At 59.6% G+C, this 45,565-nt stretch carries 46 protein-coding genes, 1 tRNA gene and 1 pseudogene; 41 read left to right on the top strand and 7 right to left on the bottom strand.

What is annotated here, in order from left to right; all coding sequences use genetic code 11:
• The first annotated feature begins 182 nt into the window (after window positions 1-182).
• From JJD66_RS21920 to JJD66_RS21875, 10 genes are all read left to right on the top strand, one after another.
• Window positions 183-554 (top strand): chemotaxis protein, encoded by a 372-nt coding sequence (locus JJD66_RS21920; RefSeq protein WP_125970272.1) that lies wholly within the window; start codon window positions 183-185, stop codon window positions 552-554.
• On the top strand, window positions 554-877 hold the full coding sequence (locus tag JJD66_RS21915; RefSeq protein ID WP_160049466.1) for a hypothetical protein: 324 nt from the start codon (window positions 554-556) through the stop codon (window positions 875-877). The genes JJD66_RS21920 and JJD66_RS21915 overlap by 1 nt, the downstream gene beginning before the upstream one ends.
• Window positions 858-1,154, top strand: coding sequence for a hypothetical protein (locus tag JJD66_RS21910; RefSeq protein WP_200649018.1), 297 nt, complete (start codon window positions 858-860; stop codon window positions 1,152-1,154). The genes JJD66_RS21915 and JJD66_RS21910 overlap by 20 nt, the downstream gene beginning before the upstream one ends.
• A 53-nt stretch (window positions 1,155-1,207) precedes the next feature.
• Entirely contained in the window at window positions 1,208-1,465 is a 258-nt protein-coding gene (locus JJD66_RS21905) for a hypothetical protein (protein ID WP_200649017.1), read from the top strand.
• Between the two features lie 64 nt (window positions 1,466-1,529).
• Window positions 1,530-2,087, top strand: coding sequence for an HGGxSTG domain-containing protein (locus JJD66_RS21900; RefSeq protein WP_200649016.1), 558 nt, complete (start codon window positions 1,530-1,532; stop codon window positions 2,085-2,087).
• Window positions 2,074-3,372, top strand: coding sequence for a terminase large subunit domain-containing protein (locus tag JJD66_RS21895; RefSeq protein ID WP_200649015.1), 1,299 nt, complete (start codon window positions 2,074-2,076; stop codon window positions 3,370-3,372). Before JJD66_RS21900 ends, JJD66_RS21895 begins: the two co-directional genes overlap by 14 nt.
• 7 nt (window positions 3,373-3,379) lie before the next feature.
• On the top strand, window positions 3,380-4,849 hold the full coding sequence (locus JJD66_RS21890) for a DUF4055 domain-containing protein (RefSeq protein ID WP_200649014.1): 1,470 nt from the start codon (window positions 3,380-3,382) through the stop codon (window positions 4,847-4,849).
• Window positions 4,842-5,885, top strand: coding sequence for a minor capsid protein (locus JJD66_RS21885; RefSeq protein WP_200649013.1), 1,044 nt, complete (start codon window positions 4,842-4,844; stop codon window positions 5,883-5,885). Before JJD66_RS21890 ends, JJD66_RS21885 begins: the two co-directional genes overlap by 8 nt.
• A gap of 68 nt (window positions 5,886-5,953) precedes the next feature.
• Window positions 5,954-6,649, top strand: coding sequence for a hypothetical protein (locus JJD66_RS21880; protein ID WP_200649012.1), 696 nt, complete (start codon window positions 5,954-5,956; stop codon window positions 6,647-6,649).
• Between the two features lie 14 nt (window positions 6,650-6,663).
• The gene (locus JJD66_RS21875; protein ID WP_200649011.1) at window positions 6,664-7,680 is read left to right on the top strand and encodes a coat protein; all 1,017 of its coding nucleotides are present in this window, start codon (window positions 6,664-6,666) and stop codon (window positions 7,678-7,680) included.
• Between the two features lie 54 nt (window positions 7,681-7,734).
• Here the strand turns inward: JJD66_RS21875 and JJD66_RS21870 are convergent, their stop codons facing one another.
• Window positions 7,735-7,908: a hypothetical protein gene (locus tag JJD66_RS21870; protein WP_200582980.1), complete on the bottom strand. Its 174-nt coding sequence runs from the start codon at window positions 7,906-7,908 to the stop codon at window positions 7,735-7,737.
• A 63-nt stretch (window positions 7,909-7,971) separates the two neighbouring features.
• Here JJD66_RS21870 and JJD66_RS21865 point away from each other — a divergent pair, with 63 nt between their 5' ends.
• The 18 genes from JJD66_RS21865 to JJD66_RS21780 all read left to right on the top strand — a co-directional run bounded on the left by JJD66_RS21865 (window position 7,972) and on the right by JJD66_RS21780 (window position 24,081).
• Entirely contained in the window at window positions 7,972-8,181 is a 210-nt protein-coding gene (locus JJD66_RS21865; protein WP_200649010.1) for a hypothetical protein, read from the top strand.
• A gap of 40 nt (window positions 8,182-8,221) precedes the next feature.
• A complete protein-coding gene (locus JJD66_RS21860; protein ID WP_200649009.1) occupies window positions 8,222-8,614 on the top strand; it encodes a protein singed in 393 nt (130 codons plus the stop codon).
• 3 nt (window positions 8,615-8,617) lie between these two features.
• The gene (locus tag JJD66_RS21855; protein ID WP_200649008.1) at window positions 8,618-8,977 is read left to right on the top strand and encodes a hypothetical protein; all 360 of its coding nucleotides are present in this window, start codon (window positions 8,618-8,620) and stop codon (window positions 8,975-8,977) included.
• A complete protein-coding gene (locus JJD66_RS21850; RefSeq protein ID WP_200649007.1) occupies window positions 8,977-9,357 on the top strand; it encodes an HK97 gp10 family phage protein in 381 nt (126 codons plus the stop codon). The genes JJD66_RS21855 and JJD66_RS21850 overlap by 1 nt, the downstream gene beginning before the upstream one ends.
• The gene (locus JJD66_RS21845; protein WP_200649006.1) at window positions 9,354-9,749 is read left to right on the top strand and encodes a phage tail terminator-like protein; all 396 of its coding nucleotides are present in this window, start codon (window positions 9,354-9,356) and stop codon (window positions 9,747-9,749) included. Before JJD66_RS21850 ends, JJD66_RS21845 begins: the two co-directional genes overlap by 4 nt.
• Before the next feature lie 66 nt (window positions 9,750-9,815).
• Entirely contained in the window at window positions 9,816-10,979 is a 1,164-nt protein-coding gene (locus JJD66_RS21840) for a phage tail tube protein (RefSeq protein WP_200649005.1), read from the top strand.
• A 79-nt stretch (window positions 10,980-11,058) separates the two neighbouring features.
• Window positions 11,059-11,472, top strand: coding sequence for a hypothetical protein (locus JJD66_RS21835; protein WP_200649004.1), 414 nt, complete (start codon window positions 11,059-11,061; stop codon window positions 11,470-11,472).
• A 71-nt stretch (window positions 11,473-11,543) separates the two neighbouring features.
• A complete protein-coding gene (locus tag JJD66_RS21830) occupies window positions 11,544-11,783 on the top strand; it encodes a hypothetical protein (protein WP_120249055.1) in 240 nt (79 codons plus the stop codon).
• A 35-nt stretch (window positions 11,784-11,818) separates the two neighbouring features.
• A complete protein-coding gene (locus tag JJD66_RS21825) occupies window positions 11,819-14,770 on the top strand; it encodes a phage tail length tape measure family protein (RefSeq protein ID WP_200649003.1) in 2,952 nt (983 codons plus the stop codon).
• Window positions 14,767-15,228 carry a hypothetical protein gene (locus JJD66_RS21820; protein WP_200649002.1) on the top strand — a complete coding sequence of 154 codons (462 nt, stop codon included), beginning with the start codon at window positions 14,767-14,769 and terminating at the stop codon, window positions 15,226-15,228. Before JJD66_RS21825 ends, JJD66_RS21820 begins: the two co-directional genes overlap by 4 nt.
• Entirely contained in the window at window positions 15,225-15,707 is a 483-nt protein-coding gene (locus tag JJD66_RS21815) for a DUF1833 family protein (protein ID WP_200649001.1), read from the top strand. Before JJD66_RS21820 ends, JJD66_RS21815 begins: the two co-directional genes overlap by 4 nt.
• Complete coding sequence (locus JJD66_RS21810) at window positions 15,707-16,087, top strand: nitrite transporter (RefSeq protein ID WP_200649000.1); 381 nt, start codon at window positions 15,707-15,709, stop codon at window positions 16,085-16,087. The genes JJD66_RS21815 and JJD66_RS21810 overlap by 1 nt, the downstream gene beginning before the upstream one ends.
• On the top strand, window positions 16,084-19,101 hold the full coding sequence (locus JJD66_RS21805) for a host specificity factor TipJ family phage tail protein (protein ID WP_200648999.1): 3,018 nt from the start codon (window positions 16,084-16,086) through the stop codon (window positions 19,099-19,101). The genes JJD66_RS21810 and JJD66_RS21805 overlap by 4 nt, the downstream gene beginning before the upstream one ends.
• A gap of 57 nt (window positions 19,102-19,158) precedes the next feature.
• Window positions 19,159-21,003: a hypothetical protein gene (locus JJD66_RS21800; protein WP_200648998.1), complete on the top strand. Its 1,845-nt coding sequence runs from the start codon at window positions 19,159-19,161 to the stop codon at window positions 21,001-21,003.
• Complete coding sequence (locus JJD66_RS21795; protein WP_200648997.1) at window positions 21,000-22,466, top strand: hypothetical protein; 1,467 nt, start codon at window positions 21,000-21,002, stop codon at window positions 22,464-22,466. The genes JJD66_RS21800 and JJD66_RS21795 overlap by 4 nt, the downstream gene beginning before the upstream one ends.
• A 114-nt stretch (window positions 22,467-22,580) precedes the next feature.
• Window positions 22,581-23,126: an NUMOD4 domain-containing protein gene (locus JJD66_RS21790; RefSeq protein ID WP_200648996.1), complete on the top strand. Its 546-nt coding sequence runs from the start codon at window positions 22,581-22,583 to the stop codon at window positions 23,124-23,126.
• Window positions 23,126-23,551 carry a cell wall hydrolase gene (locus tag JJD66_RS21785; RefSeq protein WP_200648995.1) on the top strand — a complete coding sequence of 142 codons (426 nt, stop codon included), beginning with the start codon at window positions 23,126-23,128 and terminating at the stop codon, window positions 23,549-23,551. The genes JJD66_RS21790 and JJD66_RS21785 overlap by 1 nt, the downstream gene beginning before the upstream one ends.
• Window positions 23,551-24,081 carry a lysis system i-spanin subunit Rz gene (locus JJD66_RS21780; protein ID WP_200648994.1) on the top strand — a complete coding sequence of 177 codons (531 nt, stop codon included), beginning with the start codon at window positions 23,551-23,553 and terminating at the stop codon, window positions 24,079-24,081. The genes JJD66_RS21785 and JJD66_RS21780 overlap by 1 nt, the downstream gene beginning before the upstream one ends.
• Here the strand turns inward: JJD66_RS21780 and JJD66_RS21775 are convergent.
• Window positions 24,062-24,421, bottom strand: a complete 360-nt coding sequence (locus tag JJD66_RS21775) for a hypothetical protein (protein WP_200648993.1) — start codon at window positions 24,419-24,421, stop codon at window positions 24,062-24,064. The genes JJD66_RS21780 and JJD66_RS21775 overlap by 20 nt on opposite strands.
• 344 nt (window positions 24,422-24,765) lie before the next feature.
• Window positions 24,766-26,766: a bifunctional tRNA (5-methylaminomethyl-2-thiouridine)(34)-methyltransferase MnmD/FAD-dependent 5-carboxymethylaminomethyl-2-thiouridine(34) oxidoreductase MnmC gene (gene mnmC / locus JJD66_RS21770; RefSeq protein WP_198790822.1), complete on the bottom strand. Its 2,001-nt coding sequence runs from the start codon at window positions 26,764-26,766 to the stop codon at window positions 24,766-24,768.
• Window positions 26,767-26,920: 154 nt separating this feature from the next.
• Here mnmC and pap point away from each other — a divergent pair, with 154 nt between their 5' ends.
• From pap to JJD66_RS21755, 3 genes are all read left to right on the top strand, one after another.
• Entirely contained in the window at window positions 26,921-28,435 is a 1,515-nt protein-coding gene (gene pap / locus JJD66_RS21765) for a polyphosphate:AMP phosphotransferase (protein WP_200648992.1), read from the top strand.
• Between the two features lie 121 nt (window positions 28,436-28,556).
• Complete coding sequence (locus JJD66_RS21760) at window positions 28,557-29,741, top strand: thiolase family protein (RefSeq protein ID WP_200648991.1); 1,185 nt, start codon at window positions 28,557-28,559, stop codon at window positions 29,739-29,741.
• A gap of 601 nt (window positions 29,742-30,342) precedes the next feature.
• Window positions 30,343-31,299, top strand: a complete 957-nt coding sequence (locus JJD66_RS21755; RefSeq protein WP_200648990.1) for a DMT family transporter — start codon at window positions 30,343-30,345, stop codon at window positions 31,297-31,299.
• On the opposite strand, the gene JJD66_RS21750 is transcribed toward JJD66_RS21755, so the two are convergent.
• The gene (locus JJD66_RS21750) at window positions 31,296-32,678 is read right to left on the bottom strand and encodes a class II fumarate hydratase (RefSeq protein ID WP_014719259.1); all 1,383 of its coding nucleotides are present in this window, start codon (window positions 32,676-32,678) and stop codon (window positions 31,296-31,298) included. The two genes, JJD66_RS21755 and JJD66_RS21750, sit on opposite strands and share 4 nt — an antisense overlap.
• 196 nt (window positions 32,679-32,874) lie before the next feature.
• On the opposite strand from JJD66_RS21750, the gene JJD66_RS21745 reads away from it, so the two are divergent.
• From JJD66_RS21745 to JJD66_RS21715, 7 genes are all read left to right on the top strand, one after another.
• The gene (locus JJD66_RS21745) at window positions 32,875-33,393 is read left to right on the top strand and encodes a DUF2059 domain-containing protein (RefSeq protein WP_105227472.1); all 519 of its coding nucleotides are present in this window, start codon (window positions 32,875-32,877) and stop codon (window positions 33,391-33,393) included.
• Between the two features lie 6 nt (window positions 33,394-33,399).
• Window positions 33,400-33,693 carry a BolA family protein gene (locus JJD66_RS21740; RefSeq protein ID WP_105227470.1) on the top strand — a complete coding sequence of 98 codons (294 nt, stop codon included), beginning with the start codon at window positions 33,400-33,402 and terminating at the stop codon, window positions 33,691-33,693.
• A 101-nt stretch (window positions 33,694-33,794) separates the two neighbouring features.
• Window positions 33,795-34,736 (top strand): oxygen-dependent tRNA uridine(34) hydroxylase TrhO, encoded by a 942-nt coding sequence (gene trhO / locus JJD66_RS21735; protein WP_014719256.1) that lies wholly within the window; start codon window positions 33,795-33,797, stop codon window positions 34,734-34,736.
• A 36-nt stretch (window positions 34,737-34,772) separates the two neighbouring features.
• Complete coding sequence (locus tag JJD66_RS21730) at window positions 34,773-35,375, top strand: DsbA family protein (protein WP_170949794.1); 603 nt, start codon at window positions 34,773-34,775, stop codon at window positions 35,373-35,375.
• Window positions 35,368-37,170 carry an ABC transporter ATP-binding protein gene (locus tag JJD66_RS21725; protein ID WP_198715714.1) on the top strand — a complete coding sequence of 601 codons (1,803 nt, stop codon included), beginning with the start codon at window positions 35,368-35,370 and terminating at the stop codon, window positions 37,168-37,170. The genes JJD66_RS21730 and JJD66_RS21725 overlap by 8 nt, the downstream gene beginning before the upstream one ends.
• A 71-nt stretch (window positions 37,171-37,241) precedes the next feature.
• On the top strand, window positions 37,242-39,704 hold the full coding sequence (locus tag JJD66_RS21720) for an EAL domain-containing protein (protein WP_198715713.1): 2,463 nt from the start codon (window positions 37,242-37,244) through the stop codon (window positions 39,702-39,704).
• A gap of 78 nt (window positions 39,705-39,782) precedes the next feature.
• Entirely contained in the window at window positions 39,783-40,556 is a 774-nt protein-coding gene (locus tag JJD66_RS21715) for an iron-containing redox enzyme family protein (RefSeq protein ID WP_234452293.1), read from the top strand.
• Window positions 40,557-40,676: 120 nt separating this feature from the next.
• Here JJD66_RS21715 and JJD66_RS21710 read toward each other — a convergent pair whose 3' ends face one another.
• Window positions 40,677-41,603 carry a GGDEF domain-containing protein gene (locus tag JJD66_RS21710; protein ID WP_014719251.1) on the bottom strand — a complete coding sequence of 309 codons (927 nt, stop codon included), beginning with the start codon at window positions 41,601-41,603 and terminating at the stop codon, window positions 40,677-40,679.
• A 412-nt stretch (window positions 41,604-42,015) separates the two neighbouring features.
• Window positions 42,016-43,146: an FMN-dependent L-lactate dehydrogenase LldD gene (lldD, locus tag JJD66_RS21705; RefSeq protein ID WP_034126164.1), complete on the bottom strand. Its 1,131-nt coding sequence runs from the start codon at window positions 43,144-43,146 to the stop codon at window positions 42,016-42,018.
• Between the two features lie 99 nt (window positions 43,147-43,245).
• On the opposite strand from lldD, the gene JJD66_RS21700 reads away from it, so the two are divergent.
• From JJD66_RS21700 to JJD66_RS21690, 3 genes and pseudogenes are all read left to right on the top strand, one after another.
• Window positions 43,246-44,169 carry a LysR family transcriptional regulator gene (locus tag JJD66_RS21700; RefSeq protein WP_200648988.1) on the top strand — a complete coding sequence of 308 codons (924 nt, stop codon included), beginning with the start codon at window positions 43,246-43,248 and terminating at the stop codon, window positions 44,167-44,169.
• Between the two features lie 33 nt (window positions 44,170-44,202).
• Window positions 44,203-44,278: transfer RNA gene (locus JJD66_RS21695), tRNA-Asn, on the top strand.
• Window positions 44,279-44,399: 121 nt separating this feature from the next.
• Window positions 44,400-44,596: pseudogene (locus JJD66_RS21690) on the top strand (ParA family protein); the annotation flags it as partial.
• 134 nt (window positions 44,597-44,730) lie between these two features.
• On the opposite strand, the gene JJD66_RS21685 reads toward JJD66_RS21690, so the two are convergent.
• Window positions 44,731-45,405 carry a MarC family NAAT transporter gene (locus tag JJD66_RS21685; RefSeq protein WP_014719246.1) on the bottom strand — a complete coding sequence of 225 codons (675 nt, stop codon included), beginning with the start codon at window positions 45,403-45,405 and terminating at the stop codon, window positions 44,731-44,733.
• Window positions 45,406-45,565 lie beyond the last annotated feature (160 nt).

Below are 45,565 nucleotides of genomic sequence, written 5' to 3'. Positions count from 1 at the left end.
AGGGAGCCAAAACAACTTGAGCAACCGAGGGGGAGTGCCTCGGTGCCTATTCAGGGCCTCGACATTGATCGGGGCCTTTTCGTTTTCGGCTCCACCACACCCATTGCTCCGAGCTGGGAGTGCTGTGTGAGCCGACTTATTACACAAGGCCGACCTCGGCCATCTTTCCTGATGGAGTTGCGATGGATCCTACCGACCTCGGCCCAGGCACAGCTACCTGGCTGGGCGGTAGTGCCACCGTAGTGCTAGGCGGCCTGCTTTGGTTGCGCAAGTTCCTGTCAAAGGACGCGACTGACCGGGCTATGGATAGCGCGGACATCGGCACACTTCGCCGGCTGAACGAGCTGCTGAACCAGGAGCGCGCCGCCCGCAAAGAAGCCGAGGCGCGCGCTGATCAGTTCGCGAAGGAGCGGAACGATCTCGCCGCCGCCGTTGGGCGCATGGAAGGCAAGATCGAAGCGCTGACCAGCCAGGTGGCTCAACTCACTGACCGCGTGACGCAACAGAGCGACGAGATCACTCGCCTGCGCACCAAGCTGGGAGGAATCGCCTGATGGACAGATGCGCATTGGAATTTATCGCACGCCGCTGGTGGCGCCGGACTGAAGTTTGGGCCATTGCTGTCGTGCTGGTGGGTGGTGGGGCTGTTTTGGGCTATCAGGCCGCCTACTGGTCACTCGCCGAGAACCAGAGCAATCAGGTCAAGGGCATCCGCGAGGCCTACGACACCGCGATGACTGAGCGCGATAAGCGCCTGGAAGAGCTGACCCGCAAGACCGGCACTGCCGCCGACAAGGCCACCAAGGCCGCAACCACTGCGGCCCAGGCTGCTGATAAGGCGGACGAGGCACTTAATCGTGGATTACTTGATCGGTGATAACCGCTACTCAGCCAGCTACCAAGACCTACGCGAAGAGCATGCCCGATACGTCCGGATGACTGACAAGCGCTTCCTGAAGGAATTACCAGGGGCTTTGCACTTCGCGGTGTTCGTGTGCTGGTTCAAGGAGCTGCCGACAAGCCAGGTGCTTTCGGATGAGGGGATCGTCCACCAGTTGGCCCACCTGATCCATTTGAAGGGTGAGCCGCTTGTGATGGGCAGACTCGGAGAGATCCGGGAGCTGTTCGATCAGCAGCTTCGGTTAGCGCCGTAATTCGCGCCACGTTTTCGAATGCGCAAAATCGTGGCGCGAGACAGGAGTAGGGCATGACCGTCAAGGTTCTTGAGTTCAAGCGGGAAGACTGGCGCGATGCCGCCAAGACCCTGCGAAAGATTGCCGACGACCTCGACGCAGGTGAGCACCCCGAGTGCACCGTAGGCGCTTTGACGCTGATCGGCGCGAAGGGAGAGGTCACGGTGTTCGGCCTCGGCCCCAAGTGCGATGACCTGCAATGCCTGGGTGCTATGCGCCTGGGTGAGCAGAAGCTGATTGATGTGCTGCTGGATACATCAAACGACCATTGAATGACGTTCGAACGACGTTGAATGACCATTCATTCGCGAAACACCCCATGAATGAGGCTTAGCCATGGCCCTATGCGGCGCAAAGAAGCGCAGCAACGGGGAACCATGCAAGCGACACGCTGTTCCGGGTTCCTCTCGCTGCAAGCTACACGGCGGGGCTGCCACTAAGGCCAACAAAGGCAACCAGCATGCCCGCAAGCACGGAATCTATTCGGACACTCTGACTGCTGATGAGCATGGCCTATGGGATGACATCGGCATCGGGACGCTCGACGACGACATCAAGATCGCCAAACTCCAGTTGCGTCGGGCGCTGATGGCCCAAGCCAAGGCTGAAGCGGGTGACGGACTTGTTCTGGATATGGAGAGCATCCACACCCAGGCGACCGATCCCGTTGAAGAGGGTGAGCCTGCGAAAGAGCCAGGCCGTCCATCAATGACAACCCAGCGTCGACGCCAGGGCTACGAAGACATCATCAACCGCCTGCTTGGCCGTATTGGTGACCTTGAGTCGAAACGCGCCGACATGATCAAGAAGCTCGACCCTGAAGACGACGGGCCATTGCCTCAGCGCATCGAAGTAGTGGTGACTGACGCGAGACGCCCTAATGCCGAGCCTTAACGTACCTCAAGCCCAGTTCCTGGCGCTGCCTCACAAGTTCCGCGCCTTCGTGGCAGGGTTTGGCTCTGGCAAGACGTGGGTAGGTTGCTCGGCGCTCGGGAAGCACTTTTGGGAGTGGCCGCGCATCAATGCCGGCTACTTCGCTCCGACATACGCCCAGATCCGCGACATCTTCTACCCGACAATGGAGGAAGTGGCGCACGACTGGGGGCTTCGCACTGAGATCAATCAGTCGAACCATGAAGTGCATGTCTACAGTGGGCGGCAATACCGCGGCACCGTGATATGCCGATCCATGGAGAAGCCGCAGACAATCGTCGGTTTCAAGATTGGTCACGCGCTGGTCGACGAGCTCGACGTAATGAGCTTGGTCAAGGCGCAGCAGGCATGGCGCAAGATCATCGCCCGGATGCGCTATAACGCCCCAGGCTTGCGCAACGGGGTGGACGTAACTACGACCCCGGAGGGATACAAGTTTGTCTACCAGCAGTTCCTGAAGCAGGTGCGCGACAAGCCCTCGCTGGGTGATATGTACGGCCTGGTGCAGGCCAGCACGTTCGACAACGAACTGAACCTGCCGCCTGACTACATCCAGTCGCTGATGGAGTCTTACCCGCCGCAACTGATCCTGGCTTATCTCAACGGCCAGTTCGTCAACCTGACGTCCGGGTCCATCTATCACTCTTACGACCGCAAGAACAATCAGTGCTTCGACACTGTGCAGTCTGGCGAGCCCCTGTTTATCGGCATGGACTTCAACGTCGGCAAGATGGCGGCCATTACGCACGTCAAGCGAGAGGGGTTGCCCAGGGCGGCTGATGAGCTGGTGGATGGCTACGACACGCCAGACATGATCAGGCGCATCAAGGAGCGCTACTGGCGGTACGACGGCAAGGACTACGAGAAGACCTGCGAAATCAGGATCTACCCGGATGCCTCGGGCGGTTCACGCAAGTCGGTGAATGCCAGCGAGACGGACATTGCCATTCTTCGGCAGGCCGGTTTCACGGTGATAGCGCCAGCAGCGAATCCGCCGGTGAAGGACCGCATCAACGCCATGAACGCGATGTTCTGCAATGCCCAGGGCGAGCGGCGCTACCTGGTGAACCCGTTCACCTGCCCGACCTACGCGGACGGCCTTGAGCAGCAGGTGTGGGCTCCCAACGGCGAGCCAGACAAGAAATCAGGCGTGGACCATGCGAACGACGCCGGCGGCTACTTCATCCATCACGACTACCCGATCATCAAGCCAATGACCCACATCCCTGTCACCTTCACCTTCTGAGGCCGATATGCCCAACTACAGCGCCATCAGGCAAGAGTACAGCGATGCCTTGCCCGGTTGGCAGCTGGTCAAGCGTTGCGTAAAGGGGCCGAGAGAGGTCCGCAAGTACGACGAATATCTGCCAATGCCTGATCCGCTCAACCAGAGCGAAGAGAACAAGGCCCGGTACGAGCAGTTGAAGAAGCGCGCCATGTTCCTGAACGTGGTCGGCCGCACGCGTACTGGCCTGCTGGGCGCCGTGTTCCGCAAGACTGCCGAAATCAGCCTGCCCACCGCCATTGAATACCTGAAAGAGAACGCCAGCGGCGACGGTGCGAGCCTGGAGCAACTTAGCAAGGAGTCGACCGGCGAATGCCTCGACACTGGACGCGGCGGCCTGCTGGTGGACTTTCCAAAGGTCCAGGTACCAGAAGGCCAGGTCGCGCTCACCGTCGCCCAGGCTGCGAACTCACGCGCCTTCATCCACTTCTACTGCGCCGAGAGCATCATTAACTGGCGTGAAGACGTGATCGACGGCGTGCGCCGGCTGACCCTGGTGGTGTTGCACGAAAAGATCAATGTACCAACGCCAGATGGCTTTGAGTTCACCGCCAAGGACCAATACAGGGCCCTGATGCTGCGTGACGGCAGGTACGTGCAGAGCGTGCACAGCGCTGACGATCCAGAAGGCGAAGAGACAGAGCCCAAGGACAAGGGCGGCCTGCCTTTTTATCACATCCCGTTCCACTTCTTCGGCGCCGAGAATAACGACGCGAGCATCGACAAGGCGCCGCTGGAGGATCTGGCCGAGGTGAACGTCCTTCACTATGGCAACAGCGCCACGGTGGAAGAGTCGGGCTTCATCGCATCGCAACCTACTCTGTTCATCACCACTGACATTGATCCGGACAGCTTCATCAAGCTCAACCCGAACGGCATGCAGATCGGCTCGCGCAGGGGTCACAACCTGGGCAAAACCGGCAGCGCCACGTTTCTTCAGGCCGATGAAAGCCAGCTGGCCCGCGAGCTCATGAAGGACAAAGAGCAGCAAATGCTCATGATCGGCGCCCGCATTGTCCAGCAAGGCAGCGGCGCGGAAACGGCAGAGGCCGTGCGTATCCGTTACAGCTCCGACAACTCGGTGCTTGGCACCATAGCCGGCAACGTGAGTGAGGCGGTTCGCCTGTCCCTGTTCGACGCCCAGCGCTTCATGGTTGGGGATGTGGATGAGGAAGGCACTGTGTTCTGGCTCAACCAGGAGTTCTTCGACGAGGTCATGGACGCCCAGGCGATCCTGGCCCAGATGCAGCTTTGGCAACAGGGCATCATCGCCAAGACGGACTTCCGCACCAACCTGCGCCAGTCCGGCGTGCTGGATTCGGACCGCACGGACGAAGACATCGACTCTGACCGCGAGGAAGAGGCGCCGGTGGTGGGTAGCGAGCCTGGGACCGGTGAGCCTCCACCCAATCAGCCGCCCGAGGTGAACGATGAGTAGTGAAGGCTACCTGACGGACGCCACCACCCGGCACCAGGTATACGTCCAGCGTTATGCCGGCGGCAACCTGAAGCGGGTGGCGGCCTTCATCAGCAAGGCCATCAAGACGGCAAAGGATCGCGTATCAGCAGGGCTGAGCGATTACGGCACCAGACGCTACACCTCGCAGATAGAAACGCTCCAGGGCGATTTGCGGGGCATCTACGACGACATGAAGGGCCGGGCACAGCTTGACCTTGGAGAATTCGCTGCATACGAGGCTGAGTTCAATGCGACGATGCTGGGCAAGGTCGTGAAGCTGGTTGTTCAGCTCAACGTCCCTTCGGCCGAGATGGTGAGCGCTGCAGCATTGGCTGACCCGTTGATCCTTGAAGCGCGAAAGGGTGCCCAGCGGATCAGCATCGGTGGTGCCCTTGACCAGTTCGGGACCAAGAAGGCGGCCGAGATCATCGGCGAGATCCAGATTGGCTCCAGCCTGGGCGAGACCAGTCAGCAGATCAGTAGGCGACTCACCAGCATTCACCAGCTGCATCAGGATCAGGCCTCATCGCTCGTTCGCACCATGACGAACCATGTAGCCAGCACGGCGCGCATGGAGACTCTGAAGGCGAACGACGACATCCTCAAGGGCTGGCGGTGGATATCCACCCTGGACAGTCGGACCTCGCACATGTGCCAGGCCCGCGACCAGCACCTGTACGGATGGGATGATCCCAAGCCGCCCGGGCACTGGAACTGCAGGTCAAGCGCACTGCCGGTTCTCAAGGATGAGTATGCCAGAGAGATTCCTGGCTCAACTCGACCCTCAGTAGGACCTGACGGTGCGACTTTAGTATCGAGCAAGACAAGCTATCAGGACTGGCTTTCGCGCCAGCCTGCGGCCTTCCAGCGCGACGTGCTTGGGCCGAACCGGTACGCACTGTTCACCAAGGGCGACCTGACGCTCGACAAGTTCGTCGATGACAACGGCAAAACCCTGACCCTGAAGCAACTGAAAGACCTTGAACCGCTGGCCTTCGAGCGAGCGGGACTATGAACAGCCGGCCATGAGCCGGTTTTTTTACGCCCGCGGCTGAGCCAACGGCAAATCATCCGGGGGATGACATGAAATACCTGATCGACAAGGCTGCATACGACGCACTCGAGCCATCCCTGCAGGCTTTCTACAAAGCCCAGGGCGAAGACTACGCGCTGGCTGTTGAGGGGCTGCCCACCGGTGGCGGTGACCTCGAGGGCCTGCGCAACCAGGTGCAAACGCTGCTCACCGAGAAAAAGGATGAGAAGCGCAAGCGCGACGCGGCCGAGGCCGAGCAGCGCCGCCTGCAAGAAGAGTCTCAGCGCGCCAATGGCGAGTTTGAGCAGCTCTACACCAGCGCCCAGCAGGCACTGGAGGCCGAGCGCGCCAAGAACCTGGAGATCATGAACCGGGTTGATCGCCGCGACCTGAGCGCCGCCGCGAGCAAGATCGCAACCGGCATTGCCGACGGCGAGAACGCCGAGATCCTGGCCGAGTTCGTTGAGCGCCGCCTGAAGATCGTAGAAGGCCAGGTCAAGGTCACGGACGCCTCCGGCAACCTGACCATCGCAACACTCGAAGACCTGGCGAAAGAATTCCAGCAAGCGCCGCGCTACGCATCATTGGTGCGCGGCACGCAAGCGAACGGTGGCGGGGCTACCGGGGGTAAGGGTGGCGGGGCCACCAAAACGTGGGACCAAATGACCGGTATGGAGCGCGTAGAGCTTCGCCGAACCAACCCCGCCGAGCACGCGCGCATGAAAGCCGCCGCTAAGGCCGATTAAAAGGATATTCCGCAATGCCTACCATTCTCTCCGACGTAGTCTTCCGCGACGAACTGCGCGACTACATCAGCGTAAACACCGTCGAGCGCACCGCTTTCTTCGAATCCGGCATCCTGACCACAAACTCGGACATGACCACTCTGCTGGCCAGCCCGTCCAACACCTTCACCATTCCGTGGTGGGTTGACCTGGATGCGTCCATCGAGTCGAACTACTCGAACGACGTGTACACCGACATCGCTGTGCCTTTGTCGGTCGCCACCGCATCCATGCAGGCCCGCGCTGCTTACCTCAACGAAGGTTGGAACGCGATGAGCCTGGTGAAGAACATCACCAAGCAAGACCCGCTGGAGTTCGTGGCCGGGCGCCTGATCTCCTACTGGCAGCGAGTGGCCCAGCGCCGCACCATCGCCACCACCATCGGCATCTACAACGATAACGTTGCGAGCAATAACAGCGACATGGTTGTGGATGCAGGCGGCACCATCAACGCAGCGGCCATCATCCGCGCCAAGGCGACCATGGGTGACTACTCCGGTCAGTTGGGCGGCCTGAGCGTAATTGCAATGCACTCGGCCGTTCAGACTGAACTGCAGATCCTGAACCTGATCGACTTCACCCCGCTGGCTGACCAGATCCCAGAGTTTGGTCGCTTCCAGGGCATGCGCGTTGTGGTCGACGACTCCATGCCGGTGATCACTGGCACGCCGAACAAGTACCTGTCCGTTATCTTCGGCCCGGGCGCTATCGGTTATGCCGAGCAGCAACCGGAAGGCGAAGACGGCCTGGAGTACGAGCGCGCGCCGGATCGCGGCAATGGTGGTGGTGCCGAAACCCTGTGGACTCGTCGCAACTTTGTTGTGCACCCGCTGGGCTACAGCTTCCTGTCGGCGACCATTACCGGCACTCCGACCACCACCCGCCCTATCTCGGCGAACTGGTCCGACCTGGCACTGACTACCAACTGGGAGCGTAAGTTCGCTCGCAAGCAGGTTCCGCTGGCTTTCATCACTTCCACCGTAACTGCTTAACGGGGGCGCCATGCCATCACCACGGGATAACTTGCGCTTTACGCTCAAGAAGCTTTACGACTGGCTCGATGCCAATGTGGGCGCCGCTGCGGTGGCGTGGTCGGCTATCACTGGGAAGCCTACAACTTTCCCGCCGACCGTCGGCACCACCGCTGCCACCGCGACGGCTGGCAACGACACCAGGCTGACCACGGCCATCAAGGGCGCGGCCATTGCAGGCAACGTCATCACGTTCACCCGTGTCGATAACACGACATTTACGCTTACCGTTCCGGGGGCGTAGGAGGGATCATGACTGTTCAAAAAGATAACCACATTGACCCCAATGTGAAGGCCCGCTGGGGCTTTGGTGGAACTGAAGGGGCCGTAACCGTCGGCCCGCAGACTGTCGGCGAGACAGGCGGTGTCGACTCGGCTCGGACCGAGTCGGACGAAAAGGCTGCTCGCAACAATGGCGGCGGTGAAAACACCGAAGCCGCCAAGGCCACCAAAGGCAAGTAACACCCGGGGCTTCGGCCCCACTCATTCAAGCGGAGGCCAGATGGCTACCTACATCACTGTGGCGGACGTTGACGCCATCCTGGGCTCTACATGGGCGCCAGATGACAAGAAAGCCCGCGCAGTGCTGCAGGCGAATGCCTATCTGACCTCGCTCAATCTGGTAGGCGTCGATATGGACGCAATCCCGCAGGAGGTTAAGCAGGCCGGCGCCGAACTGGCCAAGGTCGCCTCAGACGGCAAGCTGTACCAGCAGCAGACCGAGGGATCGCTTGAGGCCAAGACGGTCAAGGCCGGATCGGTCAGCACCAGCAAGACTTTTGCCTCGCTGGACAGCAGCAAGATCATTGCGCAGCCCGGTGATGTGCAGTTTGCTTTGGCGCTACTATCGCCTTGGCGTTCGAGCCCGTTCTCGTTCCGCGTAGATCGGGGGTGACCCATGGGCCTACGCGAAGACATCCAGACCGATATGGCCGAGGCCTTCGATACTGACCTTGCCGATGCCGTGCAGCCATTCACTGGCGGCGTGACGCTGCCCGGCACGTGGGACCCGGTAACCGAGGCCGCAGGGCCGCCCGTTGTGATCGCCTACAACGGCCGCGGCGTGTTCGACGCCTTCAAGATGGCTCAGGTCGACGGTGTGAATATCCGCGCCACTGACCAGCTGCTGATCGCGCTGACCAACGAAACGATCGGCGACATCCCAGACATCGTCCACAAGATCAATGGGTTTGACGTTATCAACGTCCAGACCGACCCGGCCGGCGCCCATTACGAGATACAGTTGAGGAAGACCTGATGGCTACTGGATGGACGACACCGCCAACTCTATTTTCCGACCAGATAGAATCTGAGATCGCGACCAGAGTTCGGGTCATCGCTATGGCCATGCTCAACGAAATTACATTGAGGTCTCCGGTTGATACGGGGCGGTTCCGCGGCAACAACATTGTGAGTATAGGGGCGCCGGTATTTAGTCAGTCGGCAAATGTAGATCCCACAGGCTCTGCAACCATCAGCGCCGGCCTCAATGCTGTTACCGGCCTGGAGCCGTTCACCGTCGTTTATATCCAGAACAACCTGCCGTATGCGGAGCGCCTTGAAAACGGCTGGTCCGATCAGGCCCCAGGCGGCGTGTACGGTCTGGCCTTTATCGGCGTATCTGAGGCCTACAAATGACCTACGAGCAGATCAGGGCGGCGCTCACTGCGCGAATGGTCGCCTTCAATGGTATCGCCCAAAAAAATATAGGCTACCCAAATCAACCGAAGCTGTTCGACCCTCCAGAAGAGGGTCTGTGGTGCGCTTTCAACCTGCAGTACGCCACAGCATTTATGGCGGGCATGGCCGACAAGCCTTACACCCGCAAGCCCGGCCAAGTGAGCATTCAGTGCTTCGCTAGGCTCAATACCGGCACAAAGGCCATCAACGAACTGGCCGGCGCACTCGAAGCCCACTTCGCCTACTGGATGTCCGGCGAACTCGAGTGCATGGAGGCCAGCCAGGTCGTCGCCGGTGAGTTCGAAGGCTTCTACCAGATCAACGTGAACATCCGGTTCCGCGCCGGCTGAGCCAGGCAACACCATCCACCCGCCTTGAGCGGGTTTTTTTATGCCCGCAGATAGGAGACTCACCCCATGAGTTCCGGCGCAAAAGTCGTTTCGCACATCATCAAGGAGGTGACGCCCGGCGTTACCCCCGTAGGCACCTGGGACACGCTGCGCCTGACCGGCAACGCGCTGACCCCGACCGTAAACGTTGCGGTCAGTGACGAAATCACCGATACCCGCATTAGCCAGGGCTCGGTGGCCACCAGCACCGACATCGGCGGCGACCTGACTGCCGAATTCTCGTTCGGCTCGTTCGATCAGCTGTTGGAGGCTGCCTTCTACGGCACCTGGACCGGCAACGTGCTGTCTGTGGGTGATACCCGAAATACCTACAGCATCGCCAAGGGCTACAGCGACGTCGGCGTGTACGGAGTGTTCAAGGGCTCGCACGTATCTACCTTCGCCCTCGACATCCCGTCCGATGGCAAGATCACCGCCACGTTCAACATGGCGTGTCTGGACTACGACGATGGCGAAGATCCAATCGTTGTTTCCCCAAATGCGCCGACCACCACCCCGTTCCTCTCGAACAACAATGTCGGCACCATTATGGTGGATGGCGAGTCGCTTGAAGGCCTCGCCTGCGTATCGGCCATGACCATCAACCTCGACAACAGCCTCCAGGCCCAGCGCTGCATCGGTAACACCAAGCTCGGCCCTGGCGCGCAGATCGCTACCGAAGCGGCCATCACCGGCACCATCACCCTGGCCTGGTCAAAGCGCGCCTGGGAGATCTGGAAGAAGACCTTCACCCGTCTTCCAATCTCCGTGGTGTTCCCGATCACCGACGCCCTGGGCAACAAGTACACCTTCAACTTCCCCGCGGTTGAAGTGGATGGCGAGCTGCCAAGCGGCGGCAAGCGCGACCTGATTGAGGTGACGCTGAACTACACCGTCGCCAAGATCAGCCCGACCATCACGCGCCTGGCATCGCCGACCGCTGTTACCGGCGTGACCGTTGCGCCCACTACAGCCTCTATCGCTGTCGCTGCCACTCGCCAGATGACGGCTACCGTGGCGCCGGGTGGGGCAAGCCAGGCGGTTACCTGGACCAGTGCGACCCCATCGGTTGCAACCGTCAACAGTTCGGGACTGGTCACTGGGGTTGCCGCTGGCACATCCGTAATCACCGCCACAAGCGTTGCCGACGGCACCAAGACCGGCACCGCGACGATCACGGTCACCGCGTAACACGATCAACCTTTTGGCTGCCCAGGCTCTAACGCATGCCTGGGCGGCCTTTTTTATGGCGCGGCGTTGAGGATTCAGCATGGCTCTCACACTGAGCAAGAAGGCACCAGTCAGCGATCTGCGCTGGGCCAAGTTCGACGAAGAAACCAAGATTCAGCTGGGCGGCATCGATAACCCGGAATACCTGATCGCGCTTGAGCGAGTGCGCCGGCGCATCCAGCGCAATGACGCAAGCTTTGCCCAGGGCGAGATTGGCGTGGTTGCCGGGGAGATGACAGAGCACCAAAGCCACTGCGCTCTGCTTGCGCAGTACATCGTCAAGGACTGGGATGGCGTGCAGGACGATCAGGGCAACCCGCTGAAGTTCACCGTGGCCGCGTGCACCGAGCTGCTCGAAGCAAATATCGAATTCTTCCTGTTCGTCCTGCAGGAAGGCAGCAAATCAACGATTGAAGCCGGCACAGAACTGGCTGAAACCGTGGAAAAGCAGTAACCCGGTTCGAGTGGGAGAGGGAGTGGGGCGGCCAGGCCGACAAGCGCCGGGCAATCTATGAGCGTCTGCGCATGGAAATACCGGAAGAGCCGCCGACCGACCCCATCACCAAGCACCTGCTCGCCACGTTCTTCGGCGTCTGCCGGGGCCGCCGCTTTATCACAACCATGGTGGGAGCCTTCCCGCTGCCGCTGTCTGCCCGCGAGATATCCGACTGGCTCGAAGCTCACCCATCCCCCCTGGATCGCCGGGAAGTGGATGAGGTGATGTTTGCGCTGGACGTGATTTGCCTGAGCGAAGAAGACGACTGATCCGCCGCCCTGCGGCAATTTTGCCCGGAGGCAACATGACTCAAACTTCACGCCTGGTCCTTGAGATTGACAGCCGCGATGCCGAGCAGAAGGCGGCCGACACACGCAAGGCGCTTGAGGGACTGGAGAATGCCGGGCTCCGCACCAAGCCAGCAATGGACAAGGCCGCCAAAGGGATTGATGCGGTTGGCGATTCCTCCCAGGCTGCTGGGAAAAAGGTCAAAACCCAGCGGGAGGAGCTTGAAGATCTTCTGGGCAGCATCGATCCGGTTACGCGCAAGCTTGGAGAGCTGGACAAGCAAGAGAAAGAGTTGGCGAAGAACCGCAAGCTTGGATTGCTTGATGCGGAGACGTTTTCCGACTACCAAGCCAAGATCAACACGGCGCGCGCCGATCTTGGCCGATTCAATACCGACCTGAACAAAACCGGGATGACCGCCAAGGCAACGGCGGCAGCGCTGCGTGGCGTTCCCGCGCAATTTACTGATATCGCTGTTTCACTCCAGGGCGGCCAGGCGCCGCTGACGGTATTCCTGCAGCAGGGCGGCCAGCTCAAGGACATGTTCGGCGGCGTAGGGCCGGCGGCCAAGGCTCTTGGTGGTTACATCGTCGGCCTGATCAACCCCTTTACGGTGCTCGCAGCCAGTCTTGGCACACTCGCGGCCGTTTATTACGGCGCTGAGAAAGAGGCGAGCGCATTCAACAAGGCGCTGTTCTCTGGCTCGGCAAGCTCTGGTCAGACAGCCGGAACGCTATCCGCGATTGCCAAAAGCGCTTCCGACATTACGGGGCGCTTGGGCGAAGCGAAGGCAGCCGTTATCGCGCTTGCAGCAAGCTCGGGGCTCAGTCAGGTCCAATTTCGGAACTTGGCCGAGGCCGCCACGGCAATCGGCGAGTTCACCGGCAAGAGCGCCGGCGACGTTGCCAAGTCGCTTGGTGACATGGGTGACAATGCCACCAAGGCCGCCGAGAAGATCAGCGCTCAATATGGCCTGCTTACCAGCGCCCAGTACGAAGTAATCAAAGGCCTCGATGATCAAGGCAAAAAGCAGGAGGCCCTGGATGTTCTGAGCGAAACACTCAACCAAAACGCCCAGGCACGATTTAAGCGGTACCGTGATTCGCTTTCCGATATCGAGCGCGACTGGAACGACATCGGCACTGCTATCAGCAACGCCTATAGCCAGGTTAGGGGCGAACTATTACCCGACTCTGCAAAGCAGATTGAAATCATTGAGAGAATCCTTAAGACCCGCAAGGACGGCGGGCTGGCAGGCGCTGTGTCCACTGGATTGAGCAAGCTTAACGGGGCTCTCGGTCTTGACGATGGCAATAACGATGATTCCACAGCAGCACTTGAAAAGCGCTTAGCGCTCCTTAAACAAAACGCTGAGGTGGCCAAGTCAACTGCCGAGCTTGAAGGGAAAACTACTCGCGAGAATCAGGCGAGGATCGAAGCGGACACTAAGTGGAGCGCTCTTTCCAAGAAAGAGCTCTCTGATCAAGCCAAGCTCGTAAAGGATATAACGGACGCCAGGCGCCTTGGCGTGGAGGCGGGCAAGTCTCAGGCCGAGATCGACAAGGTAGTCGCAGACATTCAGGCCAAGTACGACAAGGCGCAGCCGAAAGGTCCAAAGGCCAAAGCCTACACCGAAGACGCCGGCATGAAGGCGCTCGATGCTGCTCGCCAGACCCAGGCCGTACTGCTACAGCAGAACGCCTCTCTCAACGCCCAGGGCATTGCTACCGAGCGCGTAGGCGTCCAAGCCCAGGCCTTGATCAAGTGGGAGCAGCAACTCGCCGATATAAAAGGCAAGAAGACGCTCACCGCCGATCAAAAGTCGCTGCTGGCAAGCCAGGACCTGATCACCGCCCAGCTCAAGAAGAACGTGGCGCTTGAGCGTGAAGCCGAGATCAGTAAAGGCATCCAGCAGGCGCAGAAGGATCAGGTGCAGCTACTGACCCTCACCGGACAGCTACGTGAAGCAAACAGCCTCAAGTCGTCCCTGGATGACGCGGCGCAGTTGGCCGAGTACGAGCGCCAGGGCAACGTAGAGGCTGCCAAGCGCCTTGAAACGCTGATCAAGATCCGCGACATAAACCTGAATGCTGCGCAGAAGCCTGGGACCATTGAGGGAGTAACTCAAGCCCCTAATGCACCAGGTCTGGATCCGGCTGTTGGCGGCGCCGGGAGTGAGATTGACCGACTAGATGCCGCCGCCGAAAAGCTGGAAGCGTGGCGCGCTACCGAGTTGGAGCGTCAGGCGGCCTACCTGGACCTGAAGGCAATCAACGAAGAGACCTACGCAGCACGCGTAGCGAACATCGATGAGCAGGCCACTCTCAACCGCCAGAAGATTGAAGAAGCCAAGAACCAGGCATTGCTGGTGGGCGCTTCCGATTTCTTCGGCAACATGGCCAGCCTCAGCCAGTCGGGCAACAAGAAGCTCGCCGCCATCGGCAAGGCTGCGGCAATCGTCCAGGCGACCATGGACGGCTACCTGGCCGTGCAGAAGGCGCTATCCGCGTTCCCACCTCCATTCAACTTCGCCGCCGCCGCTGCCGTGGGTGTCGCCACAGCCGCAAACGTGGCAAACATCGCTGGCATTGGCTTTTCGAAAGGCGGCTATACCGGTGCTGGCGGGGTTAATGAATATGCCGGCCCGGCGCACAAAGGCGAGGTTGTCTGGAGCCAGGCGGATATCCGAAAGGCTGGCGGCGTGGCCACGGTTGAGGCTTTACGTAAAGGCAACGTCTCGCCAATCCGTCCGGGCGCAAAGGGTACCGGTCCTGACGCGACTCGCACGCAGATGGGGGCAGCGCCAGTAGTCAACGTGATCGAGGATGCCAGCAAGGCCGGCCAAAGCCAGTCTCGAGAGGTAGACGGCAGATGGGTGATTGATCAGTTCGTTGCGAACATCAATGACAACGGAAAGGGCGCTAAGGCCATTCAGCAGATGCTCGGCATGGGAAGGGCCGCACGATGAAGGCGAAACACAAGTACCCGAGTCAGCTTCCTTTTCCATTGCGCGATGGATATCAGCTTAATTCCATCGATCCGATGAAAGAAACCCAGATGCTGACGGGCAGGAGTCGGTTTCGAAGGAATTACTCATCGGTACCGGAAAATGTCGAGGTCAAATGGCTGCTTACTGGCCTTGAGTGCCAATACTTCAGGTCTTGGCATGAGGAAGTACTGATTTCTGGCTCTGAGTGGTTTGAATGCGAGCTGAGGACCGATCAGGGGCTTCTGCCGTACACGGCCCACTTCCGCGGGATGTATAAAGGGCCTGAGCTTTTCGGGGTTGATCACTGGATTATCACTGCAACCCTGCAGCTCTGGAATCGCTCAATACTCACCGGTGGTTGGGCCGTCTACGCGCCTGAATACATCCTCGGCATGAATCTTCTCGACCTGGCGATAAACAAGGACTGGCCGCAATGACGAGCTATGTACTGAACCGGCTCTATTCAAGCGGGGGCACGGAGATTATCCACGGAACCCTTGAGATAACTGATGGGGTGGTCCACCACTTTCTCACGGATGGGTTTGAACCATTAGAGGCAGCCCTTGAGACCGGCGAGGTAGTCGCGTTCGCGGATTGTGGAATTTCCATAGCCCTCCCTAAGCGCGGTAGCGACGGGAAGCAAGACCTCAAGTTTGCCCTTTGCAATATAGACGGCAGCGTCTCTGGGTTCCTGCGTGCTGCGCTGAAGGATCGCCGCGAGATAAATATGGTGTACAGGGAGTACATCAGCACCGACCTAGCCTATCCATCCAAGATCCTGCGCTACAAGGTGAAGAGCGGCTCAGTCACGGCAACCGAAGCGCAGATCGTTGCCGGTTACTTTAACCTGCTGGAAACGCTTTGGCTGCGCCACAACTACACCGGCGACTTCGCCCCGGGCATGCGGTACCAATAATGATCGATCACGACAAATACCTCGCGGGCCAGTACCTCGAGGGCGGGAGAGTGTGGCCGTTTGTTGACTGTTACGGGCTGGTCCTAGAGGTCAGGCGTGATCTTGGCTTGCCCGCCTGGCCAGAGTGGGCCGATATACGCGCAGGCGACGGTTCCATGGTCGAGGTGGCGGGGAAGTGGTTCCCGACACTGACGCCTTGCGAGCCGGAAGAGGGCGCATTGATTGCGCTCTACCAGGGCAGCGAGATGCGCCACGTAGGTGTAGTGGTCCGCTGTGGCGCCTCCCTTGAGGCAATGGAAATCACCGAAAAGCAACGCACAATCTGCCTGCCTCTGCACAGGCTAAAGCGCCGCTTCGTGCGGGTGGAGTATTACAAGTGATTCGAATTTATCCATCCCGCATCGGGGTTAAAAGTGGCGAATGCGTGCCGCTGGAGACTCACCAGGTTAGCGAGCCTATTTCCTTAGCTGGCTGGCTTTCGGCAAGCGCCCCCGATTTTGACATGAATGCCGTGCACCCCATCTGCATCGAGATAGAAGGCAGGTCTGTGCCGGTTGATCAGTGGCCTATAACCGTTATTGATTGCGACACGGATGTGATGATTTTCCCTGAGGCGCGCGCTGTCGGTGCGGCCGCGGCGGCCTGGGCTGCTGTGGCGTTGGCCGCTATCTCTATTGTGCTGATCCTTACGATGCCCAAGGCGAAGACCGCCAAGCAACAGCAGGGCGACGACCTTGATGCAGCCACGGCCACTGGTAACCACGCAAAGCTGAACTCGCCCATTCGCGAAATACTGGGCATGGCAAAGGTCTACCCAGATCTTTTGGTACCGCCTGTAACCCGATTCGTAAATAAGCGGACGATGGTCACAACCATAACAATGTCGATCAGCAGGGGGAATCTTGCGATTCCACCGAGCTCGTGGAAGGTTGGCGACACGCCATTTGCTGCATTCGGATCTGACCTTAACTACACAGTTTATGGGCCTGGAGCATCGCTTGTGGGAGATTCACGCGCTAGAAACTGGTATCCAGCGACCGAGGTAGGTGGTACTAACGCCGGAACCGCCGGCCTTGATCTATCCAGCAGCGCGCCCGCAGATGCTGCCGCCTTGGCTGACTCTATGCTTATCAGCGGAAGCACGGTTTCTTTGCTGGGCAACAGTCCGACTTTCCCTGATGCATGGGAGTCTGGCACCGTTGTGCGACTGGTAACGCCTGATACATTCACCGTGACGACGGCGGGCTCGTACAGCAGGATCGCCGGCGCCCTGGCCGATCTGGCGCCGTTTGTTGGCATGAAGGTAACGCTTGGCAGTGATTCGGAAATCGATTTGACGGTGGCCAGCGTGCTGCCTTACGTGGCTCCTATCCCAGGGATTGGCGGGGCGCCGTCGATGGTTACTGGTAGCGCCGCACCGACGACATACGATTTCACATCGGGAGCAGTGGTGTGGTCTGTAACGTTCCAGGGGGTCACCAAGACCATTTCCCTGAATACCGACTACGTGAACATGAGTGGCCTGGTGTCGACGATCACGTCTCAGCTTTCTGGCATAGGCCTTGTTGCGCAAGACAGCTCTGGTCGGCTTCGACTGATTGAGCCGCTGAGCCCTTACAAAGGCGGGGCTATCTCGCAGACCAGTGCCCCGGTGCCGATCTTTGGATCGGGCCCGACTTATATTGTTGGCGCAGCCTCCACTGGCGGAACCCCTGAGCAACTTGCGAGCATTACACTCAGTTTTGATAACGGCACCCCGTTCTCGGGTATCGCCGCCGGCCAGCAACGACTATCCATCGCTTACCGAGGCTACAGGTTTCAGATTGTCTCGGTTTCAGGGCTTACCGCTACGGTCAAGAGGATCACGGATACAGGCGTGGTCGACAATGCCTGGGCGGGATTCACTGCAAGGACTCTGCTCGATTTCTCGATGTCGGGCAGCGGCGGTGCAATTAACTGGCTTGGCTCATTTATGGGCTGCCCTGAATACGAGCTGGCCACCGAAGCTGAATATGATGTGTTCTTCAGCCAGGGGCTTTGCTACTACAGCAAATCAGGCAACATCAAGACCTCCACCAAATCCATTGAGGTTCGATGGAGGGATTCGGCGCTTGGTGGAGCATGGACAACGATCACCCACGCTTACACCGAAGCTACGCCCGACCAGATCGGGTTCACGCACAGGATTGTTTTCCCTTATCCGCTACGCCCTGAGTTCCAGATGAGGCGGATTCAGCCGGTCGAGGGCGGGCAGGTGCGTGATGCTATTCAGTGGTATGGCCTGCGTACCTTGCTTCCAGATCCAGGGTCCTACGAAGGCATAACAGTCATCGCCATGGATATCCGCGGCGGTGATCGTCTGAGCGCCCAATCTGAGCGCCAGATCAACTGCGTGCCTACTCGCATCTACGACAATGCGCCGGCTCGCTCCATTAAAGGCGCAGCCCTGCACGTTTGCCAAAGTCTGGGGATTGACGAGTCGCTGATCGACATGGATGCGCTCAACGCCGTTGACCAGGACTATTGGACCCCGCGCAGCGAGCTTTACGATATGTCTCACGAGAAGCCTACAGCGGTTCGTGAGGTCCTTCAGGGAATCTTCACTGCGGGCATGTCCCACCTTTCCAGCGGCAATGGGCTGCTAAGTGTGAAGAGAGAAGGTATACAGCCCCCGCGCGGGGTCATCACGCCCCACGAAATGACCAGTGAGCTTACGGCAAGCTTCACTGCGCCAAGCCCTGACGACTTCGACGGGGTGGGCGTTGAGTACATCGACCAGTACACCAACCGCAAGGAGACTGTGAAATGCCGGCTTCCTGGAAGCCTTGGTCTCAAGGTGGACAAAATACAACTGGACGGTGTTTCCGACCGAGCCAGGGCCTGGCGCATTGGCATGAGGCAGTTGCGCAAGTACCAGTTCTCGCGCTGGGGCTACAGCGTTGATACCGAGATGGATGCTCTGGTGTTTGACGATATCGACCACATCACACTGGCTGATGACATCCCGAACACCACCAGGAGTGCGCTGATCATGGAAGTTGAGCAGGTTGACAGCCAGTGCCTGCTCACGCTTAGCGAAGAAATGGACTGGTCTATGGTTGCGCCGCGGGCCGTTATTCGGCGGCACGACGGCACAGTCACAAGCTTGTTTGAGCCGAAGGATGCTGGCTTTCACCAGGTGCTCGTGCCACTCACTGCAATCGACTTCGATATCGTGACCGACCTGAGCATTGAGCCCGCAAGGTTCCTATTCGGTCCAAGCGAGCAAGTCGGGTACCCGGCGATGATCACAGAAATAACGCCAAATCAGGATGGTTCCTGCGCTGTAACAGCAACCGAATACTCGCCCGTGTTCTATGCAGACGACGACAACTACCCGCCGCCAGCGGCATAGACACCAAACCTACCTAGGCCCGCCACTGAGCGGGCTTTTTTCGCCTCGGGGAAAGCCATGGCCTTTAACACCGGAAACCCTGTAGAACCAAACGGCTCGGCAGATCCGCGCGACCTCAAAGACAATGCGCCTATTTTCGACAAGCTTATAAATGGCTCAGACCTAACCCGGCTTGGACGCCTGGGCAAAGTGCTCAAGACCTGGGCGGGAATGACCAAAGCTTTTGATGACCTGCTGGCGAACAGCGGCTACGAAAGCACTCCGGTTGTCTATGCCGCAGGCGCGACAGTTCAGCGGTCTACGCAATTAATAGTTCGTTCCGGCGTCTATTATCGGGTCACCGACCCTGCGAATTTTCCACTAACTTTAACGGGTGATTGGTCAGTTGATGCTTTGAAATTAACCGATGTTGCTGACGGAAGCTTGCGATCGGCCCTTGCGGCCATTGGCGGAAGCATGTTGGTCAATCTGCGCGGTATCGCGCAAAACGTGTTAATGCAAACTGACGACTCATCGGATAACCAATATACCCTGCATACGATCAGGACTACGAACCTCAATTCCGACACCATTTTCACCGAGCGAGTCGCTACCGGCTCAAGCTCGACCGGATACGCAATCCATGCTTTAGACAGCGGTGACGGCGCCACGTCTAGCGGCGATGGCGGAGGCGCTATCGGTGGCGCAACCTCCCGGAATTCTGACGCCTCGGCGATTGTCGGCAATCGTCGCGCAACAGGTCCAGGTCACGGCGGCATCTTCTCTCGCCTAGAAAGCGGCAACGGCAATGGTGCGCATGGCTTCAGGGCTGGTACCGGCGCCGGCAATGGCGTGTATGGCTACCTTGTCCAAGGCGCCCAAGGCCACGGTGTTCGCGGAACTCACGAAGGCACCGCTTCCGGCGCTGGTGTATTTGGTGAGCGCCTTAATGGTGCCGGCCCAGGCCCTGGTGTCATGGGCCATGCTGCAGGACAGGGCGCACTGGAAGACGCAAGTGTTTTCGGCTACAAGCTGTCCGGCGATTATGGTTACGCCATTCTTGCCGATGCTCGAGGGAGGGACGCTGCTATAAGGGCCTTCGCGGCGCTAACTTCAACCGCAAAAGCCGTCGAGTCTCTGACAGATGTAACCTGCACCGCGCCAACATCTAATACCTTCGAGCGAGACTATGGGGCGCAGGGCTTCTGCGTGCTGCACCGCGTAAATGGCGCAACTGCTCGAACAGGTCCGGTAATCGCCACTGTATCGACGGTTGCGCCAACGGCTAACTCGACCGGTACTTCGACGGTTACGGGTCACGCGCTTACTATCGGTTCAAACGTTTCAGGCTCATCAGAGGCGTGCGGGGCGACCTATGACGTGCTTGCGAAGGACGGTGTCAGCGCATTTGGCGCAAAGGCGGTAGTCAATGGTACAAACACCACCAATTACGGCATGTATGCGAATGCGGTTGGTGGCACCACCAACTGGTCAGGTTACTTCGTGGGCAACGTTTTCTATGGCGGCACACTTTCGCCATCCGATGCTCGACTCAAAACTATTCACGGCGAAGTTGATTATGCGCAGTGCCTGGAAAACGTTATCGCTAACCCGGTTTACTGCTACGACAAAGAGGCTGCCTATATGGCACCTGTTAAGGTTTGGGATGAGGAGATTGAGGACCGCGAAGGCACGCTTTTTATCCCCACCTACGGAGAGGAAGAGCAGCGCCAGCTCGTAGCGGTGCGCGAGATCGGCAACCTTGCACAGGACATCCAAAAAACGAATCCAGACTTCATTACAGAGTATGCGGTAGGAGATACCAATTACCTGTCAATTTCAGACCGATCGGAACTTTTCCAGCTAAAAGCAGCTGTTAAATACCTCGTCGAAAGACTGCGCAGCGAGGGTGTTGATGTATGATGATTCATCGCTACGCAGGAACCAATTTAATGAAGAACCTGGCTGTAATTTTGTGCCTTGGGGCAGTGTCATCCGTATCGTTCGCCGAGCCTCTTCCGGAAACCATTACTCAGCATGTGAACATCGTCACCGATGACGCCGTGGGCAAGCCCAGCTCGTTGCGCGCAGTTAAGGATACGCACGGCGTATCTGACGCAGTTTTCGCCTATCACAACGCAATTGGGCCGATGGCGTCGGGCTACGGCTTTCATGCGCTTGATGAAGGTGACGGCGGCGCGGGCGGCGGGGCAATTGGTGGCGCAACCACGCGCTCTACCGCAGCCGATGCCATCGTGGGCAATCGTCGTGAATCAGGACCAGGTAATGGCGTGATCGGCACAAGGTGGGAAAACGGCAACGGGTCGGGCGTTTACGGCTTGATGCGCGGCACCGGCTCGGGTAGCGGCGTAACCGGGTACAAGATTCTCACCGGCTCCGGCCACGGTGTTTACGGCAAGAACGAATCCACTGATGGGGCAGGCGTTTATGGTGAGCGCCTGAACGGGGCAGGGCCTGGCTACGGCGTGCTTGGCTACGCCCAGGGCGCCACCGGTATTGATAACGCATCGGTGGCCGGGCTCAAAAAGGAGGGAGACTGGGGTTACTCGATCCTGGCCGACTCCCGTGGGCGTGACTCGGCGCTGCGGGCTTTCTCGGCTCGCAATGTCGGCCGGGCCATTGATTCACTGACGGATGCCACCAACACCTCGCCAGTATCAAACACTCTAGAGCGTGCCAACGGATCTTTCGGCATCGCGTCGACCAGCCTAGTGTCCGGAGGTGGCCCGCGTACCGCGCCAGTAACCGCTTCTGTTTCGAGCGTTGAGCCTGTCGCGGCGTCCACCGGAGTCGGCGCTGTCACTGCTCAGGAGTCCCGCATATCCAGCGCCGTGACCGGTTCAGGCGATGCCCGTGGCAGCACTTCTACCGTCCTGGCCACTGATGGCAAACAGGCCACCGGCTATCGCGCAATGGTTGATGGTCGCAACGACGCCAACTACGGCGTGTATGCGAATGCCACCGGCGGCAAGAGCAACTATTCAGGCTACTTTATTGGCGATGTCCAGGCCGGCCGCGTGATGACCGCCACCGATAGCCGCCTGCAGGATGTACACGGCGAGGTGGACTACGCCAAGAGCATGCAGCGCGTGTTGGCCAACAAGGTCTATGTGTCCGACCGCTATGTCGTCTGGAAGGAAACCGACGCAAACGGCGTGGTCACCGAGAAGCGCCAGAAGATCGCAACCAACGAAACTGGCAACCTTGCCCAAGACGTTCAGAGAACCAACCCTGATGCGGTGGATGTCAATCCCGATGGGTACATGTCGGTGTCAGATCGTGAAGAGCTGTATCAATTGAAAGCTGCGGTGATCTACCTGACAAAACAGCTGCAGGCGAAAGGAATTGATGTAACGCCAAAATAGTTGAACTTCAAAATAAACCCGGCCGCCGCGCCGGGTTTTTTATTGTCCGGAGAAAAGCATGAACGAAGCCGAGAAAGACCGGGACATCCTGGCGCGCACGCTGTGGGGTGGGCGATGAGGGAGATTCCTGTACCCGTCGGGGTCAGCCTCGACGCCATTGAGTGGCGCCTCTGTCACGCATCTGGCGATTACGAGGTGAGCGAATACGGCCATGTGCGTCGCCGCACACCAGGTCGCCGCACCTTTCCGGGCAAGATCCTATCGTTCTGCTGGCATCACGCTGGATACCCCAGGTTCAAGCTCACGATCAATGGCAAGCACGCGCACTTCGAGGCTCACCGGCTGGTAGCTATGGCGTTTCTAGAGCCGCCCTCGATTGGTAGAAACGAGGTGGCGCACTGCGATGGAGATCCAGCAAACACTCACTACACGAACTTGTGCTGGAAGACTCACGCCGAAAACGAGAGCGACAAGATCGGTCACGGCACGGTCCCAGCGGGCGCAAAGAATGGCGGCGCAAAACTTAACGACGGCTTAGTGCGGGAGATTAGGGCGCGCCGGACTGCGGGAGCAAGCTTGACCGCCATCGGCCGTGAGTTCGGGGTCGCCTTCCAAACCATTTCAAAAATCGTCAATCGAAAATCCTGGAGCCATATCTAATGAACGCGACCGAAAGAGACCGCGATATTTTGGCGCGGACGTTGTACGGCGAAGCCCGCGGGGAAGGGCTGGCCGGCCAGATCGCCGTGGCCTGGACCATACGCAACCGTGTGTTCGACGGCAAGGCTAAGTCGTGGTGGGGGGAGGGCTACGCCGGTGTGTGCCTGAAAGCCTGGCAGTTCAGCTGCTGGAACCAGAACGACCCGAACTACGCCTACCTGAGCGGTGCCAAGCAGATCCCGGCTGCGCAGTTTGCCCAGGCCCAGCGTGCGGCTGACCAGGTTATGTCGGGCGCAGTGCCAGACCCTACCGGCGGCGCCACGCATTACTACGCGACCACAATGCCCAAAGCCCCGGCATGGGCATCGAAGGCCAAGCAGACGCTGCGCCTTGGTCACCACATATTCTTCAAGGATGTGCCGTGATGACGCCCGTACAGAAGCTGATCGGCCTGGGGCTGGCAATCCTGCTGGCGCTGGTCATCGGCTTTGGCGGTGCGTGGCAGGTTCAGGAGTGGCGCCTGGGCAAGAGGATGTCTGAGCGTATCGCGGAGCAGGGCGCCCGCCACCAACAGGAACTGGATGCAATCACTGGCGAGGCCTGGCGTCAGCAGGCGGCCGAGCTGGATAAGCGCCTGGCCACCGAGGAAAAGCTCGCGCTCCAGGACCAACAAAACACAAAGGAATTATCCGATGAGCAACGCAAGCAGGCTGTTATCCGTGATCGCCTTGCTACTACTGAACTCCGGCTGTCAGTCCTTCTCGACGCCACGGATTCAGCCAGTGGCTGCAGCGTGCCTGCCACCGCCAGCGCCGTCGGCGTGGTTCATGCAGCCCGTCGAGCCCAACTTGACCCAGCGCATGCTCAACGAATTATCGCCATCACCGGCGACGGGGATAACGCCATAATTGCCTTGCGCGCGTGCCAGGCGTACGTCAGGGCTGTGGCTCCTTGAGTGCTCTCAGATCATCCAGCAATCGCTGGTTTTCCCTGAGAAGGTGGTCTCTCTGCTCCGTGATTATCGCCAACCCGTTTAACTTGCGGCCCTGTCGTGAGTTTTCCAGGTTCAAGGCAGCAACTTGGGAAAGTGCGGTTTTCAAGGAAGTCTCCGCCTGATCCTTTCCCGTCATCAGCAGGTCATTCATCTGCACTAGCCCGGCGATATTCGCCCGCGCTCGCCGCAGCATGCGCTCGGTCTCCACCAACTCATCCACTAGGATTGAGCATTGGTGCTGGTACATCTCCAGCGGAGTGGGGCAACCGAGCCAATCATCGGTGTCCATGTCAACGTTCATAGTGGGATCTCAAATACTGTATGTGCGTACAGTAATCGAGGCGCTGCAGGCTTGGGGAGTGGTGTTCGTCGGCAGGACGCCGGGGATGGATGTAGCTCGTACCACTTTTCGTACCATTGGATGTTCCCTTGAGGGCCTCTAAGGGGTCTCAGAAGGCGCTGAAACCCCTTGTCTAGCGCCTTTGGAATACGCCAGCTAGTCCACACATAAGTTCCTTACCGGTTTTTCCGTTGGGGAGGGGTCAATACTCAATACGCCCAAAAGGGCGCGTACCCAGAAACTGACCCAGTGCTATGCGTGGAGTTTTAGACCGATAAGTTATAAGGCAGATAGCCGCCTTGCCTTTAATCCGGCTTTTTTTGTGCAGCGCCCTGGCCTCGCACCAGCGCGCGCAGGGCAAATCGATTGGGGTGGCAAGCCTCGGCTACGCTGGTTGGCACGGGCAGGGGCTCATCACTCAGCCATGCAGCCAGCAGTTCGCCGCACAACGGCGCAGTGATCAGGCCACGCGAACCATGGCCGCTATTGAGAAACAGCCCCGGCAGCCACGGGCATGGCGTTTGCGGCACTTGCCGGGCGTCTTTGCCCAGTACCGCATAAGCCTGCTCAAACGCCGCATGGTCGGCCAGTGGCCCAACGATGGGCAGGTAGTCGGGGCTGGTACAACGAAACGCGGCACGGCCTTCCAGTTGTTCGGCCGCCAGGCGGTCGGCACCCAGGCGCTGCAGCAGGTCGGTAGACATCTCGCGCAGCATCTGCAGGTTGCCGCTGTGTTCGGCGGGCGTGGGCGTGAGGTCTTGATTGTTGAAGTCAAAACTCGCGCCCAGGGTGTGTTCGCCAAGCCGGGCCGGCGCGACGTAGCCCTCGGCACAGACCACCGTGGCCAGCGCTTTACTCGCGCAGGTTTGCGCCAGCCGAGTGATCTGCCCACGGATGCGCTTGAGCGGTATGTCAGCACTGAAGGGGAAACGCTTGATCTCCGCAGCCCCTGCGAGCACCACGACACCGGCGCTGGCCAGTACGCGGTCACCGGCGCGGGCTTGCCATTGGTCGTCGAGCCGGTGCAGTTCCAGTGCCTCGTGGTGGGTGAGCACTTCAATCAGTGGATGTTTGGCCTGCCACTGGCACAGCGCGGGCGGATGCACCCAACCGCCCTCTGGAAAAAACAACCCGCCGTGGGCCAGTTCGATTCCCGCCTTTTGCTGCGCTTGCTCGCGGTCCAGCAGATGCAGCAGGTCCGGAGCAAAGGCGTTTGCCAATTGAGCCTGACGCTGGATTTCTTTGGCGTCAAACGCCAGTTGCAACACGCCACAGCCGTCCCAATCGACACCTCGGTGCAAATGTTCCAGCAGGCGTCGGGTGTGGCCAAAACCGCTGACTATCAGCTGGGACAAGGCCGTGCCATGGGCCGAAAGCTTGAGGTACAACACACCCTGTGGGTTGCCCGAAGCTTCCTGTGCCAAGCCGGCGTGGCGCTCCAGAAGGCTGACACGCCAACCCCGGGCGGCCAGGCTGGCGGCGGTCGCGCAACCGGCCAGGCCACCGCCGATGACCAGGGCATGACGTTCTCCCTCGATGGCGGGTGGCCGGGCGAACCAGGGTTTACGTGGGGCCGGCGCGGGTAAGTCGGCGGGCCAACCGACAAACTCCCCACGCAGGATCTCCCACTTATGGCCTATGCCTGGCGTGCGTTTCATCTTGAACCCGGCGGCATTGATCAACCGCCTTACCCAGCCGGTGCTGGTGAAGGTGCTGATGGTTGAGCCCGGTGCCGCCAGGCGCGCCAGTTGGGCGAACAGCTCGGCGGTCCACATGTCGGGGTTTTTCGCCGGGGCGAACCCGTCGAGAAACCATGCATCGACCTGGGCGTCCAGTTGCGGCAATTGTTCCAGCGCATCGCCGATCAACAGAGTCAGGGTCACGCGGCCGTTGTCCAGTACCAGGCGCTGGAAACCCTGGTGGATGGCAATGTATTGCGCCAGCAGTTGCTCGGCCAAGGGTTGCAGTTCGGGCCAGAGGGCGAGGGCGCGTTGCAGGTCGGCATGGCTGAGGGGGTACTTTTCCACGCTGACAAAGTGCAGCCGCGCACCGGCGACTGCGTGCTGTTCGAACAACTGCCAGGCGCAGAGGAAGTTCAAGCCGGTGCCGAAGCCAGTTTCACCAATCACCAGGCGCCCACCTGCGGGCAAGGCGGCGAAGCGTTCCTGCAAGCGGTTCTGCTCCAGGAACACGTAGCGGGTTTCTTCCAGGCCCGACTGGTCGGAGAAATACACGTCGTCGAATACCCGCGAATGCGGGCGGCCTTGGTCATCCCAGTCGAGCTGGGCGTGGGTGATGGGGTTCATGGCGGCTCATAAAATGAAAGCGGGCAAAGGCAAGGCGGCCATTCTAGCCGATCAACAGGCGTTGAATTGATCCATGGCAAGGCTGGGTTGTATTTCCTTGCGCGTGTCGGGGCCCAATCCGCTAGTCTTGAGCCATCTTGAAACGGAGCTGCCCATGTTCGAATCCGCTGAAATCGGTCACGCCATCGACAAAGACACCTACGACGCCGAAGTGCCGGCCTTGCGTGAAGCCTTGCTGGAAGTTCAGTACGAGCTGCAACAGCAGAAACGCTTCCCGGTGATCATCCTCATCAACGGCATCGAGGGCGCGGGCAAGGGTGAAACCGTCAAGCTGCTCAATGAATGGATGGACCCGCGCCTGATCGAAGTGCGCACCTTCGACCAGCAGACCGACGAAGAACTGGCGCGTCCACCGGCCTGGCGCTACTGGCGGCAACTGCCGGCCAAGGGCCGCATGGGCATTTTCTTCGGCAACTGGTACAGCCAGATGCTGCAAGGCCGCGTGCATGGGCAGATCAAGGATGCGCGCCTGGACCAGGCCATCGCCGGCGCCGAACGTCTGGAAAAGATGCTCTGCGATGAAGGTGCGCTGATCTTCAAGTTCTGGTTCCACCTGTCCAAAAAACAGATGAAGGCGCGCCTCAAGGCGCTGGCCGACGACCCGCTGCACAGCTGGCGCATCAGCCCATTGGACTGGCAGCAGTCCAAGACCTACGACAAGTTCGTGCATTTCGGTGAGCGTGTGCTGCGCCGCACCAGCCGCGATTACGCGCCGTGGCATGTGATCGAAGGCGTCGACCCCCTTTACCGTGGGCTGACCGTGGGCAAGATCCTGCTCGATGGGCTGCAAAGTGCCCTGAAGCAGGCCAAGGTCAAGGCCAGCGGCATGAACCCGGCGCCGTTGCTTGCCTCGGTGGACCGCAAGAGCCTGCTCGACAGCCTCGACATGACCCTGCGCCTGGACAAGGATGATTACGAAGAACAACTGATTACCGAACAGGCGCGCTTCTCTGGCCTGATGCGCGACAAACGTATGCGCAAGCACGCGCTGGTAAGCGTGTTCGAGGGCAACGACGCGGCGGGCAAGGGTGGGGCGATCCGTCGAGTGGCGGCAGCACTGGACCCGCGCCAGTACCACATCGTGCCGATTGCCGCGCCCAGCGAAGACGAACGGGCCCAGCCTTATCTATGGCGGTTCTGGCAGAAGATCCCGGCGCGCGGCATGTTCACCGTGTTTGACCGCTCCTGGTACGGCCGCGTGCTGGTGGAGCGCATCGAAGGCTTCTGTACCCCAGCGGACTGGATGCGCGCCTATGGCGAGATCAATGACTTCGAAGAGCAACTGCGCGATGCGGGGGTGATCGTGGTCAAGTTCTGGCTGGCAATCGACAAGGAGACGCAACTGGAGCGCTTCCAGGCCCGTGAAGAAATCCCCTTCAAACGCTTCAAGATCACCGAAGACGACTGGCGCAATCGCGACAAGTGGGACGACTACCGCGCGGCAGTGGGCGATATGGTTGACCGCACCAGCACCGAGGTGGCGCCCTGGACTCTGGTAGAGGCCAACGACAAGCGCTGGGCGCGGGTCAAGGTGCTGCGCACCATCAACCGTGCGCTGGAAGAAGCGTTTGATAAAAGCGACAAGCACGACAAGAAGAAAAAGAAATAGCCTGAGGGGCTTGCCGTTTCCCACGTCGTTCCATGCTTTTGCATCCACGCAGTGAATGATCATCGCGGTCGGCCAGGCCTGGATCTATCCTCGATTCACATCCACAAGATCGAGGTAGCCCATGCGTGAAGTAGTGATCGTCGACAGCGTGCGAACCGGCCTGGCCAAATCTTTTCGCGGCAAGTTCAACCAGACCCGTCCCGATGACATGGCGGCCCATTGTGTCAATGCGCTGCTGGCCCGCAACGGGATCGACCCGGCGACGGTGGAAGACTGCATCGTTGGCGCCGGCTCCAACGAGGGCGCCCAGGGCTATAACATCGGGCGTAACGTGGCGGTGCTCTCGCAACTGGGCACCGGTACGGCGGGCATGACCCTCAACCGTTTCTGTTCGTCGGGCTTGCAGGCGATTGCCATTGCCGCCAACCAGATCGCTTCGGGCTGCAGCGACATCATTGTTGCCGGTGGCGTGGAGTCCATCAGCCTGACCATGAAGAGCGTCAACACCGATAACCTGATCAACCCGCTGCTTAAAGAACAGGTGCCGGGCATTTACTTCCCCATGGGCCAGACCGCCGAAATCGTTGCGCGCCGCTATCACGTCAGCCGCGAAGACCAGGACCTTTATGCGCTGCAAAGCCAGCAACGCACCGCCCAGGCCCAGGCTGATGGCTTGTTCAACGATGAAATCGTACCGATGGCGGTCAAGTACAAGGTCGAGGACAAGAACACTGGCGCGGTGCAGATCCTGGATGGCGTGGTAGACCGTGACGACTGCAACCGCCCGGACACCACCCTGGCCAGCCTCAGCGGCCTGAAGCCGGTATTTGCCGAGGATGGCTCGGTGACGGCAGGTAACTCCTCGCAGCTTTCCGACGGTGCGTCGATGACCCTGGTGATGAGCCTGGAAAAAGCCCTGGAACTGGGGCTCAAGCCCAAGGCGTTCTTCCGTGGCTTTACCGTGGCCGGTTGCGAGCCGGACGAGATGGGCATCGGCCCGGTGTTCTCGGTGCCCAAGTTGCTCAAGGCCAAGGGTTTGCAGGTGGCGGATATCGACTTGTGGGAACTCAATGAAGCCTTTGCTTCCCAGTGCCTGTATGCACGCAATCGGCTGGAGATTGATAACGCCAGGTACAACGTCAACGGCGGCTCGATTTCCATCGGGCACCCGTTCGGCATGACCGGCTCGCGGCAAGTAGGGCACCTGGTGCGGGAGTTGCAACGGCGCAATCTTCGTTATGGGATTGTCACCATGTGCGTGGGGGGCGGGATGGGCGCCACCGGGCTCTTCGAAGCGGTGCGCTGACTGCGGTTGGAACAGCGCCAGTGTGGGAGGGCTAATGTGGGAGCTGGCTTGCCTGCGATGACGGCCTGCCAGCCGGCACTTCTCTACCTGACACCCTACAACCCAACTGTGGGAGCGGGCTTGCTCGCGAAGGCGGCCCAGCAGTCAACACAGTTGGACCGTGTACATATCCATTCCTGCGGCAACGGCCACTTAGGGTTCCGCCCTGACGGCGGCTCACTTTGCAAAAGCCGGGATGCCGGCCCAGGCCAAAGTAAGCAAAACGCTCTTGCCCCACCACTCGGCACCTCGCCTAGGCTCGGTGTGCCCGAACACAGGCTTGAATCCGTGGGCCGCCGCCACGCGCCATCCATGGCGCGGGGCGGCTAACCCGGCGTCCTGCCGGGTTACCCACGAATTCAAACCTGCGTTCGGCCAGCGTGGTTTAACGGGGCGCCTAAGATCAAAAGCAGATCAAGATCAAGAGCGGCTCGCTTCGCATCGTGGTTACCGTCGGTTGCCATCCCAGGCAAGCCACACACATTCAAGACTGTGACGTATCCGAACTCAGTGACTTGCCCCTAGAATGCCTGCTCCACTTCCTCTGGCATCTGGGGCACTCATGCACATCTCTTCCGGCCGCTGGGTCTACGGTTTCTTCCTGACCCTGCTGACCGCGTTCCTGTGGGGCATTCTCCCGATCAAGCTCAAGCAAGTGTTGCAGGTGATGGACCCGATCACCGTGACCTGGTTTCGCCTCATGGTAGCGGGCACGTGCCTGTTCGTTTACCTGGCCGCCACCAAACGCCTGCCCAGCCGCAAAGTGCTTGGCCCCAAGGGTGGGTGGCTGGTGGGCATGGCGGTGTGTGGCCTGGTGGGCAACTACGTGCTGTACCTGGTTGGCCTGAAAATGCTTAGCCCCGGCACGGCGCAGTTGGTGGTGCAGATGGGGCCGATCTTTCTGATGGTTGCCAGTGTGTTTGTGTTCAAGGAGCGCTTCAGCCTGGGGCAGGGAGTGGGGCTGGTGGTGCTGATCGCAGGCTTTGGCTTGTTTTTCAACCAACGCCTGGTGGAGTTGCTGACGTCCATGGGTTCTTACACCGCCGGTGTGCTGACGATCCTGCTCGCCACCACCATCTGGGTGTTCTATGCACTGGGGCAGAAGCAGTTGCTGACGGTATGGAATTCATTGCAGGTGATGATGGTGATTTACTTGTCGTGCGCGGTGTTGCTCACGCCTTGGGCGCACCCGCTGGAGGCGTTGCAGTTGAGCCCGTTGCAAGGCTGGCTGCTGCTGGCGTGCTGCATGAATACGCTGGTGGCCTACGGCGCATTTGCCGAAGCCCTGGCGCATTGGGAAGCCTCGCGGGTCAGTGCGACCCTGGCGTTGACGCCGTTGGTGACCTTTGTGGCGGTGGCAGTGGCGGCCTGGCTGTGGCCGGACTATGTGCAAGCCGAAGAGATCAATGCCTTGGGGTATGTGGGGGCTTTGGTGGTGGTGACTGGCTCGGCGATGGTGGCGCTGGCGCCTTCGCTGCTCGCCGGGCTCAGGGCCCGGCGGCTGCGGATGTCGGTTTAAGCGCCGAGCATGTTTTCCGGGCGCACCCACTGGTCAAACTCGGCATCGGTGAGGTAGCCCAGCTCCAGTGCAGCCTCACGCAGTGTCAGCCCTTCGGCGTAAGCCTTCTTGGCGATTTCGGCTGACTTGTCGTAGCCGATATGCGGGTTGAGGGCGGTGACCAGCATCAGCCCGCGTTCCAGGTGCTGGGCCATTTGCTCGGCGTCGGGTTCAAGACCGGCAATGCAATGCTCCTGGAAGTTGTTGCAGCCATCGGCCAGCAGGCGGATCGACTCCAGCAGGTTGTGGATGATCACCGGTTTGTACACGTTCAACTGCAAGTGCCCTTGGCTGGCGGCCATGCCGATGGTCACGTCGTTGCCCAGCACCTGGCAGGCCAGCATCGAAAGCGCTTCGCATTGTGTGGGGTTGACCTTGCCGGGCATGATCGAACTGCCCGGTTCGTTGGCCGGCAACTTGACTTCGGCCAGCCCGGCGCGAGGGCCGGAACCCAGCAGGCGCAGGTCGTTGGCGATCTTCATCAGCGCCACGGCCAGGGTTTTCAGCGCGCCGTGCAAGGTCACCAGCGGCTCATGGCCGGAGAGGGCGGCGAATTTGTTCGGCGCGGTCACAAAAGGTAAACCCGACAACGCGGCCAGCTCGGAAGCAATCGCCTCGCCAAAGCCATGGGGGGCATTGAGGCCGGTGCCGACGGCGGTGCCGCCCTGGGCCAGCTCGCACACCGCGGGCAGGGCGCTGCGGATCGCACGCTCGGCGTAATCGAGCTGGGCGATAAACGCCGAAAGTTCCTGGCCGAAGGTGATCGGTGTGGCATCCATCATGTGGGTACGGCCGGTCTTGACCAGCTTCATATGCCGCGCGGCCAATTCTGCCAGTCCACCGGACAAGGTGGCGATCGCCGGCAGCAGTTGCTTGTTCACCGCTTGCACCGCAGCAATGCTCATGGCGGTGGGGAAGCAGTCGTTGGAACTCTGGGAACGGTTGACGTGATCGTTGGGGTGCACCGGGCTCTTGCCGCCGCGGTTGTTGCCGGCCAGTTCGTTGGCGCGGCCAGCGATCACTTCGTTGGCGTTCATGTTGCTCTGGGTGCCACTGCCGGTCTGCCAGACCACCAGCGGGAACTGGTCATCATGCTGGCCGTCCAGGACCTCGTCGGCAGCCTGTTCGATCAGGCGGGCAATATCGGCGGGCAGGTCGCCGTTGCGGTCGTTGACCCGAGCGGCGGCCTTCTTGATCAAGGCCAGGGCATGCAATACCGCCAGCGGCATGCGCTGCTCGCCAATCGCGAAATTGACCAGCGAACGTTGGGTTTGCGCGCCCCAATAGGCGTCATCAGGGACCTGTACTTCCCCCAGGCTGTCGGTTTCGATACGGCTCATCGGTCACCCTCGTTATGCAGTCGTGATTGGTCAGTTTAGGCCCTGGCGGCCAGCGTGGGTTCCCTAAAAGCGCATTTGTGCCATCGCGCCCCGTGAAACCGGGGCTTGCCAAGGAGTGGGGTTGAGCCGCGAGGTTTTTTAGGCGCAGAATGGTCGCCCTTGGGGTCTTACCTCGCCTGCTAGAAAAGGAAACTCGATGACTCGTCTTCGTGCCATCTGTACCGCGGTTGCTCTGGTTTGCGCCAGCGGCCAGGTTCTTGCCGATACCGCCAGCCACAACGCCAGTGCCGAAGCCTTCCTTACCCTGGCCCATGCTGACAAGCTGGGGACCCCGGTGTACATGCAAGTGCAGCAAATGTTCGCCCAGCGTTTCGAACAGACCAAGGCGCCTGCCGCCAAGCAGTCGGTACTGGACAGCTACCAGGCCAAGGCCAACGCCGCTCTGGACCAGGCCATCGGCTGGCCGAAGCTCAAGCCTGACATGGTCAAGCTCTACACCACCAACTTCAGCGAATCCGAGCTCAAGGACCTGGTAGCGTTTTACAAGTCGCCACTTGGCAAGAAAGTTCTGGAAAAAATGCCCCAGCTGACCCAGCAATCGGCCCAGATGACCCAGGCCAAGCTGGAAAGCGCCGTACCGGTGGTGAACAAGCTGTTGGAAGACATGACCAACGAGCTGGCGCCAAAAGCCGCTGCACCGGCCAAGAAGAAGTAAGCAGGAATGACCATGCAACAGCGTATCGAAACGGCCCTTGCCGCCCTGGCCCCGCAACACTTGAGCGTGCTGGATGAAAGCCACATGCACAGCCGTGGGTTGCAGACCCACTTCAAGGCCGTGCTGGTCAGCCAGCAGTTCGAGGGGCTCAACCGCGTCAAGCGCCATCAGAAGGTCTATGCCACCCTGGGTGATCTGATGAGCGAGTTCCATGCGCTGGCGCTGCATACCTATACGCCCGAAGAGTGGGCGACAATCGACGCAGCCCCGGCCTCGCCGACCTGCGCCGGCGGACATTGACGGGGGAACCCTGATAGAATCCGCAACGCGCCGCTTAGCCGGCGCGTTTTTTTTGCATCCGGTTCACCCCTTACGAGGGTAGCCACCTGGAGAGAACACCCATGACTCAACCGATTGTCGTGGCGGCACTGTATAAGTTCGTCACCCTCGAAGATTACGTCGCCCTGCGCGAGCCCCTGTTGCAGGCGATGGTCGATAACGGCATCAAAGGCACCTTGCTGATCGCCGAAGAAGGCATCAACGGCACCGTTTCCGGCAGCCGCGAAGGCATTGACGGCCTGATGGCCTGGCTGAAAAAAGACCCGCGCATGGTCGACATCGACCACAAGGAATCCTACTGCGATGACCAGCCGTTCTATCGCACCAAGGTCAAGCTCAAGAAAGAGATCGTGACCCTGGGCGTTGAAGGCGTCGACCCGAACAAAAAAGTCGGTACCTATGTCGACCCGCAGGATTGGAATGCGTTGATCAGCGACCCGGAAGTGCTGTTGATCGACACCCGTAACGACTACGAAGTGTCCATCGGCACCTTTGAAGGCGCAATCGACCCGAAAACCACCAGTTTTCGCGAATTTCCCGACTACATAAAAGCCAACTTCGACCCGGCCAAGCACAAGAAGGTCGCCATGTTCTGCACCGGCGGCATTCGCTGTGAGAAGGCGTCGAGCTACATGCTCAGCGAAGGCTTCGATGAGGTCTACCACCTCAAGGGCGGTATCCTGAAGTACCTCGAAGAGGTGCCCCAGGAAGAAACCAAATGGCAGGGCGACTGCTTTGTGTTCGACAATCGCGTGACCGTGCGCCACGACTTGAGCGAAGGCGACTACGATCAATGTCATGCCTGCCGCACACCCGTGAGCGTAGAAGACCGCGCCTCCGAGCATTATGTGGCCGGCATCAGTTGCCCCCATTGCTGGGATAAGCTGCCGGAGAAGACCCGTCGCAGTGCGATCGACCGCCAGAAGCAGATCGAACTGGCCAAGGCCCGCAACATGCCGCACCCGATTGGTTACAACTATAAGCAAACCCCTTCCGAGGCCTGAGCCATGTCTGCGCGCCTGCTCTATGTAATGGACCCGATGTGTTCCTGGTGCTGGGGCTTTGCCCCGGTGGCACAAGCGCTGGTGGAGCAGGCCCAGGCGGCCGGCGTGGACGTGCACCTGGTGGTGGGCGGCTTGCGCACCGGCAGCGGCGCGGCGCTGGAGCCGACTACCCGGCGCTACATCCTTGAACACTGGCAGGCCGTCACCGACGCCACCGGCCAGCCGTTCAAGCGTGACGGCGCGCTGCCTGACGGGTTTGTCTACGACACCGAGCCGGCGTGCCGCGCTATCGTCACCGCACGCAGCCTGGCGCCGGATTGCGCCTGGAAGCTGCTGGGGCTGATCCAGCGTGCGTTCTATGTCGAAGGACGGGACGTGACCCTCGCCCATGTGTTGGTTGAGCTGGCCGAGCAGGCCGGCATTCCACGTATCGAGTTTGCCGGCGAGTTCGATCGTGCCGAGCAGCACGCGGCCACGGCGGCCGATTTCACTTGGGTGCAAGACCTGGGCATTGCCGGGTTCCCGACCCTGCTGGCCGAACGCAACGGCCAGTTGGCCTTGCTGACCAATGGTTACCAGCCGCTGTCCGAGCTGTCGCCGTTACTGGGTCGATGGCTGGAGCGAGCTGCCTGTGTATGAACAGCCTCCACGCACCGACCGCCTGACCTGGGCAGAAATTCGCCGCCTGGCCCTGCGCCACAAGAAATCCCTGTGGGTTGCCAACGGCGTCGCCGTGCTCGCCACCCTGTGCAGCGTGCCTATCCCGCTGTTGTTGCCGTTGCTGGTGGACGAAGTGCTGCTGGGCCATGGCGATGCCGCCCTCAAGGTGATGAATCACGCGCTGCCCCTGGGTTGGCAAAAAGCCGCTGGCTATATCGGCCTGATGCTCTTGGTCACCCTGGCCCTGCGCTGCGGCGCGCTGGTGTTCAACGTGGTGCAGGCGCGGCTGTTTGCGCGCTTGGCCAAGGACATCGTGTACCGCATCCGCGTGCGCCTGATCGAGCGTCTCAAGCGTATCTCTCTGGGTGAGTACGAAAGCCTGGGCAGCGGTACGGTCACCACTCATCTGGTGACCGACCTGGACACCCTGGACAAATTCGTGGGTGAAACCCTCAGTCGCTTCCTGGTGGCGATGCTGACCCTGGTCGGCACCTCGGCGATCCTGGTGTGGATGCATTGGCAACTGGCGTTGTTGATCCTGTTGTTCAATCCGTTGGTGATCTACGCCACGGTGCAATTGGGCAAGCGCGTCAAGCACCTCAAGAAGCTGGAAAACGACAGTACTTCACGCTTTACCCAGGCGCTGACTGAAACCCTCGATGCCATCCAGGAAGTACGTGCCGGCAACCGCCAAGGCTTTTTCCTCGGGCGGCTGGGCCAGCGTGCCCAGGAAGTGCGTGACTACGCCATTCATTCCCAGTGGAAAACCGACGCATCGAGCCGCGCCAGTGGCTTGCTGTTCCAGTTCGGTATCGATATCTTCCGCGCCGCGGCCATGCTCACCGTGCTGTTTTCCGACCTGTCCATCGGCCAGATGCTCGCGGTGTTCAGTTACCTGTGGTTCATGATTGGCCCGGTGGAACAACTGCTGAACCTGCAATACGCCTATTACGCGGCGGGCGGCGCGCTGTCGCGCATCAACGAGCTGCTGGCGCGTGCCGATGAGCCGCAATACCCCGGCGGCGCAGACCCGTTCAGCGGGCGCGAGACGGTCGGCATCGAAGTGCGTGGCCTCGACTTTGGCTACGGCGAAGACTTGGTACTCAACCAGTTGAACCTGACCATCGCACCGGGTGAAAAGGTGGCAATTGTCGGCGCCAGCGGCGGCGGCAAAAGCACCCTGGTGCAACTGTTGCTGGGGCTCTACACGCCGCAGGCCGGCAGCATTCGTTTTGGCACTGCCACCCAGCAGGAGATCGGCCTGGAGACCATCCGCGAAAACGTCGCGGTGGTACTGCAACACCCGGCGCTGTTCAACGATACCGTGCGCGCCAACCTGACTATGGGCCGCACCCGCACCGATCAAGCCTGCTGGCAGGCGCTGGAAATCGCCCAACTGGATGCTACTGTCAAAGCACTGCCTTTGGGCCTGGACAGCGTGGTCGGGCGTTCGGGCGTGCGCTTTTCCGGGGGGCAGCGGCAACGCCTGGCGATTGCCCGCATGGTACTTGCCGAGCCTAAAGTGGTGATTCTGGACGAGGCCACGTCTGCATTGGATGCGGCGACCGAGTACAACCTGCACCAGGCACTGGCGCGGTTTCTCAGCGGGCGTACTACACTGATCATCGCCCACCGGCTGTCTGCGGTGAAGCAGGCTGACCGAGTGTTGGTGTTCGATGGCGGGCACATCGCCGAGGATGGCGACCATCAGCAGTTGATTGCCGATGGTGGGTTGTACGCCAAACTGTACGGACACTTGCAACAAGTGCGTTGATTTAGCTTAGGCTGTGCTATCGGGAGCGGATTTTCGCGTGCGTATTAAGCTGTGCATGTGTAAGGGACTTCATGAAGCAAAAGCGGACTCTCGGAACGCCACGTCTGTTGGGAATTGTCTGGCCCTTCATCGCCGTCGTGTTGTTCCAGGCATTGTTAGGCTGCGTCAGTCTCTACGTGCTTTCGGCAGTGCGGGGTTATGTGGCGGGTGAAAGCCTGTGGTCCAAGGGCCAGAAGGATGCCATCTACTACCTGACCCTCTACGCCGATAACCGCAACGACGCCACCTACCTCAAATACCAGCAGGCCATTGCCGTGCCCCAGGGTGGGCATGAATTGCGCATTGCGCTGGACCGTCCCAATCCAGACATGGAGGCCGCGCGCCTGGGTATTCTCAAGGGCGGCAACCATCCGGACGACGTTTCCAGCCTGATCTGGCTGTACCTCAACTTCCGCCATTTCAGCTACCTGGAAAAAGCCATTGAGCTGTGGACGGTGGGCGACGGCTATCTGCTGCAGTTGGATGAGCTGGCCCAGGAGATGCACGGCGCCATTACCTCCGGCTACGTCAGCAATGACGATGTCCATAGTTGGAAGGCGCGCATCACGGCCATCAATGAGGGGGTGACGCCCGCCGCCAAGGCCTTCAGCGATGCCCTGGGCGAAGGTTCGCGGATGATCCTGCGCCTGTTGTTGATCACCAACCTGGCGACGGCCTTGGGCCTGATCGTGTTGGCGCTGCTGCGCACCCACAAGCTGCTGGCCCAGCGTCATGCCTTTGCCGATGCGCTGCAAGCGGAGAAGGAGCGGGCGCAGATTACATTGGAGTCGATTGGCGACGGGGTGATTACCACCGATGTCGACGGGGCCATTGCCTATATGAACCCTGCCGCTGAGGCCTTGACCCACTGGCGCTCGGAGCAGGCCCAGGGCCTGCCGCTGGCGGCGTTGTTCAAACTTTTGAATGAAAACGCCGAGCCCGACGGATTCACCCTGATTGAGCACATCGTCAAGGGCCAGTTCAGCGGCGGCAGCGAGCATTCCAAGCTGATCCAGCGCCTGGACGGCAGCACGGTCTCGGTCACCCTGGTGGGCGCTCCGATCCGCAGCGCCGGCAAGATCAGCGGTGCGGTCCTGGTGCTGCACGACATGACCCAGGAACGCCAGTACATCGCCAATCTTTCCTGGCAGGCCACCCATGACGCCTTGACCGGCCTGGCCAACCGTCGCGAGTTCGAGTTCCGCCTTGAACAGGTGCTGCAACAGGTCGCGCGCCAGCAAAGTGGGCGACATGCCTTGATGTTCCTCGACCTCGACCAGTTCAAGCTGGTCAATGACACCTGTGGCCACGCGGCGGGCGATGAATTGTTGCGTCACATCTGCGCGCTATTGCAATCAGACTTGCGCGAAGGCGACACCCTGGCTCGGTTGGGCGGCGACGAGTTTGGCATCCTGCTGGAAAACTGCCCGCCGCAGGTGGCGGAAAAAATCGCCGAGAGCCTGCGCCATACCGTGCAGAGCTTGCACTTCGTGTGGAAGGGGCGGCCCTTCATGACCACTGTCAGCATCGGCCTGGTGCATATCTCGCAAACCCCGACCACCCTGGAAACCTCCCTGCGCGCCGCCGATATGGCGTGCTACATGGCCAAGGAAAAGGGCCGCAACCGGGTGCAGGTCTACCACGTCGACGACTCGGAATTGTCTCTGCGGTTTGGCGAGATGGCCTGGGTACAGCGGCTGCATATCGCCCTTGAGGAAGACCGCTTTTGCCTCTACGCCCAGGAAATCGCGCCGTTGGGCCCTACCGACGCCGGCAATGGGCACATCGAAATTCTCCTGCGGCTGCATGACGAAGCGGGGCGGATCATTTTACCCAACAGTTTTATACCGGCGGCCGAGCGTTACGGTTTGATGACGTCCCTGGACCGTTGGGTAGTGGAAAACGTATTCAAGATTATCGCCCGCTGCATGCATGAGCGTCCGGGCCGACCCATGGCCATGTGTGCGATTAATCTGTCAGGCATAACCATTGGCGATGATGACTTTTTGGGTTTTTTACGTCAGAAATTCGATAGTTACAACATTCCACCGGAAATGATTTGTTTTGAAATAACTGAAACGAGCGCTATAGCCAATTTGGGCAGTGCGATTCGATTTATTAATGAACTCAAAGCGTTAGGGTGCCATTTTTCCCTGGATGACTTTTGCGCCGGAATGTCCTCATTCGCATATTTGAAACATTTACCTGTAGACTTCCTGAAGATCGATGGAAGTTTCGTAAAGGATATGCTGGACGACCCGATTAACCGCGCCATGGTCGAGGTGATCAACCACATCGGCCACGTCATGGGTAAGCGCACGATTGCCGAGTTTGTTGAAACACCCCAGATCGAACAGGCTTTACTTGAGATAGGTGTGGATTACGCTCAGGGCTACCTGATTGAACGCCCGCAATTGTTTACCTTTGATAGCCTGCAGTGCCGACCTGAGCGGCCGCAGCCTCTGTTATTCAAGGCGCCCGGCACTTTCCGCTGAAACATTTGCTGGTCTGTACAATCACACTTGAAAAGGAGCCCCACAGTGATCGACACATTCAACAGAACCGGCCCGCTTATGGAAGCCTCAAGTTACCCCGCCTGGGCGCAGCAACTGATCCAGGACTGTAGCGAGAGCAAGCGTCGGGTTGTCGAGCACGAACTGTACCAGCGCATGCGCGACAACGCCCTCAGCGCCAAGACCATGCGCCACTACCTGATTGGTGGTTGGCCGGTGGTGGAACAGTTTGCCTTGTACATGGCGCAGAACCTGACCAAGACTAAGTTTGCCCGCCATCCTGGGGAGGATATAGCGCGCCGTTGGCTGATGCGCAACATTCGCGTGGAGCTCAACCATGCCGACTATTGGGTCAATTGGGCGCGGGCTCACGGCGTCAGCCTTGAAGAACTGCAAGCGCAGGAGGTGCCGCCCGAGTTGCACGCCCTGAGCCATTGGTGCTGGCACACCAGCTCGGCGGATGCGTTGATCGTCGCGATTGCCGCCACCAACTACGCGATCGAGGGGGCGACGGGGGAGTGGTCTGCCGTGGTCTGCTCTACTGGTGTGTATGCTGCCGCCTTCCCTGAGGAAGACCGCAAGCGGGCGATGAAGTGGCTGAAGATGCACGCCCAATACGACGACGCCCACCCTTGGGAAGCCCTGGAAATCATCTGCACACTGGCCGGGACCAACCCGAGCAAGGCCCTGCAGCAAGAGTTGCGCCAGGCGGTGTGCAAGAGCTACGACTACATGCACTTGTTCCTGGAAAGCTGCATGCGTCTAGAGAATGCGGAGAAAGACAAGGCGCCAGCCGTTCGCGAGCGCCCTGTGCGCATTGCCAGCGAGGCGTAACGGTAACTGTGGCGAGGGAGCTTGCTCCCGCTGGGGCGCGAAGCGGCCCCATTCTTTATTTAAAAAGAATGGGCCTGCTACGCAGTCCAACGGGAGCAAGCTCCCTCGCCACAACTGACCTTATCCCGCCATCGCCAAGCGATTGCGACCTTCGCGCTTGGCCACGTACAACGCATTGTCGGCCCGGCGCAGCAGGCTTTCAGCCGACTCGGCCGCCAGCAGCGTAGAACAACCGAGGCTCACGGTCAGTTCGATTCGCGTGCCCTCTACCCAGTAGTCCTGGGCTTGCGCCGCCTGGCGCAGGCGCTCTCCCACCATTCTCGCGGCATCGCGACCGGTGTTGGAGAGCAGGATCAAAAACTCTTCCCCGCCAAACCGAAACACCATGTCCACGTTGCGCAGCTGGCGTTTGATCGCCCCGGCTACAGCGCGCAGTACGCTGTCGCCCGCAGCATGCCCATGGGTGTCGTTGATTTTCTTGAAGTGGTCGATGTCCAGCATCAACAACGACAGCGGGTGCAAGTGCCGACGTGCCATGTCTATTTCTCGCTGCAGCGTCTGGTCCATGGCCACACGGTTGCCGGTTTCGGTCAACGGGTCACGCAGGGCGCTGCGGGTGGCGGCGCGGTAGAGCAGGGCGTTGCGCATCGGATAAAGCAAGGTCACCAGCAGGAGTTCGAGTTGGCTCAGTTCCTCTTCAAGCAACCGCTGGTTGCGACGAAAGACCAGTTCCCCCAGGTGTTCCCCTTCATGGCTCAGGGTGTAGCTGACGGAGTGATGACCCCGGTGGCCAAACTCCAGGCGCAGGTCGCTGGCGGCGTGACGGTATTGCAACGCGTCCAGCGGCACCAGGCGCTGAACCTCACGAAAGAACAGGCCCAGGATGCGCTCCGGCTCCAGGCTGGTCTGCAACTGCTGGTTCAGTTGCTGGCGAAGTTCGGCGAGGGTGGCGGGGCGGCGTGGGCGTAAGGATGGCTGGCCAAATCCCAGGCGTTGCAATTTGGCACTGTCAAAGTCAATTGCGTTGGTCTGGGTGGGGGTTTTCATAAGCGCGGGGCCTCTAAGCACTGGGCTGTCTTACAGGCGGGATGAGGGTGGCGAGTGCCAAGCGTCTTACTGATCCTTCAGTTCCGTAAAACATTGGAAACAGTTTAAACCGCTTTTCATTGGGTTATAACCCCATGGCCCTGCCGCACGTCTTGTCATCGCCGAACCTGCTTGAACAGTACTAGAGCGAGATTCATGCCAAGTGTATCTAGTTGGCAAAAATCCTTATAAATCAATTAACTAATTTTTAAGTAAGAAAAGTCCGTTAAAGCACGGCGCCAGTTATTTGGCTGGTTTGGGCCAGCGTTAACGCCGGCCCGGTTGACGTAACTGTTTCGGTGGGGCGAGTTGCTTGTCGCAAATAAACAACGCTTCGGTTATTCGTGAACAAAGTACACCGCACCCATCACCACTAGACCAGGGTGGTACGGTCGATTTGCGCGATGGAGGTGACCCCGGTCAGGGTCATGGCCACGCGCATTTCCTTGGCGAAGATGTCCAGCAGATTCTCTACCCCATGCTGGCCCTCGGCGGCCAGCGCGTAGGCGGTGGCGCGCCCCAGCAGGCACGCTTTGGCGCCCAGGGCGAGCATGCGCACCACGTCGAGCCCGGAGCGAATGCCGGAGTCCACCAGCACGGTCAAGTCATCGCCCACCGCTTCGGCAATCGGCGGCAACGCCTTGGCCGTGGACAGCACCCCGTCGAGCTGGCGGCCGCCATGGTTGGAGACCACGATGCCGTCGGCACCGAAACTCACCGCGTCCTTGGCATCCTGAGGATCGAGGATGCCCTTGATGATCATCGGGCCTTTCCAGAATTCGCGGATCCACTCCAGGTCTTTCCAACTGATGGACGGGTCGAAGTTGTTGGCCAGCCAGCCAATGTAGTCCTCCAGGTGAGTGGGTTTGCCCAGGTATTTGGAAATATTGCCCAGGTCGTGGGGGCGGCCCATCAAGCCCACATCGAAGGCCCACTGCGGCTTGGTCACCGCCTGCAACATGCGCCGCTGCGCTGCATAGGGGCCAGACATGCCCGAGTGCGCATCGCGGTAGCGTGCGCCGGGTGTGGGCATATCCACCGTGAATACCAGGGTGGTCACGCCGGCGGCCTGCGCCCGCTCCAGGGCGTTGCGCATGAAGCCGCGATCCTTGAGCACATACAGCTGGAACCAGATCGACTGCGGGCTTTGCGAGGCCACTTCCTCAATCGAACACACCGACACTGTCGACAGGCAAAAAGGGATGTTTTTGTTGGCCGCCGCCTTGGCTGCTTGCACTTCACCGCGTCGCGCATACATGCCGGTCAGGCCGACCGGGCTAAGGATCACTGGCATCGCCAGTTCGGTACCGAACAGCTGGGTGGTGAGGCTCAGGTCGTCGACATTGCGCAGGATGCGTTGGCGCAGGCTGATCTCGGCCAGGTCCGAACTGTTGGCGCGAAGCGTGTGCTCGGCGTAGGCACCGCCGTCGATGTAATCGAACAGAAAGCGCGGCAACTTGCGCTTGGCCGCAGCGCGGTAATCGGAAGCGGACGAGATGATCATCAACAGTGTCTCCCTGGGCAAAGTGCTACACCCTAAGCAAAGTTATGCCATGATGAAAACAACTTTTATCACTGTCATCCAGTCACTAAAGGAATACTGATGAACCTGCGAACCTTGCGTGCGTTTGTCGAAGTGGTGCGCCAGGGCGGGTTCTCCCAGGCGGCGGAAGTGGTTGCCCTGACCCAGTCCACCGTGAGCAAAGCGGTCAAGACCCTTGAGGACGAACTGGGCATGCCGTTGCTCAATCGTCTCGGCCACAGGAATGAACTCACGGCCGCTGGCGAAATTGCCTACCGCCGCGCCTTGGTGATGCTCGCCGAACGCACCGACTTGATGGCTGAAATCAACGACCTGCGCGGCCTCCAGCGCGGCGTGCTGCGCATCGGCCTGCCGCCGGTAGGGTGCGGCGTGTTGTTTGCGGCGATGTTCGCCACTTACCGCAGCCGTTACCCGGGCATCGACATCGAACTGACCGAGTACGGCAGTAAAAGGCTGCGCGAATGCCTGGAAGCAGGGGAGGTGGACCTCGCCGCCTTGCTGCTGCCGGTTGATGAAGGCTTCGACTACCAACCGGTGCGTAACGAGCCATTGATCGCTGTATTGCCCATGGGTCACCCACTGGCCCAGCGCGAGCGCATCGACTTCACCGACCTGGCCGACTCACCCTTCATCCTGTTCGAGGCCGGCTTTGCCCTCAATGCCAAGATCCTCAGCGCCTGTGAACGCAAAGGCGTGACCCCCAAAGTCACCGCCCGCAGCGGCCAAATAGACTTTATCGTCGACCTGGTCACCGCCGGGCTGGGCGTCGCCTTCCTGCCTAGGATGCTGGCGCACAAACATCAACATCCCGGCATCGCCTTGGTCCCCCTGGACGAGCCCCACACCGATTGGCACATCGCCCTGGCCTGGCGCGCGAGCGCCCACTTGCCGCCGGCGGCAAGGGCCTGGCTGGATTTGGCCAAGGAACCGCCGTATTCAAGCGAGCAGGGGGACGATTTGCGGAAAATTTCTGAGGACGCTTGACTTCTTCTTTTTAATCAGTAACATACGGCGCATTCCGCGATAGCTCAGTTGGTAGAGCAAATGACTGTTAATCATTGGGTCCCTGGTTCGAGTCCAGGTCGTGGAGCCAGATAGAGAAAAGCCTGTAGAGATACAGGCTTTTTTTTGCTTGGGATTTGACCCAGCAATCCAAACGCTTAGCGCGCTTCCCATGACGCCCTCTCTAATCCTTCGATTCAGAGGTAAGGCCAATGAAAGTCGTTGCAGTCGTTTCAACCAAAGGCGGGCCGGGGAAAACCACGGTTGGCGCCAATCTAGGCGCATTCTGCGCCGACGCGTGTCATTGGACCTTACTGATCGATCTCGATCCCAGCCGTCACTGTCCTCGTTCTATACGCTAACGCGTGAGGCGCCGGGCGGGACCTACCAACTGATCGTTAATAATGAAATGCCTCCGCGGAGCGCTTTCTTCTGTCGGTAATGAGGTGAAGCGCTGAGCCAGGCATTTGATAAAAATGCTAGCGAATGTGGCCGCGGGAATATCAACGGCCTTTAATAATTCACTATTATGAAAAACTATGATCAGTGCATAGGTGTAGACGCTAACTCAAAACCACCATTGATAACGAACTGAACGCCCATACAAACCAGTAGAAAACCAACGACTCGGGAAATTGCATCGATTCCTGACTCACCAAGCACTTTCATGATTCGCCCCGAACATCGTAAAGCTATCCAGAAAATAAGCGCAGTAATGATGAATACGGTTGCGGCTGCAAGGTGAATGACGAGTGGTAGGGTCTGGTAGGTCGACTGCAGGGTAGAGGCGGAGCTGATAAGCAACGCTATCGTGCCTGGGCCTGCTGCACCAGGAAGAGCTAAAGGTACAAATGACAAATCGCGGAAATGTGGGGTTGATTTCTCTTTCTCTGAAAGGAAATCTTTCTGAACCTCCGTTTCGTCAGGTGTCGTTGCTGGAAAAAGCATGGCGAAACCGATGTAGGTAACGATCAGGCCTCCGGCTATTCTCAAGCCGGGGACAGATATTCCGAATACCTGCATTACTAGGCTGCCCCCGTAGAAGCTGACAAACATAATCAGAGCTACATACAAGCTTGCCTTCAGGATTTGCCGGTTACGCTCTACTGTAGGCAGCTTTCCTCCAAGTCCTAGTAAAAGGGAGATGCTAGTTAGAGGATTGGCCATAGGAAGCAGGGCTAATAGTCCAATAAGAACATGATGAAAGTAATTACCCATAGTGTTTTTACTCGGTTATGCAACGAATAGGAGGGGCGGTTGCAGAAGCTGAGTGCAACACGGTTATTGATTTGAAGCTGGAGCATGATGCCGCATAGCCATGGCTTCCTGCATCACCTCGCCCATGACTTCGATCGGGCACTTGAAATCGAAGCGTTTA

Origin of the sequence: Pseudomonas sp. MF6751, from assembly GCF_016613265.1 — a bacterium.
GTDB classification, from domain to species: Bacteria; Pseudomonadota; Gammaproteobacteria; order Pseudomonadales; family Pseudomonadaceae; genus Aquipseudomonas; species Aquipseudomonas fluorescens_BV.
This window is presented reverse-complemented; position numbering and strand designations above follow the sequence as displayed.

Bases quoted from the DNA above. Each gene is read 5' to 3' on its own strand.
- JJD66_RS21780 (WP_200648994.1), top strand. From the start codon at position 23,551: ATGACGCCCGTACAGAAGCTGATCGGCCTGGGGCTGGCAATCCTGCTG.
- JJD66_RS21870 (WP_200582980.1), bottom strand. From the start codon at position 7,908: ATGACGTTGCCTGCAATGGCCGCGCCCTTGATGGCCGTGGTCAGCCTG.
- JJD66_RS21785 (WP_200648995.1), top strand. From the start codon at position 23,126: ATGAACGCGACCGAAAGAGACCGCGATATTTTGGCGCGGACGTTGTAC.
- JJD66_RS21865 (WP_200649010.1), top strand. From the start codon at position 7,972: ATGACTGTTCAAAAAGATAACCACATTGACCCCAATGTGAAGGCCCGC.
- trhO (WP_014719256.1), top strand. From the start codon at position 33,795: ATGACTCAACCGATTGTCGTGGCGGCACTGTATAAGTTCGTCACCCTC.
- JJD66_RS21760 (WP_200648991.1), top strand. From the start codon at position 28,557: ATGCGTGAAGTAGTGATCGTCGACAGCGTGCGAACCGGCCTGGCCAAA.
- JJD66_RS21830 (WP_120249055.1), top strand. From the start codon at position 11,544: ATGGAAATACCGGAAGAGCCGCCGACCGACCCCATCACCAAGCACCTG.
- JJD66_RS21875 (WP_200649011.1), top strand. From the start codon at position 6,664: ATGCCTACCATTCTCTCCGACGTAGTCTTCCGCGACGAACTGCGCGAC.
- JJD66_RS21885 (WP_200649013.1), top strand. From the start codon at position 4,842: ATGAGTAGTGAAGGCTACCTGACGGACGCCACCACCCGGCACCAGGTA.
- mnmC (WP_198790822.1), bottom strand. From the start codon at position 26,766: ATGAACCCCATCACCCACGCCCAGCTCGACTGGGATGACCAAGGCCGC.
- JJD66_RS21815 (WP_200649001.1), top strand. From the start codon at position 15,225: ATGACGAGCTATGTACTGAACCGGCTCTATTCAAGCGGGGGCACGGAG.
- JJD66_RS21745 (WP_105227472.1), top strand. From the start codon at position 32,875: ATGACTCGTCTTCGTGCCATCTGTACCGCGGTTGCTCTGGTTTGCGCC.
- JJD66_RS21915 (WP_160049466.1), top strand. From the start codon at position 554: ATGGACAGATGCGCATTGGAATTTATCGCACGCCGCTGGTGGCGCCGG.
- JJD66_RS21825 (WP_200649003.1), top strand. From the start codon at position 11,819: ATGACTCAAACTTCACGCCTGGTCCTTGAGATTGACAGCCGCGATGCC.
- JJD66_RS21715 (WP_234452293.1), top strand. From the start codon at position 39,783: ATGGAAGCCTCAAGTTACCCCGCCTGGGCGCAGCAACTGATCCAGGAC.
- JJD66_RS21920 (WP_125970272.1), top strand. From the start codon at position 183: ATGGATCCTACCGACCTCGGCCCAGGCACAGCTACCTGGCTGGGCGGT.
- JJD66_RS21740 (WP_105227470.1), top strand. From the start codon at position 33,400: ATGACCATGCAACAGCGTATCGAAACGGCCCTTGCCGCCCTGGCCCCG.
- JJD66_RS21820 (WP_200649002.1), top strand. From the start codon at position 14,767: ATGAAGGCGAAACACAAGTACCCGAGTCAGCTTCCTTTTCCATTGCGC.
- JJD66_RS21860 (WP_200649009.1), top strand. From the start codon at position 8,222: ATGGCTACCTACATCACTGTGGCGGACGTTGACGCCATCCTGGGCTCT.
- JJD66_RS21890 (WP_200649014.1), top strand. From the start codon at position 3,380: ATGCCCAACTACAGCGCCATCAGGCAAGAGTACAGCGATGCCTTGCCC.
- JJD66_RS21880 (WP_200649012.1), top strand. From the start codon at position 5,954: ATGAAATACCTGATCGACAAGGCTGCATACGACGCACTCGAGCCATCC.
- JJD66_RS21850 (WP_200649007.1), top strand. From the start codon at position 8,977: ATGGCTACTGGATGGACGACACCGCCAACTCTATTTTCCGACCAGATA.
- JJD66_RS21685 (WP_014719246.1), bottom strand. From the start codon at position 45,405: ATGGGTAATTACTTTCATCATGTTCTTATTGGACTATTAGCCCTGCTT.
- JJD66_RS21720 (WP_198715713.1), top strand. From the start codon at position 37,242: ATGAAGCAAAAGCGGACTCTCGGAACGCCACGTCTGTTGGGAATTGTC.
- JJD66_RS21710 (WP_014719251.1), bottom strand. From the start codon at position 41,603: ATGAAAACCCCCACCCAGACCAACGCAATTGACTTTGACAGTGCCAAA.
- JJD66_RS21895 (WP_200649015.1), top strand. From the start codon at position 2,074: ATGCCGAGCCTTAACGTACCTCAAGCCCAGTTCCTGGCGCTGCCTCAC.
- JJD66_RS21730 (WP_170949794.1), top strand. From the start codon at position 34,773: ATGTGTTCCTGGTGCTGGGGCTTTGCCCCGGTGGCACAAGCGCTGGTG.
- JJD66_RS21750 (WP_014719259.1), bottom strand. From the start codon at position 32,678: ATGAGCCGTATCGAAACCGACAGCCTGGGGGAAGTACAGGTCCCTGAT.
- JJD66_RS21900 (WP_200649016.1), top strand. From the start codon at position 1,530: ATGGCCCTATGCGGCGCAAAGAAGCGCAGCAACGGGGAACCATGCAAG.
- JJD66_RS21775 (WP_200648993.1), bottom strand. From the start codon at position 24,421: ATGAACGTTGACATGGACACCGATGATTGGCTCGGTTGCCCCACTCCG.
- JJD66_RS21790 (WP_200648996.1), top strand. From the start codon at position 22,581: ATGAGGGAGATTCCTGTACCCGTCGGGGTCAGCCTCGACGCCATTGAG.
- JJD66_RS21810 (WP_200649000.1), top strand. From the start codon at position 15,707: ATGATCGATCACGACAAATACCTCGCGGGCCAGTACCTCGAGGGCGGG.
- JJD66_RS21795 (WP_200648997.1), top strand. From the start codon at position 21,000: ATGATGATTCATCGCTACGCAGGAACCAATTTAATGAAGAACCTGGCT.
- JJD66_RS21755 (WP_200648990.1), top strand. From the start codon at position 30,343: ATGCACATCTCTTCCGGCCGCTGGGTCTACGGTTTCTTCCTGACCCTG.
- JJD66_RS21700 (WP_200648988.1), top strand. From the start codon at position 43,246: ATGAACCTGCGAACCTTGCGTGCGTTTGTCGAAGTGGTGCGCCAGGGC.
- JJD66_RS21840 (WP_200649005.1), top strand. From the start codon at position 9,816: ATGAGTTCCGGCGCAAAAGTCGTTTCGCACATCATCAAGGAGGTGACG.
- JJD66_RS21905 (WP_200649017.1), top strand. From the start codon at position 1,208: ATGACCGTCAAGGTTCTTGAGTTCAAGCGGGAAGACTGGCGCGATGCC.
- JJD66_RS21800 (WP_200648998.1), top strand. From the start codon at position 19,159: ATGGCCTTTAACACCGGAAACCCTGTAGAACCAAACGGCTCGGCAGAT.
- pap (WP_200648992.1), top strand. From the start codon at position 26,921: ATGTTCGAATCCGCTGAAATCGGTCACGCCATCGACAAAGACACCTAC.
- JJD66_RS21855 (WP_200649008.1), top strand. From the start codon at position 8,618: ATGGGCCTACGCGAAGACATCCAGACCGATATGGCCGAGGCCTTCGAT.
- JJD66_RS21835 (WP_200649004.1), top strand. From the start codon at position 11,059: ATGGCTCTCACACTGAGCAAGAAGGCACCAGTCAGCGATCTGCGCTGG.
- JJD66_RS21845 (WP_200649006.1), top strand. From the start codon at position 9,354: ATGACCTACGAGCAGATCAGGGCGGCGCTCACTGCGCGAATGGTCGCC.
- lldD (WP_034126164.1), bottom strand. From the start codon at position 43,146: ATGATCATCTCGTCCGCTTCCGATTACCGCGCTGCGGCCAAGCGCAAG.